General features: G+C 70.4%; 43 protein-coding genes (2 of these 43 cut by a window edge). 35 read left to right on the forward strand and 8 right to left on the reverse strand.

The window, feature by feature from the left end; translation table 11 throughout:
* The 3 genes in view from ACFIMZ_RS07345 to ACFIMZ_RS07355 are tightly spaced (at most 24 nt apart) and all read left to right on the forward strand, a layout consistent with a single transcriptional unit that may run on beyond the window.
* Positions 1-1,100: the 3' portion of a CitMHS family transporter gene (locus ACFIMZ_RS07345; RefSeq protein WP_431822043.1), read on the forward strand. The gene continues 205 nt to the left of window position 1, outside the view; 1,100 of the gene's 1,305 nt are visible here — the last part of the coding sequence; its start codon lies off the left edge, out of view; the stop codon is at positions 1,098-1,100.
* Between the two features lie 24 nt (positions 1,101-1,124).
* The gene (locus ACFIMZ_RS07350) at positions 1,125-2,483 is read left to right on the forward strand and encodes an acyclic terpene utilization AtuA family protein (protein ID WP_431822044.1); all 1,359 of its coding nucleotides are present in this window, start codon (positions 1,125-1,127) and stop codon (positions 2,481-2,483) included.
* Between the two features lies 1 nt (position 2,484).
* Positions 2,485-2,796: an AtuA-related protein gene (locus tag ACFIMZ_RS07355; RefSeq protein WP_431822045.1), complete on the forward strand. Its 312-nt coding sequence runs from the start codon at positions 2,485-2,487 to the stop codon at positions 2,794-2,796.
* Positions 2,797-2,848: 52 nt separating this feature from the next.
* Here the strand turns inward: ACFIMZ_RS07355 and ACFIMZ_RS07360 are convergent, their stop codons facing one another.
* Complete coding sequence (locus tag ACFIMZ_RS07360) at positions 2,849-3,700, reverse strand: carbon-nitrogen hydrolase family protein (protein WP_431822046.1); 852 nt, start codon at positions 3,698-3,700, stop codon at positions 2,849-2,851.
* Between ACFIMZ_RS07360 and ACFIMZ_RS07365 the strand changes: the two genes are divergently transcribed.
* Both ACFIMZ_RS07365 and ACFIMZ_RS07370 read left to right on the forward strand, forming a co-directional pair.
* Positions 3,699-4,571: a hypothetical protein gene (locus ACFIMZ_RS07365; RefSeq protein ID WP_431822047.1), complete on the forward strand. Its 873-nt coding sequence runs from the start codon at positions 3,699-3,701 to the stop codon at positions 4,569-4,571. The two genes, ACFIMZ_RS07360 and ACFIMZ_RS07365, sit on opposite strands and share 2 nt — an antisense overlap.
* 180 nt (positions 4,572-4,751) lie before the next feature.
* A complete protein-coding gene (locus tag ACFIMZ_RS07370; RefSeq protein ID WP_431822048.1) occupies positions 4,752-5,261 on the forward strand; it encodes a DUF1269 domain-containing protein in 510 nt (169 codons plus the stop codon).
* Between the two features lie 303 nt (positions 5,262-5,564).
* On the opposite strand, the gene ACFIMZ_RS07375 is transcribed toward ACFIMZ_RS07370, so the two are convergent.
* Together ACFIMZ_RS07375 and ACFIMZ_RS07380 are read right to left on the reverse strand one after the other, a co-directional pair.
* Positions 5,565-6,494, reverse strand: coding sequence for a phosphatidate cytidylyltransferase (locus ACFIMZ_RS07375; protein ID WP_431822049.1), 930 nt, complete (start codon positions 6,492-6,494; stop codon positions 5,565-5,567).
* 33 nt (positions 6,495-6,527) lie between these two features.
* Positions 6,528-7,157: a lysophospholipid acyltransferase family protein gene (locus ACFIMZ_RS07380; RefSeq protein ID WP_431822050.1), complete on the reverse strand. Its 630-nt coding sequence runs from the start codon at positions 7,155-7,157 to the stop codon at positions 6,528-6,530.
* 434 nt (positions 7,158-7,591) lie between these two features.
* On the opposite strand from ACFIMZ_RS07380, the gene ACFIMZ_RS07385 reads away from it, so the two are divergent.
* The 4 genes from ACFIMZ_RS07385 to ACFIMZ_RS07400 all read left to right on the forward strand — a co-directional run bounded on the left by ACFIMZ_RS07385 (position 7,592) and on the right by ACFIMZ_RS07400 (position 11,902).
* The gene (locus tag ACFIMZ_RS07385) at positions 7,592-8,197 is read left to right on the forward strand and encodes a CDP-alcohol phosphatidyltransferase family protein (RefSeq protein ID WP_431822051.1); all 606 of its coding nucleotides are present in this window, start codon (positions 7,592-7,594) and stop codon (positions 8,195-8,197) included.
* A gap of 74 nt (positions 8,198-8,271) precedes the next feature.
* A complete protein-coding gene (locus ACFIMZ_RS07390; RefSeq protein WP_431822052.1) occupies positions 8,272-10,038 on the forward strand; it encodes a bifunctional alpha/beta hydrolase/class I SAM-dependent methyltransferase in 1,767 nt (588 codons plus the stop codon).
* Positions 10,035-11,426, forward strand: a complete 1,392-nt coding sequence (locus ACFIMZ_RS07395; RefSeq protein WP_431822053.1) for a phosphatase PAP2/dual specificity phosphatase family protein — start codon at positions 10,035-10,037, stop codon at positions 11,424-11,426. Before ACFIMZ_RS07390 ends, ACFIMZ_RS07395 begins: the two co-directional genes overlap by 4 nt.
* The gene (locus ACFIMZ_RS07400) at positions 11,426-11,902 is read left to right on the forward strand and encodes a hypothetical protein (protein WP_431822444.1); all 477 of its coding nucleotides are present in this window, start codon (positions 11,426-11,428) and stop codon (positions 11,900-11,902) included. Before ACFIMZ_RS07395 ends, ACFIMZ_RS07400 begins: the two co-directional genes overlap by 1 nt.
* Before the next feature lie 30 nt (positions 11,903-11,932).
* Here the strand turns inward: ACFIMZ_RS07400 and ACFIMZ_RS07405 are convergent, their stop codons facing one another.
* A complete protein-coding gene (locus ACFIMZ_RS07405) occupies positions 11,933-12,256 on the reverse strand; it encodes a hypothetical protein (RefSeq protein WP_431822054.1) in 324 nt (107 codons plus the stop codon).
* Between the two features lie 304 nt (positions 12,257-12,560).
* Between ACFIMZ_RS07405 and bcsB the strand changes: the two genes are divergently transcribed.
* From bcsB to ACFIMZ_RS07455, 10 genes are read left to right on the forward strand one after another with little or no spacing between them, the layout of a single operon-like run.
* Positions 12,561-14,882 (forward strand): cellulose biosynthesis cyclic di-GMP-binding regulatory protein BcsB, encoded by a 2,322-nt coding sequence (gene bcsB, locus ACFIMZ_RS07410; RefSeq protein ID WP_431822055.1) that lies wholly within the window; start codon positions 12,561-12,563, stop codon positions 14,880-14,882.
* A gap of 3 nt (positions 14,883-14,885) precedes the next feature.
* The gene (gene bcsZ, locus ACFIMZ_RS07415; protein WP_431822056.1) at positions 14,886-16,109 is read left to right on the forward strand and encodes a cellulose synthase complex periplasmic endoglucanase BcsZ; all 1,224 of its coding nucleotides are present in this window, start codon (positions 14,886-14,888) and stop codon (positions 16,107-16,109) included.
* Positions 16,094-19,960, forward strand: coding sequence for a cellulose synthase subunit BcsC-related outer membrane protein (locus ACFIMZ_RS07420; protein WP_431822057.1), 3,867 nt, complete (start codon positions 16,094-16,096; stop codon positions 19,958-19,960). Before bcsZ ends, ACFIMZ_RS07420 begins: the two co-directional genes overlap by 16 nt.
* Positions 19,961-19,977: 17 nt before the next feature.
* A complete protein-coding gene (gene bcsE / locus ACFIMZ_RS07425) occupies positions 19,978-21,915 on the forward strand; it encodes a cellulose biosynthesis protein BcsE (RefSeq protein ID WP_431822058.1) in 1,938 nt (645 codons plus the stop codon).
* Positions 21,912-22,142 carry a hypothetical protein gene (locus tag ACFIMZ_RS07430; RefSeq protein WP_431822059.1) on the forward strand — a complete coding sequence of 77 codons (231 nt, stop codon included), beginning with the start codon at positions 21,912-21,914 and terminating at the stop codon, positions 22,140-22,142. The genes bcsE and ACFIMZ_RS07430 overlap by 4 nt, the downstream gene beginning before the upstream one ends.
* Positions 22,139-22,918 (forward strand): cellulose biosynthesis protein BcsQ, encoded by a 780-nt coding sequence (gene bcsQ / locus ACFIMZ_RS07435; protein WP_431822060.1) that lies wholly within the window; start codon positions 22,139-22,141, stop codon positions 22,916-22,918. Before ACFIMZ_RS07430 ends, bcsQ begins: the two co-directional genes overlap by 4 nt.
* Entirely contained in the window at positions 22,915-25,485 is a 2,571-nt protein-coding gene (bcsA, locus tag ACFIMZ_RS07440; RefSeq protein ID WP_431822061.1) for a UDP-forming cellulose synthase catalytic subunit, read from the forward strand. Before bcsQ ends, bcsA begins: the two co-directional genes overlap by 4 nt.
* Positions 25,486-25,510: 25 nt before the next feature.
* Complete coding sequence (bcsG, locus tag ACFIMZ_RS07445) at positions 25,511-27,067, forward strand: cellulose biosynthesis protein BcsG (protein WP_431822062.1); 1,557 nt, start codon at positions 25,511-25,513, stop codon at positions 27,065-27,067.
* The gene (locus ACFIMZ_RS07450; RefSeq protein ID WP_431822063.1) at positions 27,049-27,243 is read left to right on the forward strand and encodes a hypothetical protein; all 195 of its coding nucleotides are present in this window, start codon (positions 27,049-27,051) and stop codon (positions 27,241-27,243) included. The genes bcsG and ACFIMZ_RS07450 overlap by 19 nt, the downstream gene beginning before the upstream one ends.
* A 48-nt stretch (positions 27,244-27,291) precedes the next feature.
* On the forward strand, positions 27,292-27,555 hold the full coding sequence (locus ACFIMZ_RS07455) for a hypothetical protein (RefSeq protein ID WP_431822064.1): 264 nt from the start codon (positions 27,292-27,294) through the stop codon (positions 27,553-27,555).
* A gap of 89 nt (positions 27,556-27,644) precedes the next feature.
* Here the strand turns inward: ACFIMZ_RS07455 and ACFIMZ_RS07460 are convergent, their stop codons facing one another.
* The gene (locus ACFIMZ_RS07460) at positions 27,645-29,231 is read right to left on the reverse strand and encodes an acid phosphatase (RefSeq protein WP_431822065.1); all 1,587 of its coding nucleotides are present in this window, start codon (positions 29,229-29,231) and stop codon (positions 27,645-27,647) included.
* A 226-nt stretch (positions 29,232-29,457) separates the two neighbouring features.
* On the opposite strand from ACFIMZ_RS07460, the gene ACFIMZ_RS07465 reads away from it, so the two are divergent.
* The 3 genes from ACFIMZ_RS07465 to ACFIMZ_RS07475 all read left to right on the forward strand — a co-directional run bounded on the left by ACFIMZ_RS07465 (position 29,458) and on the right by ACFIMZ_RS07475 (position 31,770).
* A complete protein-coding gene (locus tag ACFIMZ_RS07465; RefSeq protein WP_431822066.1) occupies positions 29,458-30,798 on the forward strand; it encodes a cytochrome-c peroxidase in 1,341 nt (446 codons plus the stop codon).
* 103 nt (positions 30,799-30,901) lie between these two features.
* Positions 30,902-31,288 carry a hypothetical protein gene (locus ACFIMZ_RS07470; RefSeq protein ID WP_431822067.1) on the forward strand — a complete coding sequence of 129 codons (387 nt, stop codon included), beginning with the start codon at positions 30,902-30,904 and terminating at the stop codon, positions 31,286-31,288.
* An 11-nt stretch (positions 31,289-31,299) separates the two neighbouring features.
* Complete coding sequence (locus tag ACFIMZ_RS07475) at positions 31,300-31,770, forward strand: NUDIX hydrolase (RefSeq protein ID WP_431822068.1); 471 nt, start codon at positions 31,300-31,302, stop codon at positions 31,768-31,770.
* Between the two features lie 100 nt (positions 31,771-31,870).
* On the opposite strand, the gene ACFIMZ_RS07480 is transcribed toward ACFIMZ_RS07475, so the two are convergent.
* A complete protein-coding gene (locus tag ACFIMZ_RS07480) occupies positions 31,871-33,580 on the reverse strand; it encodes a glutamine--tRNA ligase/YqeY domain fusion protein (protein ID WP_431822069.1) in 1,710 nt (569 codons plus the stop codon).
* Between the two features lie 264 nt (positions 33,581-33,844).
* On the opposite strand from ACFIMZ_RS07480, the gene ACFIMZ_RS07485 reads away from it, so the two are divergent.
* The gene (locus ACFIMZ_RS07485; RefSeq protein WP_431822445.1) at positions 33,845-34,054 is read left to right on the forward strand and encodes an ornithine acetyltransferase; all 210 of its coding nucleotides are present in this window, start codon (positions 33,845-33,847) and stop codon (positions 34,052-34,054) included.
* A 135-nt stretch (positions 34,055-34,189) separates the two neighbouring features.
* Positions 34,190-34,744: an RBBP9/YdeN family alpha/beta hydrolase gene (locus ACFIMZ_RS07490; protein ID WP_431822070.1), complete on the forward strand. Its 555-nt coding sequence runs from the start codon at positions 34,190-34,192 to the stop codon at positions 34,742-34,744.
* Positions 34,745-34,774: 30 nt separating this feature from the next.
* Here ACFIMZ_RS07490 and ACFIMZ_RS07495 read toward each other — a convergent pair whose 3' ends face one another.
* Positions 34,775-35,995, reverse strand: a complete 1,221-nt coding sequence (locus ACFIMZ_RS07495) for a CaiB/BaiF CoA transferase family protein (RefSeq protein WP_431822071.1) — start codon at positions 35,993-35,995, stop codon at positions 34,775-34,777.
* A 312-nt stretch (positions 35,996-36,307) separates the two neighbouring features.
* Between ACFIMZ_RS07495 and alaS the strand changes: the two genes are divergently transcribed.
* On the forward strand, positions 36,308-38,932 hold the full coding sequence (gene alaS, locus ACFIMZ_RS07500; RefSeq protein WP_431822072.1) for an alanine--tRNA ligase: 2,625 nt from the start codon (positions 36,308-36,310) through the stop codon (positions 38,930-38,932).
* Between the two features lie 187 nt (positions 38,933-39,119).
* Here alaS and ACFIMZ_RS07505 read toward each other — a convergent pair whose 3' ends face one another.
* Complete coding sequence (locus ACFIMZ_RS07505) at positions 39,120-40,034, reverse strand: LysR substrate-binding domain-containing protein (protein ID WP_431822073.1); 915 nt, start codon at positions 40,032-40,034, stop codon at positions 39,120-39,122.
* A 126-nt stretch (positions 40,035-40,160) separates the two neighbouring features.
* Here ACFIMZ_RS07505 and ACFIMZ_RS07510 point away from each other — a divergent pair, with 126 nt between their 5' ends.
* The 10 genes from ACFIMZ_RS07510 to ACFIMZ_RS07555 all read left to right on the forward strand — a co-directional run.
* Complete coding sequence (locus tag ACFIMZ_RS07510; RefSeq protein WP_431822074.1) at positions 40,161-41,405, forward strand: YbfB/YjiJ family MFS transporter; 1,245 nt, start codon at positions 40,161-40,163, stop codon at positions 41,403-41,405.
* A 362-nt stretch (positions 41,406-41,767) separates the two neighbouring features.
* Positions 41,768-43,480, forward strand: coding sequence for a ShlB/FhaC/HecB family hemolysin secretion/activation protein (locus ACFIMZ_RS07515; RefSeq protein ID WP_431822075.1), 1,713 nt, complete (start codon positions 41,768-41,770; stop codon positions 43,478-43,480).
* A 64-nt stretch (positions 43,481-43,544) separates the two neighbouring features.
* Positions 43,545-46,769 carry a GLUG motif-containing protein gene (locus tag ACFIMZ_RS07520; protein ID WP_431822076.1) on the forward strand — a complete coding sequence of 1,075 codons (3,225 nt, stop codon included), beginning with the start codon at positions 43,545-43,547 and terminating at the stop codon, positions 46,767-46,769.
* Positions 46,770-47,047: 278 nt separating this feature from the next.
* On the forward strand, positions 47,048-50,200 hold the full coding sequence (locus ACFIMZ_RS07525) for a GLUG motif-containing protein (RefSeq protein WP_431822077.1): 3,153 nt from the start codon (positions 47,048-47,050) through the stop codon (positions 50,198-50,200).
* Between the two features lie 402 nt (positions 50,201-50,602).
* On the forward strand, positions 50,603-53,989 hold the full coding sequence (locus tag ACFIMZ_RS07530; protein ID WP_431822078.1) for a filamentous hemagglutinin N-terminal domain-containing protein: 3,387 nt from the start codon (positions 50,603-50,605) through the stop codon (positions 53,987-53,989).
* A 317-nt stretch (positions 53,990-54,306) separates the two neighbouring features.
* Positions 54,307-54,843 carry an NUDIX domain-containing protein gene (locus tag ACFIMZ_RS07535; protein ID WP_431822079.1) on the forward strand — a complete coding sequence of 179 codons (537 nt, stop codon included), beginning with the start codon at positions 54,307-54,309 and terminating at the stop codon, positions 54,841-54,843.
* A 139-nt stretch (positions 54,844-54,982) separates the two neighbouring features.
* Complete coding sequence (locus ACFIMZ_RS07540; protein WP_431822446.1) at positions 54,983-55,420, forward strand: acyl-CoA thioesterase; 438 nt, start codon at positions 54,983-54,985, stop codon at positions 55,418-55,420.
* A gap of 11 nt (positions 55,421-55,431) precedes the next feature.
* Positions 55,432-56,367 carry a branched-chain amino acid ABC transporter permease gene (locus tag ACFIMZ_RS07545; RefSeq protein ID WP_431822080.1) on the forward strand — a complete coding sequence of 312 codons (936 nt, stop codon included), beginning with the start codon at positions 55,432-55,434 and terminating at the stop codon, positions 56,365-56,367.
* Positions 56,360-57,577: a branched-chain amino acid ABC transporter permease gene (locus tag ACFIMZ_RS07550; RefSeq protein WP_431822081.1), complete on the forward strand. Its 1,218-nt coding sequence runs from the start codon at positions 56,360-56,362 to the stop codon at positions 57,575-57,577. Before ACFIMZ_RS07545 ends, ACFIMZ_RS07550 begins: the two co-directional genes overlap by 8 nt.
* Positions 57,574-57,671: the beginning of an ABC transporter ATP-binding protein gene (locus ACFIMZ_RS07555; protein WP_431822082.1), read on the forward strand. It continues 655 nt past the right edge of the window; 98 of the gene's 753 nt are visible here — the first part of the coding sequence; the start codon lies at positions 57,574-57,576; the stop codon falls past the right edge of the window. Before ACFIMZ_RS07550 ends, ACFIMZ_RS07555 begins: the two co-directional genes overlap by 4 nt.

Below are 57,671 nucleotides of genomic sequence, written 5' to 3' on the forward strand. Positions count from 1 at the left end.
ATTTCGGCACGATCACCGATGCCGGCACGCTCGATCCGATCATCGACCGCATCCTGCGCGCGGTCGGCACGCGGCCGACGCGCATCGTGATGGGCACGACGCTGCTCGCACTGCTGATCCATCTCGACGGCTCCGGCGCGGTGTGCTTCCTCGTGACGATTCCGGCGGTGCTGCCGCTCTACGATCGCCTGCAGATGGACCGGCGCGTGCTGGCCGCGGCGGTGTCGATGGCGGCCGGCATCAACTTCCTGCCGTGGACGGGGCCGATGATCCGCGCGTCGGCGTCGCTGCACCTGCCGGTGTCGGCGCTGTTCAATCCGCTGATTCCGGTGCAGGCGATCGGCCTCGTGTTCGTGTTCGGCGCCGCGTACTGGCTCGGCCGGCGCGAGGAGAAGCGCCTCGGCATCGCGCGGCACGACGCGTCGATCCCGCTGCCGACGCGCGAGCTGACGCCGGAGGAGCAGGCGCTGCGCCGGCCGCGCAACTTCTGGTTCAACCTCGCGCTGACGCTCGTCGTGCTCGGCACGATGGTCGTGATGGGCGAGAAGATCCCGCCGGCGATCATGTTCATGGTCGGGCTGTGCATCGCGCTGATGGTCAACTATCCGGACGTCGACATGCAGCGGAAGCGCATCGACGCGCATGCGCGCGCCGCGCTGATGATGGCGGGCGTCCTGCTCGCGGCCGGCGTGTTCACCGGGATCATGCAGGGAAGCGGGATGCTGAAGGCGATGGCGCAGGCCGCGGTCGGCTTCGTGCCGCCGTCGATGGCCGGCCACATCCCGGTCGCGCTCGGGCTGCTGTCGATGCCGCTCAGCATGGTGTTCGATCCCGATTCGTTCTACTTCGGCGTGCTGCCGGTGATCGCCGAGGTGGCCGGCCAGCTTGGCGTGCCGGCCGTGCACGTCGGGCAGGCGGCGCTGCTCGGCCAGATGACGACGGGGTTTCCCGTCAGTCCGCTGACGCCCGCGACGTTCCTCGTCGTCGGCCTGTGCGGGATCGAGCTCGCCGAGCACCAGAAATTCACGTTCCCGCTGCTGTTCGGCGCGTCGATCGTCATGACGGTCGCGTGCGTCGCGCTGGGAATCTTCTCGTTGTGAGTCTTACCCGATGACGGTGCAGTGATGACAGCAATGCAACCCGGAAAGCGCGTGCGCATCGGCGCGGGCGCAGGCTACTCGGGCGACCGGATCGAACCGGCCGTCGAACTCGCCGAATACGGCCGGCTCGATTACCTGGTGTTCGAATGCCTCGCGGAACGCACGATCGCGATTGCGCAGCAGGCGAAGCGCAAGGATCCGGCACTCGGCTACGATCCGCTGCTCGACGCGCGGATGCGGGCCGTGCTGCCGGTCGCCGTACCCAGGCGCGTGCGCATCGTGTCGAACATGGGGGCCGCGAATCCGCACGCGGCCGCGCGCCGGACCGCGCAGATCGCGCAGTCGCTCGGATTCGGCGGGCTGAAGATCGCGGCGGTCGGCGGCGACGACGTGCTGGATGTCGTGCTGCGCGGACAGTTCCGTTTCGAGGAAACCGGCGACGACGTCGCCGCGTATCGCGACCGCATCGTGTCGGCGAACGCGTACCTCGGCGCCGCGCCGATCGTCGACGCGCTCGCGGCCGGCGCGGACATCGTGCTGACGGGGCGCGTCGCGGACCCGTCGCTGTTCGCCGCGCCGCTCATCCATGAATTCGGCTGGCGCATGGACGACTGGCACACGCTCGGGCAGGCGACCGTCGTCGGCCACCTGCTCGAATGCGCGGGGCAGGTGACGGGCGGCTATTTCGCCGACCCCGGCTACAAGGACGTGCCGAACCTCGCGCGGCTCGGCTTTCCGATCGGCGAGGTCGACGCGGACGGTTCGGTCGTGATCACGAAGGTGCCGCACGCGGGCGGCCGCGTGAGCGCGGCGACCTGCAAGGAACAGCTGCTCTACGAGATTCACGATCCTGCCCGCTATCTGCAGCCGGACGTCATCGCGGATTTCAGCGGCGTCGACGTGACGGAGGATGCGCCGGATCGCGTGCGCGTGACGGGCGGGCGCGGCGCCGCGCGGCCGGACACGCTGAAGGTGTCGGTCGCGTATGCGGACGGCTTCATCGGCGAAGGGCAGATTTCGTACGGCGGCCCCGGCGCACTCGCGCGGGCGCGCGTCGCCCTGGACATCGTCCGCGAGCGCCTCGCGCTGACGGGCGTGGCGGCGAGCGAGCTGCGCTTCGACCTGATCGGCGTCGATTCGCTGTACGGCGGCACCGCGGTGGCCGAGCCCGGCGAACCGGCCGAAGTGCGCGTGCGGGTGGCCGGGCGCGCGGCGACGGCCGATGACGCGCTGCGGATCGGCAACGAGGTCGAGACGCTCTATACCAACGGTCCGGCGGGCGGCGGCGGGGTCGTCAAGGCGACGCGCGAAGTGATCGCGGTGCAGTCGGTGCTGTTGCCGCGCACGGCCGTCACGCCGTCGTTCTCGTTCGTGGAGGCTTGACATGAAGCTGCGGGAACTTGCGCATTCGCGCACCGGCGACAAGGGCAACACGCTGAACGTGTCGGTGATCTGCCACGATCCGCGTCACTACGATCACCTGCGCACGCATCTGGGCGCCGACGCGGTCAAGGCGTGGCTCGCCGACATCGTGCACGGCGACGTCGTGCGTCACGAGTTGCCGAAGCTGGCCGCGTTCAACTTCGTGCTCGGCGTGGCGCTTGGCGGCGGCGTGACGCGTTCGCTCGCGCTCGATGCGCACGGCAAGTCGGTCAGCTCGGCCTTGCTCGCGATCGAGGTGCCGGCGCCGACGTGAGCGGGCCGATCGGTCGGCCGCGTCGGCTGACGCATCGCCGCGCCGGCGCGGGTCACGGAATCAGCAATTCGCGACGTCCGTCCGGGTGGTCGATGCGCTCGCCCGCGATGCGCAGCCGCTGGTCCGCGCGGTAGTCGTAGACGGCGCGCGCGGTGGCGAGCTGCGCGAAGTCGAGTTCGATCGTGTGGCGCGACTCGGCGCCGCCGGCCTCGAAGATGAGTTGCCCGAACGGATCGACGGCGAGACTGCCGCCGGCGAACACGATGTCGTGCCGGCTGCCGCCGACGCGGTTGGCGACCACCGCGTAGACCTGGTTCTCCATCGCGCGCGCGGCGACCGACTTGCGATGCACGTGGCGATACGGCTCCATGTTGCCGTCGGTCACGAGGATCAGCTCGGCGCCCAGTTCCGCGAGCGCGCGCCCGCTTTCCGGGAATTCGCTGTCGTAGCAGATCAGCAGGCCGATGCGCACGCCGCGCCATTCGACGGTCGCGTAGCGGTCGCCGGGCAGCACGACGCCGCGCTCGCTCACCCACAGATGGGTTTTCCGGTAGCTGAGCGCGATGCCGTCCGGCGTGATGAACACCGTGGTGTTGTAGAAGCGGCCGCGATCGTTTTCGGTCAGCCCCACGACCACCGCGACGTTGCGCGCGCGTGCGGCTTCCATGACCGCCCGCACGCTCGGGCCGTCGAGCCGCTCGGCGAGCGCGGCGACGTCGTCGGCATCGAGGAAGCCGGTGAGCTGCAGTTCCGGAAACATCACGATGTCGGTGTCGGGCGCGCACGTCGCGATCGCGTCGAGCGTGCGTTGCAGGTTGTAGCGCGTGTCGCCGTCGCGGCCGGCGAGCTGGTTGATGTCGAGCTTCAGTGTCATCGGCGGTCGATCGGCGGGAGTCGGGGTCATGCGGGTCTTCCTGTCGGAGTGGGCGGTCGGCGTAGCGTCCGGAAACGATGACGGACGTCTTTCGTGCAGGCGATTCGGGCACAATCTCGCCATCGCGCGGAAGCTGTTGCGCTCGCCATCAGGTCCGGAAATGAAGATCGAGATCGTACCGCCGTCCGTCCCGGATGGTGAGGTTGCCCGCCGCCGACGCACGGGAATCGACCGTCGTCTGGTGGCGGGGCTGCTGTGGCTGATCGCTCAGGGGAGCCACGCGTCACCGCTGTCGTGCCAGCGCGAGCTGACGCAGTTGATCGTGCCCGCGCTCACGCACGTCGCGATGGCGCGGCGCACGATCCGCGCCGAACTGGCCAGCCTGGCGGACGGCGGCTATGGCGCGAGGCTGTTCGTGCCGGCTCACGGTCCGGCCGGTCTTAATCGCGAAGTGACGATCGGCTGGGTGGATATCGATTCGAAGTCGATGCGCTTGCTCGACGTCACGCGCGATCCGGACCATCCCGACGTGCTGCACGTGAACCGGGACGCGCTCTCCGGGTTCGTATCGAGGTGCCTGCCCCTGGATGCCCGTGAACGAGTGAATTGCGAGGCGCTGAACCGGCGTGCGGAACAGACGGGCGTCTACATTCAGGGCAGCGATGCGGGCCGTATCGTGACGGGGCGCGGCCGCTTGCAGTTCCATTCGGCGCCCGACGCCGCATGCAGGATCGACGGGCTGTTCGTCATCGCGAACGATACCGTCGAGGCCCGCACCGAGTACGGCCGATATACGTGGGTCGAATATCTGAACGCGAAGACGCCGGGGCCGGTGAGCGGATGGGTGAGGACCGATCGGCTGAAACCCGACGGATATGGCATCGCACCCCGCCAGCCCTGACGCGGGCCGTCGTTCTGCGCAGTCGCTTCGGTGGCCGCGTCGCCGCCCGGCCGTGCTGGAGATAGCGACTTTAGCGACTAAGATGAAAGGACTGCGGCCCGCGGTTGCGCAAGCTCCGGCGTGGCGCGCCGCGACGCACGTGTCGCGGCCGTTCGCAGGCACGGGAAGGAGGGGCGGGAAATGCGAAGAATCTACGTGTTGTTGCCCAACGCGAAGAGTGCGACGCGGATCATCGACGAGTTATTGCTCAAACGAGTCGAATGGCGGCATGTCCACGTGCTGGCGGCGCCGGGCGTGAAAACCGAAAACCTGCCGCAAGCGACGCTCGCGCAGCGCAGCGACCTGCTGCCGGCGCTCGGGCGCGGCACGCTGGTCGGCTGGCTGGTGGGGATGGCGGTCGGGCTCGTCGCGCTGGTGTTCCATCCGGAAGGGCTGAAGTTCGGCGCGGGCGCCGTCGTGCTGATCACGCTGCTCAGCGCCGGGTTCGGCGCGTGGACCTCGACGATGATCGGCGTCGACGTGCCGAACACGCGGCTCAAGCGCTTCGAGGGCGCGGTCGAGAAGGGCGAGCTGCTGCTGATGGTGGACGTCAAGACCGATCGCGTCGACGAAATCGAGGCGCTGATCAAGAAGCACCATCCGGAAGCGGATGTCGAAGGGCACGACCCGACGATCCCGGCGTTTCCTTGAGCCGCCAGACGGCGCGCTCGGGGGGGGGCGCTCGAGCGCGAGATGACGCGGCGTGGCGGCGCGCGTGCCGACCGCGCCGCTGTTGCGCGCGCCGGCGCCTGACCGGTGCGCGATCGGTTGCCGCATGCGCGTCCGCTGACCTGGACGACCAAGGATCGCGCCCGTCGATCCGGCACGCCATCCTGATAACAAGGTGAAGTTCGACGAGACGCGCGGCCGCTACGTCGTGCCGAAGGCGCTGCAGGAAGGGTATTGAGCCGGGTGCGCGCATAACGCGAGGCGGCACGTCGTGCCGCCCGCGCGTCACACGTACAGATACCGGACGAGGTGGAAGAACACCGGCGCCGCGAAGCAGATCGAGTCGACGCGGTCGAGCATCCCGCCGTGGCCGGCGATCATCGAGCCCCAGTCCTTCGCGCCGAGCGAGCGCTTGACGGCCGACAGCACGAGCCCGCCGACGAAGCCCGCGATCACGATCGCGAGCGAGATGCCGAACGCCGCGCCGAAGCTGAACGGCGTCACGCGATACAGCGACGCGCCGCACAGCGTCGCGAGCAGGCCGCCGCCGACGAAGCCCTCGATCGTCTTCGACGGCGACAGGCGCGGCGCGATCTTGCGGCGTCCGAACAGCTTGCCGACCACGTACTGCAGCACGTCGCTGATCTGCACGACGACGAGGAAGAAGAACAGCAGCAGCGCGTTCTGGCCGGCGTAGTGCGGAATGTCGAGGATCAGCACCGCGGGCGCGTGGCTCAGCCCGTACACGCAGACCATCAGCGCCCAGTTGATCTTCGCGTTGCGGCTCAGGAACTCGCGCGTGTCCTGCGTGAGCGCGGATACGAGCGACATCGCGAAGAACAGGTGCACCGGCACGAAGATCGAATACATCCCGTACCAGTCGATCGCGAGCAGCAGGTACTGCACCGGAATCGCGACGAAGAACGCGATGAACAGCGTCGTGTGGTCGCTCGCGGTGGTCGGCGTGAGCGTGATGAATTCGCGCAGCGTCAGGTACGACAGCAGCGCGAACACGAGGTAGGTGATGTTGTTGCCGAGGCCGATCGCGATCACCATCACCGCGATCATCGCCCACCACGCGTGGATCCGCTGGTTCAGGTTGACGATGGTCGCGCTCGCGCCGCCGCTGCGCGCGCCGAGGATCGCGCCGATCACGGTCGCGACGGCCAGCAGGGCCGTGACGCCCGCAACCAGTTCCCAGAAGAGAGTACGCATATCGAAGTCCGGATGAGAAGGGAAGCGCGGCGTTCAGCCCGCGGGGCGCTGCGGCGCGAGCGCGACGATCGCGTCGCGCATGCGGGCGAGGAACGACGGCTTGTCCTCCTGGTCGCCGCGCGCCTCGTTCGCGCCGAAGTGCACCTTGCAGATCAGCGGCACCGGCCAGATCGCGCCTTTCGGCATGATCCGCTGCAGGTTCTCCAGGTAGACCGGCGCGAGTGCAACGTTCGGGAACTCGGTCGCGAGATGGAACAGCCCGCTCTTGAACGGCTGCGGCAGCGCTTCCGCGCTGCGCGTGCCTTCGGGGAAGATGATGATCGAATGGCCCTGCGCGAGCGCGTCGCGCACCGGGTCGAGTGGATCGCCGCCGGTTTCGCGGTGGCGGTCGATCAGCACGACGTTCAGCAGCTTCTGCGCGATGTGGCGCTTGAGGTCGCTGCTGTCCCAGTAGTCGCGTGCGGCGACCGGCCGCACCACCGCGCGCACGTCGCGCGGCAGCGCGGCGAGGATCGCGAGCGTGTCGATGTGGCTCGTATGGTTCGAGAAGTAGATTTTCTGCGTCGGCGAGGGCGGCGCCTGATGCCAGACCGGATACGCGCCGGCGACGAGCCGCACGATCGACAGCAGGAAATCGCGTTGCCATGCATGCAGGATGTTCATCGGCGACGCGCCTCCTGTGCGCATGCCCGCTGCGCCGCATCGCCGCGGCGGGCAGGCTCCCGGAATGCCGGCGCGCTGCGTGGCGCGCCGGATGGCCCATGTTTGACTATTTTCAAGTGTATGAATGCCTGTCGCGGGTCCGCGATAATCGGCGGATGTCGCGATGAACGGCGTGAATGACCGCTATTGGACAGGTGCGCGAATGCGGCGAGCGTGATGTTGCGCGGCATTCGGGCCAGCGGATTATCGCGAGTTTCCGCGAAAAACACCAGAATGCCGCGCCGCGGGCCGCCGCGGCGGGCGTCGCGCGACACTTTTCGGGATGCTTGACGCACGAAGGCCGCTCGGCGACGATTAGGGCCGTCCATAAATGCGACGTCTCCGCCCCGGGGCATGACCGACGAAGACGTCCCGCAAGCCGTGCGAATAAAACGATGAGCCTCTACGCACTCAAACCCAAATTCCAGAATTGCCTGCGTCCGCTTGCGGATTCCCTTGCCGAGCGCGGCGTCACCGCGAACCAGGTCACGCTGTTCGCCGCCGGCGGCTCGATCGTCGTCGGCGTGCTCGCCGGGCTCGGCGGGTTCGCGAAGGCGCTGTTCCTGCTGATCCCGCTGTGGCTGTTCGTGCGCATGGCGCTCAACGCGATCGACGGCATGCTCGCGCGCGAGCACGGGCAGAAGAGCACGCTCGGCGCGTACCTGAACGAGCTCGGCGACATCGTGTCGGACGTCGCGCTCGTGCTGCCGTTCCTCGCGGTGCCGGCGTTCGCTCAAGCGGACGTCTGGCTGTTCGCGCTGCTGGCGGTCGTCGTCGAAGGCGCGGGGCTGATCGGGCCGCTCGCCGGCGCGAGCCGCCGCTACGACGGCCCGTTCGGCAAGAGCGACCGGGCGCTCGCGCTCGGCGCGTTCGCGCTGTGGATCGGCGCCGGCCTGCCGGTCGGCGGCATCGCCGCATGGCTGTGGCGGCTGCTGATCGTGCTGTCGGCCGTGACCGTGGTGCGGCGTGTGCGGGCCGGCATCGCCGAAGCGGGCGGCTGACCCGGACAGCGCCGGGAAACGGCGCCGGAGGGCGGCGCCGAATTGATTCGAATAACGAAACGAGAGAATAACGCATGAGCGCACGCATCGCCCGCGAGGCGGACTTCATCACCCACGACGGCGAAATGCTGTTCTACCGTCACTGGCCCGCGACGGGCGCGCGCTGCCGCGGCGCGATCGTGCTGCTGCATCGCGGTCATGAGCATTCGGCGCGCGTCGCGCACCTCGTCGACGAGCTCGATCTGCCCGAATTCGCGTTCTTCGCGTGGGACGCGCGCGGCCACGGCCGCTCGCCGGGCGCGCGCGGCTACAGCCCGAGCGCGGCCGCGTCGGTGCGCGACCTGCAGACCTTCGTCGAGCACATCCGAGATACGCACGGCATCGCGATCGAGGACATGGCGGTGGTCGGCCAGAGCGTCGGCGCGGTGCTCGCGGCGACCTGGGCGCACGACTACGCGCCGCCGATCCGCGGCCTCGTCGTCGCATCGCCGGCATTCCACATCAAGCTCTACGTGCCGTTCGCGCGGCCCGGCCTGCGGCTGATGCACAAGCTGCGCGGGCTGTTCTACGTGAACAGCTACGTGAAGCCGAAATTCCTCACGCACGACCCCGAGCGCATCGCGAGCTACGCGGCCGATCCGCTGATCACGCGGCCGATCGCGGTCAACATGCTGCTCGACCTGCACGACACCGCGCAGCGGATCGTCGCGGACGCCGCGGCGATCACCGTGCCGACGCAACTGCTGATCTCCGGCGCGGACTGGGTCGTCCATCGCGGCCCGCAGGACCGCTTCTACGAGCGCCTCGGCGCGGCGCGCAAGGAGCGCATCGTGCTGCCTGGCTTCTATCACGACACGCTCGGCGAGCGCGACCGCGCACAGGCGCTCGCGCCGCTGCGCGCGTTCGTGCTGCGCGAATTCGATGCGCCGAGCCCGCGCGTGTCGCTCGCCGACGCCGACCGGCGCGGCGCGTTCCACGACGAATACGCGGCGCTCCAGCGGCCGCCCGCGAATCCGCTCGCGCGCGCGTACTGGGCGATCACGCGGGCAGGGCTGAAGGCGGGCGGCGCACTGTCCGACGGCATTGCGCTCGGGCTGAAGCTCGGCTTCGATTCGGGCTCGACGCTCGACTACGTGTACCGCAACCATGCGCAGGGGCGCCTCGGCGTCGGCCGGCTGATCGACCGCACCTACCTCGACGCGCCGGGCTGGGCCGGCATCCGCCAGCGCAAGCTGCACCTGCAGGAGCTGATCGGCACGGCGATCGCGCGGCTGCGCGGCGCCAGCGCGCCGGTGCGGATCGTCGACATCGCGGCCGGGCACGGCCGCTACGTGCTCGACGCGATCGCATCGGCGGCCGAGCGCGACGGCGCCGCGCCCGACGACATCACGCTGCGCGACTACAGCCCGCCGAACGTCGAGGCAGGGCGCGTGCTGATCGCGCAGCGCGGCCTCGAGCCGATCGCGCGCTTCGAGCGCGGCGACGCGTTCGACGAGGCGTCGCTCGCGACGCTCGAGCCGCGTCCGACGCTCGCGATCGTGTCGGGCCTCTACGAGCTGTTCGGCGAGAACGCGCTGATCGAGCGCTCGCTGCGCGGGCTCGCGCAGGCGGTGCCGCCGGGCGGCTATCTCGTCTACACCGGGCAGCCGTGGCATCCGCAGCTCGAGTTCATCGCGCGCGCGCTGAACAACCACCGCGGCGACGCGACCTGGGTGATGCGGCGGCGCTCGCAGGCCGAGATGGACGAGCTCGTCGCGCGCGCCGGCTTCCGCAAGCTCGACCAGCGGATCGACGAGATGGGGATCTTCACGGTCAGTCTCGCGCAGCGGGTCGACGCGTGACGAGCGACCTCGGCGTTGCCGCACCGGCTGCGGCCGGCGCGCGCGACGCGTCGTTCGCGCTGCGCTTGCGCTGGCTCGCGGTAATGGGCGCGGTGTTCTTCTCGAGCTACGGCTTCGCGAACTGGCTCGCCGCGCGCCGCGCCGCGGTGCCGACCTTCGCGTTCGGCTGGGAGCATGCGATCCCGTTCGTGCCGTGGACGATCGTGCCGTACTGGTCGATCGACCTGCTGTACGCGCTGTCGTTCTTCTTCTGGACCCGCCGCGACGACCTGCTCGATCACGTGAAGCGATTGCTGACCGTGCAGCTGATCTCGGTCGCGTGCTTCATCGCGTGGCCACTGCGCTTCGGCTTCGAGCGGCCCGACGCGGGTGGCGTGGCGGGCGCGTTGTTCACGCTGCTGATGGGCTTCGACAAGCCGTTCAACCAGGCGCCGTCGCTGCATATCGGCCTGCTCGTAGTGCTGTGGGCGGTCTACGCAAGGCACCTGCGCGGCACGCCGGCGCGCGCCGCGCTGCATCTGTGGTTCGCGGCGATCGGCGTGTCGGTGCTGACGACCTACCAGCATCACGTGATCGACGTGCCGACCGGCGCGGCGGTCGGTTGTCTCGCGCTGTTCCTGTTTCCGCTGCGCGACGCGTCGGGCCGGCGGCCCGGTGCGGACGCGGCGCCTTCGGTAGCGAGCCGCGCGCTGGCGCGCCGCTATGCGCTCGGCGCGGGCGTCGTCGCGCTGCTCGCGCTCGCCAGCATTGCGCGCGCGGCCGGCTGGGCGCTGGCGGCGGGGTGGGTCGCGCTGGCGCTCGCGTGCGTCGCGCGGATCTATTGGCGCGGCGCGCCGGGCGCGTTCCAGAAGGGTGCCGACGGCCGGTTCCCGCCGTTCATGCAGTGGCTGCTCGCGCCGACGATCGCCGGCGCGTTCGTCAACTCGCGCGCGTGGACGTTCCGGCAGCCCGCGCCCGCGCGGCTCGACGAGCGCGTGTCGATCGGCCGCACGCCGACCACGCGCGAGCTGCGGCGGCACGGCTTTACCGGCGTCGTCGACCTGACCGCCGAGATGCCGCGCTGGATCGTGGCAGACGCGTCGTGCGCCTATGCGACGGTGCCGCAGCTCGATCTCGTCGCGCCGACGGCGCGGCAATTGCAGCAGGCCGTCGCGGCGCTCGAGCGCCTGCACGGCGAGGGGCGCGACGTGCTCGTCTGCTGCGCGCTCGGCTACGGACGCAGCGTGCTGTGCGCGGCGGCCTGGGTCGCGATGCGACGCGAGTTGCACGATGCGCGCGACGCGCTGGCCGCGGTGCGCGCGGTCCGGCCGCGCGCCGTGTGGCGGGATGAAGCGGTGGCCGTGCTGCAGGACTGGATCGACCGCCGGGCGGCGGCGGGGGGCGCATGATGCGCGACCGGTCCGCGCCTTACCGGATCGCCGCGGCTCGCGGCGTGCTCGACGCCGGCGCGTGGGCGGTCGCCGTCGCGCTCGTGGCGGCGGGCGCGGGATGGTGGGTCGCGACGGGCTGGCGCGCCGCGCCGCTCGCGCAGGCGCTGCTCGCGAGCGTCAGCACCGCGTCGGGTGTCGCGGCGCTGTGGTTCGCGGTGCGGATCGCGATCGACCGCAGGCTGTTCGCGGCGCTGGCTGATGCAGCGATGGCAGCGGCGACGCCGGAGCCTGCCGGCGGCGATGCGCTGGCCGCGCTCGATCGCGCGCTCGCCGATCTCGGCTGGATCGACGCGACGAAGGCCGGCCGCACGCTCGATGCGCGGGTGCGCGGCGCGATCGGTCTGTGCCGGACCGGCGTATGGATCGCGGTCGTCCAGTGGCTTGTCGTCGGGGCTGCGATCGCGGCGTCGGGGATCTGGCGCGTGCCGGCCTGACGGGCGCCGCCGCAGCGTCACAGCGTCGCGTCACTCCGCCGCGCGCGATGAGGTCGAGACCGCTTCACCCCGTGCTTTGACTTCGGTCTGCGCGGCGATGACGCGCAGCAGGGTTTCCGGGGTCGGGGTGGTGATGTCAGAAGATTGATTCAGGTCGGCATTTCCACGAAGAAAGCGCGGCGGGCGGCAGCGGAATGCGGTAGCATACGCGCCGCTTACGCGGAGGCGCACGGCCTGCAACGGGTTCGTCGTCGCCGCCTTGCCCGTCGGACCAGGGCCCGCGCACGATTGTTCGCGCCGGCAGCGTCCGGCATGGTGCCGTTCGGCGATTTCAGCAGCAACGACGCAATTCATACCTCCCATGCAACACGCACAGCATTTCTGACCGGATTCGGGGCTTTTCCGTCTTGCATGTGCGAATGGGGGTAATTTTTAATCTATTTTTGAGATAGTGTGACGAATCGGATCCGTGCGGGTGCCAGTGCCAGGCATGCGCGCAGCGGCGCGGGGGCGCCGTCGTGGCCGGTCACGCCGCTTCGATCACCACAACCAGGACCTGGATTTAAGGGGAAGCATTGGGGATGTGCATTCGCCTGCCCGGCTGCGCCGCGTGCGTCGCCATCGACACTGTCGACCATCACATGAAGCGGGGCCGCGCATGAAGCCGGCCGCATCGCTGTTCGTCTCGATCGCGGCCGCGGCCGGCACGTTCTACGCGGCCTGCCTGCCGGCCGCCACGCCGGCGGCGCCCGGTGCGGCCGTGGCCGGCGCCGGTGCGATTTCGACCCCGGTTTCGCCGCCGGTCGCAGCCCAGGCGGCGGCTCCGGCGGCCCCGGCGAGCGCGCCGTCCACGACCCGGGGCGCGATCACCTTGCGCCTGCCGTTCTCGACGCTCGGCGCGTTCGATCCGCTGCGCCTGCGCGGCGCCGACGACGCGCGCACGATCAGCGCCGGCGTGCGGCTCGACCGCGTGGTGACCGCCGCGCGGCTGCGCCTGACCTACGCGTATTCGCCGTCGCTGGTGTTCCCGCTGTCGCACCTGAAGGTGTCGATCAACGGCGAGGTGGTCGCCACCGTGCCGTTCGACCCGCCGCGCGCGGGCCGCACGGTCACGCAGGACATCCCGATCGATCCGCGCTATTTCTCCGACTTCAACCAGATCGGGCTGCGACTGATCGCGCACTACTCGCTCGATCACTGCGAAGATCCCACGAACTCGGCGCTGTGGGCCGACGTGAGCCCGACGAGCGAACTGATTCTCGACGAGACGCCGGTGCGCCTGCCGAACGATCTCGCGCTGCTGCCCGCGCCGTTCTTCGACCGCCGCGACAACGGGCGGGTGCGCCTGCCGTTCGTGCTGCCCGCGTCGCCCGACACCGCGACGCTGCGCAGCGCGGGCGTGCTCGCGTCGTGGTTCGGCGCGCTCGCGGACTACCGCCATGCGCGCTTCCCGGTGTCGCCCGCGCTGCCGGCGAACGACCACGCGGTGCTGATCGGCCCGGTCGCGACGCTGCCGCCGGGCCTTGCGCTGCCGTCCGTCAACGGCCCGACGCTCGCGGTCGTCGACAATCCCGCCGCGCCGGAGCACAAGGTGCTGGTCGTCACCGGCCGCACGGCCGCCGAAGTCGACGACGCGGTCGCGACGCTGGTGCTCGGCCGCGCGGCGCTGTCGGGGCCGTCGGCGACGGTCGCGCACGTCGAGGTCGGCGCGCCGCGCAAGCCGTACGATGCACCGCGCTGGCTGCCGGTCGACCGGCCGATCGCGTTCCGCGAACTGGTCGCAGACCCGCGCGAGCTGGAAGTGCGCGGCACGTCGCCGGACGCGATCCGGCTGAACCTGCGGGTGCCGGCCGACCTGCATTCGTGGAACGGCGCGGGCGTGCCGATCACGCTGCGCTACCGCTACACGGCGCCGACCGTGCAGGACAATTCGACGCTCGCGGTCGAGATCAACGAACAGCTCGTGAAGTCGTACCGGCTCGGGCCGGCCCATGCCGAGGACGCGCGCGGCCGCATGCAGCTGCCGCTGCTGTCGGTGCCCGAAGGGCGCGTGACGAGCGACGTCGACATTCCGGCGTTCCGCGTCGGCAGCGGCAACCAGCTGCAGTTCCGCTTCACGCTCGACTCGCAGAAGACGGGCCTGTGCTCGAGCACCGCGACCGAGCCGCAGCGCGCGGCGATCGACCCGGATTCGACGATCGATTTCTCGCACTTCGTCCATTACGCGCAACTGCCGAACCTCGCGTACTTCGCGAACAGCGGCTTCCCGTTCACGCGCTTCGCGGACCTGTCGCAGACCGCGGTCGTGCTGCCCGACCGGCCGTCGCCGCAGGAGCTGGAGGCGTACCTGACCATGCTCGGCCACATGGGCGAGTGGACCGGCTTCCCGGCGCTGCGCGTGCAGATCGCGCGCCCGGGCGACATGGCCGCGCTGCGCGACAAGGACCTGCTGGTGATCGACGGCGCGCCGTCGTTCCCGCTGCTCGAGCGCTGGCGCGCGGCGCTGCCGCTGTCGTTCGGCGAGCAGGGCGGCGCGGGCGGCGCGCGGGTCGCGTTCACGGTCAAGGCGCGCTGGCGCAACGGCGTCGGCATGACCGAGGGCGGCGCGCACATCGAGCAGACCGGCTCGCTCGCGGCGCTGCTCGGCTTCGAGCTGCCGGACAGTCGCGGCCGCAGCGTCGTCGCGCTGACGGCGACCGACCAGCCGCAGCTCGGCACGCTGCTCGACGCGTTCGAGAACGCCGGGCTCGTGTCGCAGCTGCAGGGCGATCTCGCGGTGGTGCGGCCGGGCACGGTCGACAGCATGCGCGTCGGCGAGCCCTATGTGGTCGGCTTCGTGCCGTGGTATGCGCGGCTCTGGACGCATGCGGCGCGGCATCCGGTCGTGCTCGGCGCGGTCGGCGTCGTCGCAGGCCTGCTGCTCGCGCTCGGCGCGTTCAGCGTGCTGCAAAGGATTGCCGCGCGGCGACGGGGGATCTGACGGATGGCGCAGGCAACGGCAGGGCGGCAGGCGAGCCGGCCGGCGTGGCGCGCCGGCGCGGCGCTGGCGCTGACGGTGGCGGCATCGACGGCCGGCATGGCCGCGAGCGCGCCGGCCGCGGGCAAGGAGGCGGCCGGCGCGGCCGAGGCGGCATGCACGGCCGCGTGGCCGCGCTGGGACGCGTTCAAGCGCGATTTCGTGTCGGCCGACGGCCGCGTGATCGACGTCGGCTCGGACGATGCGCGCACGGTGTCGGAAGGGCAGGGATACGGGCTGTTCTTCGCGCTGGTCGCGAACGACCGGCCCGCGTTCGACAGGATGCTCGCGTGGACCGAGAACAACCTCGCGCAGGGCGACCTGAGCGCGCACTTGCCCGCGTGGCTGTGGGGGCGCGCGGCCGACGGCGCGTGGCGGGTGCTCGACGCGAACGCCGCGTCGGACGCCGATCTGTGGATCGCCTATGCGCTCGTCGAGGCGGGCCGCCTGTGGCGCGAGCGCAGCTACACCGCGCGCGGCGCGCTGCTCGCGAAGCGCGTGCTCGACGACGAGACGGCCACCGTGCCGGGGCTCGGGCTCACGCTGCTGCCGGGGCCGACCGGCTTCCGGCTCGCGAACGACCTGTGGCGGGTCAACCCGAGCTATTCGCCGCCGCAGGTGATCCGCGGCCTCGGCGCACGGCTGCCGGACGACCGCCGCTGGGCCGCGCTGGCGGCCGGCACCGGGCGCGTGCTGCTCGACACCGCGCCGAAGGGCTTCGCGCCGGACTGGGCGCTGTTCCGCGCGGGCGCGGGCTTCGCGCCCGATCCGGCCACGCACGCGGAGAGCGCGTACAACGCCATCCGTGTGTATTTGTGGGCCGGCATGCTCGATTCGGCCGACCCGCTCGCCGCGCCGCTGCTCGCGCGCTTCGCGCCGTTCGCCGAGCACATCGCCGCGCACGGCGCGCCGCCGGAGAAGGTCGACACGACGACCGGCGCCGCCGGGCCGAACGACGGCAACGGCGGCTTCTCGGCGGCGGCGGTCCCGTTCCTGGACGCGCGCGGCCAGCACGCGCTCGCGGACGCGCAGGCGGCGCGCGTCGACACGCTCGCGCGACGCTCGCCACCCGGCTACTACTCGAGCGTGCTGACGCTGTTCGGCCTCGGCTGGCGCGACGCTCGCTACCGGTTCGCCGCGGACGGCACGCTGGACGTGCGCTGGGGAGATCGCCGATGCGCCGCCCGCTGAAGCGCGCCGTGCCGCACGTGGCCGGGCTCGCATGGCTGGCGTCGTCGGTTTGCGCGGCGGTGGCCGCGGCGGCCACGCCGACGCCGGCCGCACCTGCGCCGGCCACCTCGGACGCCGCCGACGCGCGGCGGCTGCTGGCGACCGCGCGCATGTGGGGCATCAAGCACCGCGACGATCTCGCGCGCGACGCGATCCGCAAGGGGCTGCTGATCGCGCCCGGCGATCCGGCGCTGCTCGCCGAGCAGGTGCGCGTGCTGCTGCGCCTGGGCGATGCGAAGGGCGCGCAGGCGGCACTGGCGCGCCTGCAGGCGCAGGCAGGCGGCGCGCCCGCTACGCGGCGCGCCGACGACGAATACCGGGTCGCGACGAGCGGGCGCGAGGAGATGGCGCAGATCCGCCTGCTCGCGCGCAGCGGCCGCGCGGACGAGGCCGCCAGGCGGATCGTCGCGCTGTTCCCGAACGGCGCGCCGTCGGGCGCGCTCGGCGCCGAGTACTACCAGATCGTCGCGAACGGGCCGGGCGGCCGGGACATGGCGATCGCGGCGCTGCGCCGCGCGGTCGCGGCCGATCCGGACGACGTCGACGCGGCGCTCGGGCTCGCGAAGCTGCTGAACCAGCGCAGCGAGACGCGCGCCGAAGCGAACCGGCTCGCGTGGGCGCTCGCGCGGCGCACCGACGCCGACCATACGGAAGCGATGGCGGTGTGGCGGCGCGTGCTGCAGTCGGCCGATGCGGACCCGGCGTACCTCGACGCGCTGCGCGCGTACCTCGCGCTGGTGCCGGACGACACCGAATTCCGCAACAAGGTCGCGGAGCTGGAGCGGCAGCGCGATGCGCAGCTTCGCCTCGAACGCGACCCGAACTACATCGCGCAGCAGCGCGGCCTGCAGGCGCTCGCGCGCGGCGATCTCGCCGCGGCCGAGCCGCTGCTGACGCAGGCCGTGCGCGTGCGGGCCGGCGACGCGGACGCGGTCGGCGGGCTCGGGCTGCTGCGCCTGCGGCAGGGCCGGCACGACGACGCGCGCGCGCTGTTCGCGCGCGCCGCGTCGCTCGCGCCCGACCAGCGCGGCAAATGGGACAGCCTCGCGCGGACCGCGCGGTTCTGGGGCACGCTCGCGCAGGGCCGCGCAGCCGCGGCGGCGGGGCGGCCGCAGGACGCTGAACGCGCGGCGCGCGCCGCGCTCGCGATGCAGCCGGACAGCCCGGACGCGACGCTGCAGCTCGCCGACGCGCTGCTCGCGCAGCACGACTGGGCGCACGCGGAGCCGCTGCTGCGCGGCCTGCTGGCGGTACGCGCGCCGAGCGCGTCCGCGGTGCGCAGCACGGCCACGCTGTACGAGAACACCGGCCGCGCGGATCAGATCGGCCCGCTGCTCGATGCGCTGCAAGGCCGGGTCGCCGGCCGCGACGACCGGCGCGCGCTTGACGGCCTGCGCGCCGACCTGCTCGCGCGGCAGGCGCGCGCGCTCGCGGACAAGGGCGAGCGCGGGCCGGCCGCGCAGCGCTACGAAGCGGCGGTGCGCGCGGCGCCCGACGCGGCGTGGACCCGCTTCGCCCTCGCGCGCCTGTATCGTGACATGGGGCTGCCGCAGCTCGGCCGCACCGTGATGGACGAGGGGCTCGCGCAATCCGGTGAGCCGGAGATGCATTACGCGACGGCGCTGTACCGCAATTCGATCGACGACGTCGCGGGCGCGCAGGCCGCGCTCGCGCCCGTCGGCGATGCGCAGCGCTCGGACGGCATGCGCGCGCTCGCCCGCAAGCTGGACGCGGAAAGCGCGCTCGCCGATGCGCGCGGCGCGCTCACCCGCGGTGACCGCGCGGCGTGCGCGGCGGCGCTCGCCCATGCGCAGGCGTTCGCGCCGGACGATCCCGACATGCTGGCCGCGGTCGGCGCGCAATGGATCGACGCGGGCGAGCCCGAACGCGGCCTCGCGCCGTTGCGCGACTGGATCGCCGCGCATCCGCGCGACGCCGACATCGACGTGCGGCTGCGCTACGGCGACCTGCTCGGCGGCGCGGGCCGCGACGGGGAGCTCGCTGCGTGGCTCGACGCGATCCGCCGCGAGCCGTCGCTGACGGCCGCGCAGACCGCGCGGCTCGAAGACCAGTCGCTGCGGCTGATCCTGCGTCGCACCGACGACGCGATCGCGCAGCAGGACTACGCGGCGGCGCGCCGGCTGCTCGACCGCGCGAGCCCGGCGGCCAAGGCGGACTCGCGCTACGCGCTCGAAGCGGCCGACCTCGAGCGCGCGCAGGGCCGCTACGACGCGGCGCGCGCCGCGCTCGCGCCGGTCGTCGCGCGCACGCCGGACGACGCCGATGCGCAGCTCGCGCTCGCGCGGATCGATGAGGACAGCGGCGACCGCGCCGGCGCGCTGGCGCGCGTGCAGGCGGTGCTCGCGCGCGCGCGCGCCGACGACGTCGACACGCAGCTGTCGGCGGTGCGCCGCCTCACCGCGCTGCGCCGCGCCGGCGACGCGGCGGACATCACCGGCCGGCTGCAGGCGGCCTATCCGGCGCGCGCGGACGTGACGGTCGCGGCGGGGCGGGTGGCCGAGGCGCAGGGCCGCTACGACGACGCGGCGTCGCTGTACCGGCTGTCGCAGTCGCAGGAGCGCGCGAGCGGCGTGAGCCCGCGCCGCGACGGCCGCACGCCCGCGCAGGCCGCGTTCGCCGATCTGGAGCAGCGCCGCGATCCCGAGCTCGAGATCGGCTGGCTGCCCGCGTACAAGTCGGGCGACCAGGGCGTGTCCGCGTACCGCGCGCAGCAGGTGCCGATCTACCTGCAGATGCCGGTCCGCTACGACGGGCATGCGTTCCTGCAGATCGACACCGTGCATCTCGACGCCGGCACGCTCGACACGAGCAATCCGGATGCGTATGCGCTCGACACGTTCGGGCTGCATCCGGCGCTGAACGCGCCGAGCGCGCATCCGCCCGGCTCGCTGCATCAGTCGGCGACGGGCGTCGCGCTCGGCGCGGGCTACCGGTCGGATGCGTGGCGCTTCGACGTCGGCACGTCGCCGCTCGGCTTCCCGGTGCACTACGTGGTCGGCGGCGTGCGCTACCGGTTCGACGCCGGGCCCGCGAGCTTCACGATGAACGCGTCGCGGCGGCCGCAAACGAGCAGCGTGCTGTCGTATGCGGGCATGCGCGACCCGTGGACTGGTGCGGTGTGGGGCGGCGTGCGCCGCGACGGCGTGGACCTGCGCGCGGCGGTCGACGTCGGCCGCGCGAACCTGTTCGCGGAATTCGGCGCGGGCGTGCTGACCGGCCGCAACGTCGAGCGCAACACGGCGGTCACGCTGCGCACCGGCTTTACGATGCCCGTGTACGAGCGCGCGACGATGCGCGTCGGCACCGGCCTCGTCGGCAGCGCGTGGCATTACGCGCAGAACCTGCGCTACTACACGTACGGCCAGGGCGGCTACTACAGCCCGCAGCGCTACCTGTCGCTCGGCGTGCCGGTCGAGTGGGAAGGACGCCGGGACGCGCTGTCGTGGGACCTGACCGTGACGGGCGGGATCTCGAACAGCTACGAGCGCGATTCGCCGTATTTCCCGATCGGGGTGCCGAACGTCGCCGACCTGCGGTCCGCGTCGGATTACGCCGGGCAGGTATATGGCGGCAGCTCGACGCGCGGCGTGTCGTTCTCGTATGGCGTGAACGGCATCGTCGAGTACCGGATGAACCCGCACCTGAGCGTCGGCGCGCAGCTGAAGATCGACCGTTCGCACGACTACGCGCCGAGTTCGGCGATGGTGTACCTGCGCTATGCGTTCGACGCGCGCGCGCCGCGCACCGGCCTCGTCACGCCGACGCCGGTGCGGCTCTATTCGGATTTTTAGGAAAAGGAAGCGTTAGCGTGAACACCGACTTCGAAGCCACTCGTCCCGCGTTCGGCGCCGCCGGCGTGTTCGATCGCCTGCGCGCGCTGCTGCGCATGGGGCCGGCCGACGGCCGCGTGTCCACGTTGAGCCGGCTCGCGATCGACGGCCTGCCGGACGAATGGACGCAGCTCGAGGCGGGCGGCCTGTATGCGGTCTATGCGGCCGCGCGCACGCCCGCGTGCGACGCGCTCGTGTGGGAAAGTGCGCGCCAGGCGCGCACCCGCGACGTGACGGTCGTGCTCGCGCGCGACCACGCGAGCGTCGCCGCGCAGCTGGGCGAGCGGGGCTTCGCGGGCGCCGCGCTCGCGCCCGGCTGGCCGCGCAACCTGAACGTGCTCGCGATGCCGCCGGCGGCCGCCGACGCGCAACCGGACGCCGCGCACGCCGAGCCGGGCGCGTTCGCGCGCCTGATGGGCGGGTTCCGCGCGATGAAGCGCTTCGGCTTTCACGCCCGCTCGCTGTATTTCGTCGAGGGCGCGGAGCGCTGGTTCAGCTGGCACGATCCCGCCGCGCTGGCGGAAGAGGGGCGCGCATTCGCGGACTGGTGCCGGATGCACCGGATCGCGGTCGTGCTGCTGATGAATCCCGACGCCGCGCACGCGCGCGCGGACGACGCAGGCACCGACGACCTGCCGCTCGTGCGCGATGCGCGCCGCACCCGGCGCAGCGCCTTCCACAGCGTCTGCGCGGGCGTCGCGCAGCTGCAGCGCACCCACGGCGAGCTGCTGTGGGTCGTCGATTTCTGGCGTGCGGGCGATACGCTCGCCGCGGGCGAGGTGCGGCCGCTGCGCTTTGCGCCGAGCGGCCGGCTGTCCGCGATCTTCGATGCCGACGCGCTCGCGCAGCCGCGCCAGATGAAGCTCGCGAGCGACGAGGACCGGGTGATCGTGAGCCGCGCGGTGATTGACGGCGAGAACTGGGTGCCGAAGGACTGGGAGATCGTCGACGACAACGCCGCGGTGGTTGCCGCATGCGCGAAGGCGCAGGCGGCGACCGCCGTGCTCGCGTTCCGCACCCGCACGCAGCTCGAGGCGCTGTGCGCGGAGGTGCACACGCTGCGGCGGCAGTGCGGCGGCGCGCTGAAGATCACGATCGTCGAGCGCGGCGAGGTGCTGCGCCACCAGTTCGAGATGCTGGTGCTGAGCCTCGGCGCGAACAGCGTGATCGGGCGCGACCTGCCGTTCTCGCGGCTGCAGGCCGCGGTGCGCTCGCTGCACGGCCAGCTGCAGGCGCGGCCGGTCGCGGCCGATTACCGCGCGGCGCTTGCCGCGGCGCTCGGCGACACGGTGCTCGGCTACCTGCCGGTCGGCGCGTTCTGCCTGCGGACCCGCGCGGTGCTCGATCGCGGTGCGGTGCTCGCGCTGTCGCACACCCTCGTGAAGATGACGCTGCTGCCCGGCGTCGCGCACGTCGACGCGCTGCGTCACTGCCTGCCGCGCCGCGCGGGCGACGTGGTGACGGCCGACGCGGAGCACCTGTACGTGTTCCTGTTCGCGTGCGAGCCGGCCGACGCGGACGAAGCGCTCAAGCGGATCTTCGACGTGCCGGTCGATACGCTGTCCGACCGGGTTGTGCGCCTCGCGCACGGCAGCATCGACGCGGAGCTGAACACGCTGAAGGCGGCGAACCGGCGCGCGCCGATCGCCGACTACAGCGACCTGTTCGCGGCCACGCATCCGGCGGGCGGCGCGCGGGCGGACGCGGCGACGCCGACGCCTACACCGTCACAGACGCAGCCAGTTGATGCCGCCCGCGCCGCAGGCGACGTGCCGGCCCAGTCCGCCGTCGCCGTGCCGCCGCCGGACAGCCCGTCCGCCGCGCCGGCCGCGCCCGGCCCGCACCCTGTCGCCGCCGCGCACGCGCGCGGCGCCACCCGCAGCGCGATGCCGCTGCGCAAGCCGGAGGCCCCATGATTGCCGACATCGTCATCGGTTTCATCGTCGGCATCGCGATCGCGGTGCCGGTCTGGATCATCGCGCAGCACCTGGGCCTCGGTCGCGGCTTCCGCGCGCCGCGCCGGATCGACCCGCACGACGTGGTGCCGTGCGAGATCGTGCCGGTCGCGCTGCGCGGCCGGCTCCTGCCCGCGGCCGCCGACGTCGCCGCCGCCGCCGGCGCGGGCCGCGAGGAGACGCGATGAGGACGATCGCCGTCACGTCGACGACCGGCGGCGCGGGCCGCACGACGCTGGCCGCCGCATTGGCCGTGCTGCTTGCGCGCCGCGGCCGGCCGGTCGTCGCCGTCGAGTTCGATCCGCAGAACCTGCTCGGCGCGCACCTCGGCCTCGACATGCTGTCCGGCGCCGGTCTCGCGCAGAGCCTGCTCGGCGGCCCCGAGCCGTGGCATGCGCACACGTGGCGCAACGCCGACGGCGTGCTGTTCGTCCCGTACGGGAATGTCGATGCGGCGCAGGCGGCCGCGTGCGACGCGCGGCTCGCCGCCGATCCGCTGTGGCTGTCGCGCGCGCTCGGCGAGATCGCGCTGCCGGCCGACGGCGTTGCACTCGTCGACGCGGCGCGCTGCCCGTCGCTGCACGCCGAGCACGCGATCCGCGGCGCGGACCTGACGCTCGTCGTCGTGCCGCCCGAGCCCGCGGCGTGCGCGACCGTCGCCGCGCGCCTCGACGCGCTGAGGGCGGGCGGCGGCGCGCTGCAGATCGTCGTGAACCGGCTGAATCCGGCCCGCGACATGCAGCGCGACGCGCTCGCGATGCTGCGCGAGGTGGCGGGCCCGGCGGTGATCCTCGACCAGCGCATCCATCTCGACGCCGCAGTGCCCGAATCGTTCGCGCGCGGCAGCTGGATCTTCGACGATGCGCCGTATTCGCAGGTGTCGCACGACCTGCACGGCGTCGCGAACTGGGTCGACGCGTGGCTCGGCGCCGCCGTGGCGGGGCGGACCGGGAGCCGGCGATGAAGCCCGCCGCATTCGCCGCCGCATTAGCCGCCGCATTAGCCGCCGCATTAGCCGCCGCCGCGCGCGCGCTCGGCCGCCGCGCGCTCGACTGGCTTGCGCGCGGCATCGGGCTGCCCGCCGAGCGCACGCTGCTCGACTGGGTCGTGCGGCTGCTCTTCCACGCGCCGCGGCCCGGGCGGCCCGATCCCGTGGGCCGCCGCGCGCGCGCGGCGTTCCTGCGGCTGGCCGCCGACTGGGGCGTGCTGCAGCCGCTCAGCCCGCGCGAGTGGTTGTGGCGCGCGTTCGTGCGCCCGCCGCGCGCGGCCGGCAGCCGCCCGGCGCGCGATCCGCTCGCGTGGTTCGACAAGACCGTCGTCCCCGTGTACGTGTTCGTCCGCGCGATCGGGCGGGGCGTCGGCGCGCTCGTCGCGCGCCTGCCGTGGGATCGCTGGGGCGGCTGGATCGACGCGCGCGCGCAGCGGGTCGGCCGGCGCCGCTGGCTCGCGCCGCTGCTGCTCGTGGCCGGCGCGCTGCTGTGGGCGGCGGCCGGCATGTCGCCGCTGATGCCCGGCGCGCAGTTCGCGTTCTTCCTGATCGTCGCCGTGCTCGCGCTTGGCCTGCGCCGCCTGCCGGGCCACATGCCGACGCTCGCGCTCGCGTCGCTGGCGCTGCTCGCGATGGTGCGCTACGTGTGGTGGCGCGCGACCCAGACGCTCGATTTCCGCAGCCCGCTGGAGGCGTGGGCGGGCTACCTGCTGTTCGCGGCGGAAGCCTATACGTGGCTGATCCTGCTGCTCGGCTTCATCCAGACCGCGTGGCCGCTCGACCGGCCGGTCGTGCCGCTGCCCGACGACACCGATGCGTGGCCGACGGTCGACGTGTACATCCCGACCTACAACGAACCGCTGTCGGTCGTGAAGCCGACCGTGTTCGCCGCGCAGAGCATCGACTGGCCGAGCGCGAAGCTGCGCGTCTACCTGCTCGACGACGGCAAGCGGCCCGAGTTCGAGGCGTTCGCGCGCGAGGCCGGCGTCGGCTACCTGACGCGCGACGACAACCGCCACGCGAAGGCCGGCAACATCAACCGCGCGCTGCCGAAGACGCACGGCGAGTACGTCGCGATCTTCGACTGCGATCACGTGCCGACCCGCTCGTTCCTGCAGACGACGATGGGCGTGTTCCAGCGCGACCCGAAGTGCGCGCTGGTGCAGACGCCGCATCATTTCTTCTCGCCCGATCCGTTCGAGCGCAACCTCGGCACGTTCCGCCAGGTGCCGAACGAGGGCACGCTGTTCTACGGGCTCGTGCAGTCCGGCAACGACCTGTGGAACGCGACGTTCTTCTGCGGCTCGTGCGCGATCCTGAAGCGCAGCGCGCTCGAGGAGATCGGCGGCGTCGCGGTCGAGACGGTGACCGAGGACGCGCACACGGCGCTCAAGCTGCACCGCCGCGGCTACACGTCGGCGTACCTGCCGACCGTGCAGGCGGCGGGCCTCGCGACCGAAAGCCTCGCCGGCCACGTGAAGCAGCGCACGCGCTGGGCGCGCGGGATGGCGCAGATCTTCCGCATTGACAACCCGTTCCTCGGGCGCGGGCTCGGCTTCGTGCAGCGGATCTGCTACGGCAACGCGATGCTGCACTTCTTCTACGGGATCCCGCGGCTGATCTTCCTGACGATGCCGCTCGCATACCTGTTCTTCCACCTGTACTTCATCAACGCGTCGGCGGTCGCGCTCGCGAGCTACGTCGTGCCGTACCTCGTGCTCGCGAACATCGCGAACTCGCGGATGCAGGGGCGCTTCCGCCATTCGTTCTGGGCGGAAGTCTACGAATCGGTGCTCGCGTGGTACATCGCGCTGCCGACGACCGTCGCGTTCCTGAGCCCGAAGCACGGCAAGTTCAACGTGACCGACAAGGGCGGCAAGATCGAGGAGGGCTACGTCGACTGGTCGACGTCGAAGCCGTACCTCGTGCTGTTCGCGGTGAACGTGATCGCGATTCTCGCCGGCATCTCGCGCCTGATCGTGGACCAGGGCGACGAGGCGTCGACGATCCTGATCACGATGGGCTGGACCGTCTACAACCTCGCGATGCTCGGCGCGGCGCTCGCGGTCGCGCGCGAGGCGAAGCAGGTGCGGGTCACGCACCGGATCGCGATGCGCGTGCCGGCGACGCTCCTGCTTGCCGACGGCACGACGGCCGCGTGCTTCACCAGCGACTACTCGGCGGGCGGCCTCGGGCTCGAGGCGGTGCCGGGCCTGAAGCTCGCGACGGGCGATACGCTGACCGTATGCGTGACGCGCGGCGACCGGCCGTTCACGTTCCCGGTGCGCGTGTGCCGCGTGAGCCCGGCGCACATCGGCGTGAGCTTCGACGCGCTGACGCTCGAGCAGGAGCGGCAGCTCGTGCAGTGCACGTTCGGCCGCGCGGACGCGTGGCTCGACTGGCACCAGGGCGAACGGCCCGATACGCCGCTGCGCGGCCTGAGGGAAGTGCTGAGAGTGGGCGTCGACGGTTACGTGCGCCTGTTGAAGGGCGTGTCGCGCAGCGTGCAGGCGGTGCTGGCGCTCGACCGGGCGCGCGACTGATGCCGCCCACGATGGAGTTGTCTCGATGACGTTCTGGAACCTGTATTTCATCCTGAAGTTCGCGCTGTACGCGACGGACCGCCTGCAGCCGCTGTGGCTCGCGAACCTCGCGTTCGCGCTGGCGCTCGCGGCGAGCGCGCCGATCCGGCGGCGCGGCTGGCGCATCGTGCGGCAGGTCGCGGCGCTCGCGATCGCGGTGGCGCTCTTCGCGCGCGAGGCGCACGCGCCGCCGCTCGCGCGGCTCGCCGACGCGCTGCGCGAAGTGAGCACGTTCCGGCTCGAGTACTGGATGGAGCTGCTGCCGCGCCTGCTGCCGCCGATGCTGCTGATCGTCGTGGCCGGCGCGCTCGTCGCGTACTTCGTCGTCAACCGCTGGCTGCGCGTCGCGACCTTCGTGCTGATCGCGCTCGTCGCGCTGCCGCTGTGGCAGGCGGGCAGCGGGATCGTCGCGCGCATCGCGTCGAACGCGCAGGCGCAGGCGCCGTCGGCGGGCGCGGCGCGCGCCGGCCAGCCGGAGGACCACAACGCGGCGCTCGCCGCGTTCCGCGCGCAGGAGTCGCAGCGGCAGGCCGCGTTCGGCCATCTCGGCGGCGATCCGGCGACGCAGTTCGACGTGATCGTGCTGCACGTGTGCTCGCTCGCGTGGGACGACCTCGACGCGGCGAAGGTGCGCAACCATCCGATGCTGAGCCGCTTCGACTACCTGTTCACGAACTTCAGCTCGGCCGCGAGCTACAGCGGCCCGGCGGCGATCCGCGTGCTGCGCGCGAGCTGCGGGCAGGAGGCGCATGCGGACCTGTACGAGCCTGCGCCGCGGCAGTGCCAGCTGTTCGCGCAGCTCGCGCGCGCGGGCTACACAGCGCAGTCGCTGCTGAACCACGACGGCCACTTCGACAACTTCCTGGCGCTGATCCACGACAACCTCGGCGTGCCCGACGCGCCGCTGGTGTCGAACGCCGACGCGCCGGTCGCGATGCACGCGTTCGACGGCTCGGCGATCAAGGACGACTACGCGACGCTCGCGAACTGGTACGCGCAGCGCGCGTCGGCGCCGGGGCCGGTCGCGCTGTACTACAACACGATCAGCCTGCACGACGGCAACCGCGTGGTCGGCAGCTCGCTGACCAGCATCGACTCGTATCCGCAGCGCGCGACGAAGCTGATGAACGACTTCGACCGGCTCGCCGACCTGATCGCGTCGTCGGGCCGGCGCGCGGTGATCGTGTTCGTGCCGGAGCACGGCGCGGCGCTGCGCGGCGACAGGAACCAGGTGGCCGGCCTGCGCGAGATCCCGACGCCGCGCATCGTGCACGTGCCGGTCGGCGTGCGGCTCGTCGGCTTCCCGGGCAACCACGGCACGACGACCGTGATCGACCAGCCGTCGAGCTTCCTCGCGCTCGCGCAGCTGCTGTCGAACCTCGTGTCGAACAGCCCGTTCAAGCCGGGCGCGACGCTCGCGCAATACGCGGCCGACCTGCCGCGCACGCGGATGGTCGGCGAGAACGAGGGCACCGTGACGATGCAGACGGCCGCGGGCTACGCGGTCAAGACTCCGGATGGCGTATGGATCGACGAAAAGTGAATGCAACCGACGGCCACGACGATCGGCTGTCGCAACCCAACGACGTGATCGGGCTCGCGCGCCATCTGCCGGCGCTCGATCCGGATCGCTACGTCGACGAGCAGGCGCGCCGCGCGTATCTCGACGCGCTCGACCGGTGGCCCGCGCTCGCGAAGCTGATGGGCTTGCGGGGGTAGGCGATGCCAAGCGTACCGCACTGCCTGCATGCTCGCCTGCTGCACGTCGTGGCGGCCGCCGCGCTCGCGCTGCCGGTGGCCGCGCAAGCGCGCCCGCCGGTTCGGTGCCTTCGGCAGCCCATCGTGATGTCGGCGCCCGGCAAGCCGTTTGCGATCTACTCGCGCGATGGCGACTTGCTGTATCGCGACGTCTCCGACGAAAACGGCGTCGTGAACTTCGCCGGACGAGCGTTGCCGGACGGCGCGGGGATCATTTTCGACCCGGATGGCAATCAGTTCTATCCGGAGAGGATATGCCGCGACGGATCGTGAGCGGGCCGGTCCACCCGAAATGAAAAAGGGCGGCCGAAGCCGCCCTTGCCACATCGGGATGGCCGGCGTTGCGCCGGCCGATTGCGCCGTCACAGGTTCGGCGACAGCTGCAGCGCGTTGGTCAGGTCGCCCATCGGCTGCGCGCCGTTCTGCTGCAGCGCGTCGTCGCGCTGCTGCAGGCCGGCGAGGCGCGGCAGCGCGTAGCGACGCGTGATGAAGCGCAGGATCGAGCCCGTGTCGTACTGCGTGTGGTCGACGAAGCCCTTCTTCGCGAACGGCGACACGATCAGCGCGGGGATGCGCGTGCCCGGGCCCCAGCGGTCGCCGGTCGGCGGCGCGGCGTGATCCCAGAAGCCGCCGTTTTCGTCGTACGTGACGATCACGACCATGTTGTTCCACTGCGGGCTGTTCTGCAGGTGCGTGATGATGTCGGCGATGTGCTGGTCGCCCGACGTGACGTCCGTGTAGCCCGGGTGCTCGTTCAGGTTGCCCTGCGGCTTGTAGAACGTCACCGCCGGCAGCGCGCCCGCGTCGATCGCCTGGATGAACGCCGCGCCGTTCGCGCCGCCGTCGAGCAGATGCTGCGCGCGGCTCGCGGTGCCCGGCGCCTGGTTCGCGTAGTAATTGAACGGCTGGTGGTGCGGCTGGAAGTTCGGCGTCGACAGGTCGGCGCCGTAGATCACGTTCGACGTGCCGTTCTGGCTCGCCTGCAGCGCCTGGCCCCACGCGCCGCCGTACCATGCCCACGACACGTTCGCGTTGGTCAGCAGGTCGCCGATGTTGGTCGCCGTCTGCGCCGGCATCGTCGACGCGTTGGCCGGGTCGGCGAGCAGCGGGTTGCCGCCCGTGGCCGCCTTGTTGCCGCTCGGCTGGTACGGCGGCTGCATCGTGTTGACCGCGTAGAAGTCGGGCGTGAGCGCGCCGTCGTTGACGAACTTCGGCGAGCCGCTCAGCGCGGAAGCGGGCGAGTTCGTGGCGACCTTCAGCGACTTGCCGTCCGCGTTCAGGACCGCGATCTTGCCGGCCGCCGGGCTCGTGTTCGCGTTCGCGTAGAGCGGCGCGCATGCGCAGATCAGGTACTGGTGGTTCAGGAACGAGCCGCCGAACGCGCCCATGAAGAAGTTGTCGGCGAGCACGTACTGCTGCGCGATCTTCCACAGCGGCAGCTTCGACGAGTCCGGCGTGTAGTGGCCCATCGTCAGGCCGCCCGCGTCGGTCCACGCGGCGTACATGTCGTTCTTGCCGCCGTTGATCTGCATCTGGTCCTGGTAGAAGCGGTGCACGATGTCGCGCGTCGCGATGCTCATCGACTGGTTGAAGCCGTTCGGATCGTCGATCGCGAACGGCGCGTTCGGCAGGTTCGCCGTCATCGCCTCGGTGACCGCCGGCGTGATGCCGGTCGCGGTCAGGCCGCCCCAGACCTTCGGCAGCGTCGCCATCGTCGAGCCGTCGCGGTCCTTCTGCGCCGAGTTCGCGGCCGTCACGTTCTGCAGGCCGTTCGCGCCCGGGAAGTTGCCGTACAGGTTGTCGAAGCTGCGGTTTTCCGCATAGATCACGACGACGTTCTTGACGGCCGACAAGCCCTGCTGCGTGACGTCGTCGCCGCCGCAGGCGGTCAGGCTGAGCGCGGCCGCGAGGGCGATCGGCGTGTAGCGAATCCAGGCGTGCTTCTTCATGCGGTGTTCTCTCTTTCGTTGTTTGTCGCGTGTGGGAACCGGGTTGTATTGGGGCCGGCGCGAAAGGTTTCGTTTCGGGCGCCGACCGGCTGCGCGCATTATCTGGAACCGATTTGACAGGCGGGTGTAGGGGCGCTTTCAATTCGCTGTCGGTGGATCGTCACGCAACGGTCACGGAACTGACATAAGCTCCGGCCGATTTCCCACCGCTACAAGAAGAACGACGATGCACAGCAATCCGACCTCCTTCGCGTTCGCGCGATCGTTGACCCATGCCGCGGCGGCGCTGGCGCTGGCCGCCGGGCTCGCGGCGCTCGCCGGCTGCGATGCGCGGCCCGGCGCGAGCGCGCCAGTCGTCCCCGTCGTGCCGGCCGCGCAGGCCACGCCCGCGGTCGCGCCGGCCAGCCAGCCGCAGACGCGTGCGCAGGTGTTCGAGGGCGTGAAGCAGATGACGGCGCTCGGCAAGCAGCTGTTCTTCGATCCGTCGCTGTCGGGGTCAGGCAAGCTCGCGTGCGCGTCGTGCCATAGCGCCGAGCATGCGTTCGGGCCGCCGAACGCGCTGTCGGTGCAGCTCGGCGGCGACGACATGCGTCGCCCGGGGTTCCGCGCGGTGCCGTCGCTGAAGTATCTGCGCGGCATTCCGGCGTTCAGCGAGCACTTCCACGATTCGCCCGACGAGGGCGACGAAAGCGTCGACGCGGGCCCGACGGGCGGGCTGACGTGGGACGGCCGCGTCGACACGCGCGACGCGCAGGCGCGCATTCCGCTCACGTCGCCGTTCGAGATGAGCAGCTCGCCGGCGCGGGTCGCAAAGGCGGTGCGCGCGGCGCCGTATGCAGACGCGTTCCGCAACGCGTTCGGCGACAAGGTGCTCGCCGACGACCAGGCGGCCTTCGACGCGGTCCTGCGCGCGCTCGACGCGTTCCAGCAGCAGCCGGCGCTGTTCGATCCGTACACGAGCAAGTACGACGCGTTCCTGGCGGGCCGCGCGCAGCTCACGCCCGCCGAGCTGCGCGGGCTGCAGCTGTTCAACGACGAGAAGAAGGGCAACTGCGCGAGCTGCCACCTGAGCCAGCGCACGCTCGAAGGCGGCCCGCCGCAGTTCAGCGATTTCGGGCTGATCGCGATCGGCGTGCCGCGCAACCGCGCGCTGCCCGTCAACCGCGACCCGCGCTTTTACGATCTCGGCGCGTGCGGGCCGGAGCGTACCGACCTGAAGGGGCGCGGCGAGTTCTGCGGGCTGTTCCGCACGCCGTCACTGCGCAACGTCGCGACGCGCAAGACGTTCTTCCACAACGGCGTCTACCACTCGCTCGAGGACGTGATGCGGTTCTACGTCGAGCGCGACATCCGTCCGGAGAAGTTCTATCCGGTCGTGCACGGCAAGGTGCAGCGCTTCGACGACCTGCCGAAGCGCTACTGGGACAACATCAACCGCGAGCCGCCGTTCGACCGCAAGCCGGGCGACCAGCCGGCGCTGAACGAGGCCGAGATCAAGGACGTGATCGCGTTCCTGAACACGCTGACCGACGGCTATCAGGCCGCGGCGACGCAGGCGAGCCGCTGAGCGGCGCGCCCGGCGGGGCGTGCATGCTATCCTCGCTGGCTGACGCGCGGGGCGACGAGAGAGTCGCGCCGCGCGGTTCGATCGATCAGCCAAGGAGAACAACATGTCGATGCGTGCATCCCTTTCCGTCGTCGCGCGCTTGCTGGCCGGCGCCGCGTGTGTCGCCGCCGCGCTGCCGGCGCAGGCGCAAAGCAATCTCGGTTTCCTGAACGACACGCCGCTCACGTACTTCAGCAAGGCGGACGCCGCGTCGCTGACGAAGGCCGTGCAGCAGGCCCGCGACGAAGGCAAGGACGGCGAAACCACGACCTGGCAGAACAGCGGCGGCCGCACGCAGCTCGAAGCGAAGCTCACGCCCACGAGCGCCGACCGCGACGGCAAGACCTGCCGCGAGATCGCGACCGAGATCGCCGCGAAGGGCCAGTCGATGACGCTCAAGCCTGTCTACTGCAAGACCGCCGCGGGCAAGTGGCAGCTGCAGAAGCGCTGAGCGCAGGGCCGATGAGAGCGGGCAGTGCGCCGCGCACGGTGTCGTGCGGCGTCGTGATCCTCGACGGAGCGGGGCGCGTGTTCCTCGCGCACGCGACGGACACGACGCACTGGGATATCCCGAAAGGGCAGGGCGAGCCCGGCGAATCGCCGATCGAGGCGGCGTTGCGCGAGCTGCTCGAGGAAACCGGGATCGCGCTCGCGCCGGACCGGCTCGTCGATCTCGGCCGCTTCGTATACCGGCAGGAAAAGGACCTGCACCTGTTCGCGGTGCGCGTTGCCGACGACGAACTGGACCTGGCCCGCTGCGTGTGCACGTCGCTGTTCCCGAGCCGGCGCGACGGGACGATGATTCCCGAGATGGATGCGTACCGCTGGACGGCGCCCGGCGACGTCGATGCGTACGCGAGCCGCAGCCTCGCGCGGCTGTTCCGGACGACGCTGCCGCTCGCGGACCTGCACCGGCGCCTGCCGCGCGCGTGAGCGCGGCGGCGGCCAAACAAAAACCCGGCTCGCGAGCCGGGTTTTTTCATGATCGCGCGAGGGCGGCGTTGCGCCGCGCCTCGCATCGCTGGGCGGGCCGTCAGGCCGGCTTGCCCCAGCTGTCGCGCAGCCCGACGATCCGGTTGAACACCGGCTTGCCCGGCTTCGAATCGACGCGGTCCGCAACGAAGTAGCCGTGGCGCTCGAACTGGAGGCGGGTTTCCGGCGCGACGTCGCCGGCGCCCGGCTCGACGTACGCGTGCACGACCTTCTTCGAATCCGGGTTCAGCGCATCGAGGTAGTTCGCGCCGCCTGCGTCCGGATGCGGCTCCTTGAACAGCCGGTCGTAGATCCGCACTTCGGCCGGCTGCGCGTGCTTCGCGCTGACCCAGTGGATGTTGCCCTTGACCTTGTAGTTGTTCGCGCCGTCGGTGCCCGACTTGCTGTCCGGGAAGTAGTTGCAGTGCACGGCCGTCACGTTGCCGTCGGCATCCTTGTCGAAGCCCGTGCACTCGACCACGTAGCCGTAGCGCAGCCGCACCTTGTTGCCCGGGAACAGGCGGAAATAGCCCTTCGGCGGCGTCTCGACGAAGTCCTCGCGCTCGATCCACAGCTCGCGCGAGATCGGGAACGTGCGCACGCCGCGCTCCGGATGGTGCGGATGCACGGGCGCCGTGCACGCTTCTTCCAGGTCTTCCGGGTAGTTGTCGATCACGAGCTTCAGCGGATCGAGCACCGCGACCGTGCGCGCCGCCTTGGCGTCGAGGTCGTCGCGCAGCGCGCCTTCGAACACGCTCATGTCGATCCACGAATCGACCTTGGTCACGCCGATCCGCTCGCAGAACAGGTGAATGCTCTCCGGCGTGAAGCCGCGGCGGCGCACGCCGACGATCGTCGGCATCCGCGGGTCATCCCAGCCGTCGACGTGGCCTTCGGTCACGAGCTGCAGCAGCTTGCGCTTGCTGGTGATCGCGTACGTGAGGTTCAGCCGCGAGAATTCGATCTGCTGCGGCAGCGGGCGGGTGAACACGCCCGCGTCGGCCAGTTCGTTCAGCACCCAGTCGTACAGCGGACGGTGATCCTCGAACTCGAGCGTGCATAGCGAATGCGTGATGCCTTCGAGCGCATCCGAGATGCAGTGCGTGTAGTCGTACATCGGATACACGCACCAGGCGTCGCCGGTGCGGTAGTGGTGCGCGTAGCGGATCCGGTAGATGACCGGGTCGCGCATGTTCATGTTCGGCGAAGCCATGTCGATCTTCGCGCGCAGCACGTGCTCGCCTTCCTGGAACTCGCCGGCCTTCATCCGGCGGAACAGGTCGAGGTTCTCGTCGGGCGTGCGGTCGCGATACGGCGACGGCTTGCCGCCTTCGGTCAGGGAGCCGCGGTTCGCGCGCATCTCTTCCGCGCTCTGGCTGTCGACGTAGGCCTTGCCGCGCTTGATCAGCAGCTCGGCGAATTCGTAGAGCTTGCCGTAGTAGTCGCTCGCGAAGTACTGATGGTCGACCGCGTCCTTGCGCCAGTCGAAGCCGAGCCAGCGCACCGCGTCGACGATCGAGTCGACGTATTCGACGCTTTCCTTTTCCGGGTTCGTGTCGTCGAAGCGCAGGTGGCACACGCCGCCGTAGTCGCGCGCGACGCTGAAGTTCAGGCAGATGCTCTTCGCGTGACCGATGTGCAGGTAGCCGTTCGGCTCCGGCGGGAAGCGGGTTTCGACGCGGCTGGCCCATTTGCCGGTGCGGTTGTCGTCGTCGATGATGTTGCGGATGAAATTGGAAGCCGCGGGGGCGTCGTTGCGTTCGGTGCTCATGCGGATGGAGTCAGGTTTGGATCGGCGCGCGCTGCGCCGGTTTAATCTTGCTTAATCTTGTAATTCTACCTGAGCGGGATTCGGCCCGTGCACGTTGTGCGGAGCCGGCGCGCGCGGGAGGCGCGCGTCGCGCATTATCTCGACATTGTGTCTGCTGTAACACGACGTAAATCGGATTGCCCGCGGTATTCGGCGTTTTCTATGATGGCAGCACCGATTCAATGCCGCCGAAGCGCTCTCGCGCGCGGCGGGAGGAACTGAACAATCATGAAGAAGACCACCTTTCTCTTTCGCACCGCAGTGATCGTCGCGGCCCTGTCCCAGCTTGGCGCATGCGCGATGACGCATACGCAGCGCAATGCCGGCATCGGCGCGGCCGCAGGCGGCGCGCTCGGCTACCTGATCACCGGCGGCCCGATCGGCACGGTCGCGGGCGCGGCGGCGGGCGGCATCGTCGGCGCCAACGTGCGCTGACCGGCGGCGGCGCTTGGCGCCGCCTTCGCACATCCTTCCGATGGTCTGAATATTGACGGGCAGCCTCAGGGAGGAACGGATGTGCGACACTCCGTCGACCCATCACGACAACGCCAAGCGTTGACGGACCCCCGCATGACTCACCCCCTCGTATTCGTGTTGCCGGGCTACGGCAATTCCGGCCCGCAGCACTGGCAGAGCCGCTGGGAGCGCGATGACGCGCGCTTCGTGCGCGTCGCGATGCCCGACTGGGACCGCGCGTTCCGCAACGGCTGGTGTCTCGCGCTCGACCGCGCGGTCGAGGCGGCGCGCGCGCCGGTGCTGATCGCCGCGCACAGCCTCGGCACGCTGACGACGGCCTGGTGGGCGATGCGCTACGCGCGCCCGGCCGCGCTCGCGAAGGTCAGGGGCGCGCTGCTCGTCGCGCTGCCCGATCCGGCCGGGCCGGCGTTTCCGGCCGATGCGCACGGGTTCGGGCCGGTGCCGCGCGAGCGGCTGCCGTTCCCGACCCGGGTGATCGCGAGCAGCGACGATCCGTACGGCACGCCGGCGTTCGCGCGTGCGTGCGCGAACGCGTGGGGCAGCGACTTCCACGACATCGGCCTGCGCGGCCACATCAACGCGGACAGCGGGCTCGGCGACTGGCCCGCCGCGCGCGGATGGCTCGACGCGCTGGCGGTCGCAGGCTGAGCGCGCCGCGCCGAGCGGACCGCCGGACCGTCAGATCGCCTGCTTCGCCTTCAGCGCCGCAAGCTGTTCGTCGTCGTAGCCGAGCAGCTCGCGCAGCACGGCGTCGGTGTGCGCGCCGAGCAGCGGCGGGGCCGAGCGCGCGTCGGGCGGCGTCGCGCTCATCCGGATCGGATTGCGCACGAGCTTCACGTTCGCGCCGCACGGATGCGGCAGCTCGACCTTCATCCCGCGCGCGACGACCTGCTCGTTGCCGAACACTTCCTCCAGATCGTTGATCGGCCCGCACGGCACGCCGGCCGCCTCGAGCGCCGCGATCCACGCGTCCTTGCCGAGCGTCTTCACCATGTCCGCGAGGATCGGCACCAGCGTGTCGCGGTGGCGCACGCGCGCGGGATTGGTCGCGAAGCGCTCGTCGTCGGCGAGCTCGGCGCGGCCGCCGACCTCGACGAACTTGCGGAACTGCCCGTCGTTGCCGACCGCGACGATGATCCAGCCGTCGCGCGTCTGGAACGTCTGGTAAGGCACGATGTTCGGGTGCGCGTTGCCCCAGCGCACGGGCGGCTTGCCGCTCGCGAGGAAATTGGTGTTCATGTTCGCGAGCAGCGCGACCTGCACGTCGAGCAGCGCCATGTCGATGTACTGGCCTTCGCCCGTCCGGTCGCGATGCGCGAGCGCGGCGAGCACCGCGATCGTCGAATAGAGGCCCGTCGCGAGGTCGGAGATCGCGACGCCGGCTTTCTGCGGGCCGCCGCCGGGCTCGCTGTCGCGCTCGCCGGTGATGCTCATGAACCCGCCGATCCCCTGGATGATGAAGTCGTAGCCCGCGCGGTGCGCATACGGGCCGGTCTGGCCGAAGCCCGTGACCGAGCAGTAGACGAGGTCGGGCTTCACCGCGCGCAGCGACTCGTAGTCGAGCCCGTATTTCTTCAGCTGGCCGACCTTGTAGTTTTCCAGCACCACGTCGCTTTGCGCGGCGAGCTCGCGGACGATTCGCTGGCCTTCGGGCGTCGCGATGTCGACCGTGACCGAGCGCTTGTTGCGGTTCGCGGCGAGGTAGTAGGCGGCCTCGGCGGTGTCCGCGCCGTCCGCGTCCTTCAGGTACGGCGGCCCCCAGTGGCGCGTGTCGTCGCCGGCGCCGGGGCGCTCGACCTTGATCACGTCGGCGCCGAAGTCGGCAAGCGTCTGCGCGCACCACGGGCCCGCGAGCACGCGGGTCAGGTCCAGTACGCGGATATGGCTGAGGGCACCCATCGTCGGTTCGTCTCCTTTATGGCTTGGCCGTGCCGCGCGGCGCGGGCAAGGCGAGCGGCATGGCGAGCATCTTAAGGCGAATCGCGCGCGCGGGTGGCCCGGCGGCCCCGCGATCGGGGCGCAATCGGACCAAATGCGGGCCAGGAGCGGGCTTAAACCGGGTTCAAGTCTGACGGAACGGGCGCTGCCCGGGCCCGCCGGCCGCGCACCCGGATCTATCCCGTATAATCGATCGTTTCAGAAACCTGCCGCCGTGCGCCCGCGAGGGCCGCCGGCGTTTGAAGCATCTTAGCCAGACCGTCCCCGCACGCCATGAAAGCTGCCGAAATCCGCGAGAAATTCCTCAAATTCTTCGAATCGAAGGGCCACACGATCGTCCGCTCGTCGAGCCTCGTGCCCGGTAACGACCCCACGCTGATGTTCACGAATTCGGGGATGGTCCAGTTCAAGGACGTGTTCCTCGGCACGGAGTCGCGCCCGTACTCGCGCGCGACCACGTCGCAGCGCAGCGTGCGCGCCGGCGGCAAGCACAACGACCTCGAGAACGTCGGCTACACCGCGCGCCACCACACGTTCTTCGAGATGCTCGGCAACTTCTCGTTCGGCGACTACTTCAAGCACGACGCGATCAAGTTCGCGTGGGAGCTGCTGACCACGGTCTACCAGCTGCCGAAGGAAAAGCTGTGGGTCACCGTCTACCAGGAAGACGACGAGGCGTACGACATCTGGGCGAAGGAAGTCGGCGTGCCGGTCGAACGGATCATCCGGATCGGCGACAACAAGGGCGCGCGCTACGCGTCGGACAACTTCTGGACGATGGGCGACACGGGTCCGTGCGGCCCGTGCACGGAAATCTTCTACGATCACGGCCCGGACGTGTGGGGTGGCCCGCCGGGATCGCCCGAGGAAGACGGCGACCGCTACATCGAGATCTGGAACCTCGTGTTCATGCAGTTCAACCGCGACGCGCAGGGCAACATGACGCGCCTGCCGAAGCAGTGCGTCGACACCGGCATGGGCCTCGAGCGGCTCGCCGCGGTGCTGCAGCACGTGCACAGCAACTACGAGATCGACCTGTTCCAGAACCTGATCAAGGCCGCCGCGCGCGTGACCGAAATCAGCGACCTCGGCAACAACTCGCTGAAGGTGATCGCCGATCACATCCGCGCGTGCTCGTTCCTGATCGTCGACGGCGTGATCCCCGGCAACGAAGGCCGCGGCTACGTGCTGCGCCGGATCGTGCGCCGCGCGATCCGCCACGGCTACAAGCTCGGCCGCAAGGGCTCGTTCTTCCACAAGCTGGTGGCCGACCTCGTCGCCGAAATGGGCGTCGCGTATCCGGAGCTGAAGGAAGCCGAGCAGCGCGTGACCGACGTGCTGCGCCAGGAAGAGGAGCGCTTCTTCGAGACGATCGAGCACGGGATGTCGATCCTCGAGGCCGCGCTGGCCGACGTCGAAGCGAAGGGCGGCAAGGTGCTCGACGGCGAGCTCGCGTTCAAGCTGCACGATACCTACGGCTTCCCGCTGGACCTCACGGCCGACGTGTGCCGCGAGCGCGGGATGACGGTCGACGAGCCGGCGTTCGACGACGCGATGGCGCGCCAGCGCGAGCAGGCGCGCGCGGCCGGCAAGTTCAAGGCGGCGCAGGGCCTCGAATACACGGGCGCGAAGACCACCTTCCACGGCTACGAAGAGATTGCGTTCGACGACGCGAAGGTCGTCGCGCTGTACGTCGACGGCTCGTCCGTCAACGAAGTGAAGACCGGGCAGGATGCGGTGGTCGTGCTCGACCACACGCCGTTCTACGCGGAATCGGGCGGCCAGGTCGGCGACCAGGGCGTGCTCGCGAATGCGTCGACGCGCTTCGCGGTCGGCGATACGCTGAAGGTGCAGGCCGACGTGATCGGCCACCACGGCACGCTCGAGCAGGGCCTGCTCAAGGTCGGCGACGTGCTGCGCGCCGAGATCGACGCGCACCGCCGCGCGCGCACCCAGCGCAACCACTCGGCGACCCACCTGATGCACAAGGCGCTGCGCGAGGTGCTGGGCGCGCACGTGCAGCAGAAGGGCTCGCTCGTCGACGCGGACAAGACCCGCTTCGACTTCGCGCACAACGCGCCGCTGACCGACGACGAAATCCGTCGCGTCGAGCGGATCGTCAACGACGAAATCCTCGCGAACGCGCCGGGCATCGTGCGCGTGATGCCGTACGACGAAGCGGTGAAGGGCGGCGCGATGGCGCTGTTCGGCGAGAAGTACGGCGATGAAGTCCGCGTGCTCGACCTTGGCTTCTCGCGCGAACTGTGCGGCGGCACGCACGTGAGCCGCACGGGCGACATCGGCTTCTTCAAGATCGTGGTGGAAGGCGGCGTCGCGGCCGGCATCCGCCGCGTCGAGGCGATCACCGGCGACAACGCGGTGCGCTACGTGCAGGACCTCGATGCGCGCATGAACGAAGCGGCGGCGGCGCTGAAGGCCCAGCCGTCGGAACTGACGCAGCGCATCGCGCAGGTGCAGGACCAGGTGAAGTCGCTCGAGAAGGAGCTGGGCGCGCTGAAGTCGAAGCTCGCATCGAGCCAGGGCGACGAGCTCGCGCAGCAGGCCGTCGAAGTCGGTGGCGTGCACGTGCTGGCCGCGACGCTCGACGGCGCGGACGCGAAGACGCTGCGCGAGACCGTCGACAAGCTGAAGGACAAGCTGAAGAGCGCGGCGATCGTGCTCGCGGCAGTCGAAGGCGGCAAGGTCAGCCTGATCGCGGGCGTCACGCCGGACGCGAGCAAGAAGGTCAAGGCCGGCGAGCTCGTGAACTTTGTCGCGCAGCAGGTCGGCGGCAAGGGCGGTGGCCGTCCGGACATGGCGCAGGCGGGCGGCACCGAGCCGGCGAACCTGCCGGCGGCGCTCGCGGGCGTCAAGGGCTGGGTCGAAGAGCGGCTTTGATCGGCCCGATCGGCGCGCCGCCTGTTGGAGCGGTGCGCTGTCCGGCATAGCGCGATTCTTTTGACGGGATCGCATGAAACGACCCGATCGGTTATTTCCCGATCGGGTCGTTTTGCGTTTATGCCCGGTGAAGAAGGTGCGAAGGGGCGCGAGAACGGGCGATGCGCGCGTCCGCTTGCGGATTGCGTCAGGCCGGCAGCGCCACGCGCGGCGTCGCTGCGTCGTCCCGCTGCTGTGCCGCCGCGCCAAGCGCGTCGCGCAACGCGGCGAGCGCCGCCGACGCATAACCCCGCCGCCAGGCGAGCAGCGTGTCGATCCCTTCGAGTTCGGGAACCGCATGCACCGTGACGTTGCCGGTCTCGGGCTGCAGATCGAGCACCGACCGCGGTGCGACCGCCACCCCCGCGCCGGCCGCGACGCACGCGACGATCGCGTGGTATGAGCCGAGTTCGAGCACGCGCGCGGGCTGCGTCCCGTGCGTCGCATACCATTGCTCGACGTACTTGCGATACGCGCAGCCGCGCTCGAACGCGATCAGCGTCGGCAGGATCACGTCGCGCGGCGTGCGCACGGGCGGGTGGCCGCGCGGCGTCAGCAGCACCAGATCCTCGCGGAACACGGGCACCGTCTCGAACGTGTCGGGCAGCGCGTGCGGCGCGGGCGGGCGCGCGAACAGCGCCGCGTCGATCTCGAAATCGCGCACCTTCGCGATCAGCCAGCCCGTCGTGCCCGTCACGAGTTCGAGCGACACGTCGGGCCACGCATGGTGATAGCGCGCGAGCAAGGTCGGCAGACGGCTCGCTGCCGTGCTCTCCATCGTGCCGAGCCGCAGCCGCCCGCGCGGCGTGTCCTCGCGCACCGCGTCGCGCGCCTCGTCGGCGAGCGCGAGCAGGCGCTCCGCATACGGAAGCAGCGTATGCCCGGCGGGTGTCAGCACGAGCCGGCGGCCGTCGCGCACGAACAGCGCGGCGCCGAGTTCCTCTTCGAGCTGCTTGATGCGCGTCGTCACGTTCGACTGCACGCGATTGAGCTTCGCCGCCGCGCGCGTCACGCCGTTCTCGCGCACGACGGCCCGGAAGATCGCCAGCGCCGCCAGATCCATGATTCTCTCCGTGCGATGGATAGATTCTGAATTATTCATTTTTAGAGAACGGTTGGTCAAGCTACGATGAAGGCATTCCGATTTCCGTTCCTGCCCGCGCGTCGCGCGCCGGCTCGCGGTGCCGCCATGTCCCGTTCCGATTCTCCGTCCGCTGTCCACGCGCTTCCTTCATACGATACCAACCGTCGCGCCCGCACGGCCGCGCTCGCCTGCATGATCGGGCTCGCGGTCGCGCTCGGCGTCGGCCGCTTCGCGTTCACGCCGCTGCTGCCGCTGATGCTCGCCGACGGTTCGATCGGCCTGAAGGCCGGAAGCTGGCTCGCGTCGGCGAACTACGCGGGCTACTTCGTCGGCGCGGTCAGTTGCGCCGCGCTGCGCGTCGCGCCCGCGCGGATGGTCCGCTTCGGACTCGCGGCGACCGTGCTCCTCGCTGCCGCGATGGGCGTCGGCCATCTGCTGCCCCTGTGGCTCGCGGTGCGCTTCGCCGCCGGCGTCGTCAGCGCGTGGACATTCGTGTTCGTGTCGCAATGGGGGTTGCGTCGGCTTGTGGAACTCCATGCGTCGGAATGGAGCGGGGTGATCTACACGGGGCCCGGCGTCGGCATCGTGCTGACGGGGCTGATCGGCAGCGCGCTGGCTGGCCATCGCGCGGCGCCGGGCTGGTTGGGCTTCGCGGCGCTGTCGGCCGTACTGTCGGTCGTGATCTGGCGAACGTTCGCCGTGACGTCGCCCGCGGGCGAGCTTTCGTCCGGCGCCGCGCCGCATGCGGCGGCCATTGCGGCGCCGACGTCCGTGCGCGGCCAACGCGCGGACGCCGCGTGGCTCGTCGTGCTGTACGGGATGCCGGGCTTCGGCTACATCATCACCGCGACGTTCCTGCCCGTGATCGCGCGCGCGGTGCTGCCGGCCGGTTCGCCGTGGCCCGACCTGTTCTGGCCGATGTTCGGCGCGGCGCTGATCGTCGGCGCGCTGTCGGCCGCGCGGCTGCCCGGGCACTGGGATAACCGGCTGCTGCTCGCGCTCGGCTGCGCGACGCAGGCGCTCGGCATCGCGGTTGGCATCGTGTGGCCGAACGCGGCCGGATTCTCGGTCGGCAGCGCGCTGCTCGGCCTGCCGTTCACCGCGATCACGCTGTTCGCGATGCGCGAGGCGCGGCGCCTGCATGGCGAGCGCGCGGCGGGGCTCATGGGCTACGCGACAGCGTCGTACGGAATCGGGCAGATCGCCGGGCCACTCGTGGCGGCGCCGCTGGTCGCGCGGTACGGATCGTTCACGCCCGCGCTGTGGCTCGCGGCCGCGGCGCTGCTGGCAGGCGCTGCGGGGTTTGCGGCGATCGCGGTTGACGGCGCGTACCGGCGCGCGCGAACCTGACGGTCGACGCCGGCGGATCGCGTGCCGCGTCGACGGGCGGTGCGCAGTCGCTGCCGGAATGGTGCGGGCCTCGATGGCCGATGCCGATCTCGAGCAGGACAATTCAATAGGATTACTGCATTTCATTCGACATGACTTGGTACGCGACGCAATTTGACCGAAAGTTGCCGCGTAAATTTCGTACCTGATCTACATACATCCGGAATGTCTGTCTGTAGCATCCGCCGGACCAATTGATCGCCGGAGCGTGTCCGGTGGTTCGACCTCGGATGCAGTGGCGTATGTGGGTAGATCAAGTTCAAACAAGAATCGTCGTCCGTTACCGTGCCGACATCGGCGGTTTCCTTGTCGCCGATCCTCGCGTGGCCGGCTCACGGGCCGTGGCCGTCGAAGCCGGCGGCGTTCAACGTGCAGTCAGAGGGGTCGGCCGTGCGCTGTGCCTGTCGCTGTTGTGGGGCGCGGGCGCCGCGAGCCTGCCCGGGCAGGCGCACGCACAGGTGCCGAACGCAGGGACGTCGATGCGCGACGTCGAAACATCCCGCCCGAACCTCCCGCCGGAAGCCACGCCCGATCTCGAGATCGTCCCGTCCGACAGCGCCGCACAGCCGCCACCCGAAACCGGGCCGCGCATCTTCGTTCGCGCGTTCGAGATCGGCGGCAACACCGTGTTCGACGGCGAAACGCTGCAGGCGCGCGTCGCCGATCTGGCCGGCGACACGCTCGGGTTCGCCGACCTGCAGCGCGCGGCCGAGCGGATCACTGCCTACTATCGCGAGCGCGGCTACGTGCTTGCGCGCGCCTTTCTGCCCAAGCAGGCCATCGAAGACGGTGTCGTGCGCATCGAAGTCGCCGAAGGGCGCTACGGCCGCATCGAGCTCCAGAACCATTCCCGCGTGTTCGACGCCGCGCTGCGGCAGCCGCTCGCCGCGTTGCGTCCGGGCGACGTCGTGCATGGCTCCAGTCTCGAGCGCAGCCTGCTGCTGCTCGACGATCTGGCGGGCGTCGGCGCGCGCGGCACGCTGCGCCCCGGCGAAGCGCCCGGCACCACCGATCTCGTCGTCGAGGCCGACCGCGGGGCGCCCGCGTCAGGGTCGCTCGAATTCGACAACTTCGGGGTGGTATCGACGGGGCGCTACCGCGTCGGCGGCAGCGTCGACGTCAATGCGCCGCTGCGGCTCGGCGATCGCCTGAGCTTGCGCGGGCTCGTCAGCGACGAACGGCAACGCTATTACCGCGCCGCCTATCAGGTGCCGGTCGGGCCTGCGTCCACGCGGGTCGGCGTTGCGTATTCATCGCTGCATTACCGGCTCGCCGGGGGTTTTTCCGATCTCGAGATGCGCGGGCGCGCCAGCGTGCAGACCGTATACGTCGCGCAGCCGATCGTGCGCGCGCGCAATCTCGGCCTCACCGCGCAGGTTCAATACGAAAACAAGAACCTGAGCGACGAATACGGCACGTTCTCGCTCCGCAACGACAAGAACGTCGGCCTGTGGACCTTCGGGCTCAGCGGCAACAGCCAGGACGGCTGGATGGGCGGCGGCCGCAACGGTTTCTCGGTGATGTTCGGCGTGGGACGGTTGCGCAGCAGCGATGCGTTCGAATCGAATCCGATAACGAAGACGATCGGCACCTTCAAGAAACTCAACCTGAACGCGCAGCGGATTCAGGCATTGGGCGGCCGGTTCCAGTTGTATGCGCAGATCAGCGCACAGCTCGCGTCGTGCAATCTCGACTCGTCCGAGAAGTTCAGCCTTGGCGGCCCGTATGGCGTGCGCGCGTATGCGCTTGGCGAAGGCAGCGGCGATCAGGGCTGGCAGGCCAGCGCGGAACTGCGTTATCTCGCCGCGCCGGGATGGCAGGTCAGCATGTTCGTCGATGCCGGGGGCGTGCAGATCAACCGGCGTCCGTGGACGAGCGAACGGAATACGCAACACATGCAGGCGGCGGGTTTCGGCGCGACCTGGTTCGGCACGAACCGTCAGGTCTCGCTGACGGCCGCATTGCCGCTCGGCAGGGGAAGCGATTCGCCGACCCGAGCGCCGAGCATATGGGTTCAGGCTGCTCAGTATTTCTGAGCGAGCGTGATCGGCTGCTCGTTTTAACACGAGCATTCAAAAATTATATGAAGAGGATTCCAAAATGAACAAGGTTTATTCGCTGGTATGGAATGAAGCGCAGGGCGGTTGGTGCGCGGTGAGCGAAACCGCGCGTCGTCGCGGCAAGTCGGGCAGCGGCAAGCGCCTGCTGGCGGCGGGGGTGTCGGTGCTGGGTCTGGCGGCAACGAGCGCATACGCGCTGCCGACGGGCGGCGAGATCGCAGCGGGGAAGGCGGACATCGCGACGTCGGTGGACGGCAAGACGATGTCGATCAACCAGCATACGGACAAGCTGATCACGAACTGGCGGGACTTCAGCGTGGGCGGCGGCGAGCGGGTGTCGTTCCAGCAGCCGACGCAGCAGTCGATCGCGCTGAACCGGGTGATCGGCACGAACGGCAGCCAGATCCACGGTCAGATTGACGCGAACGGGAAAGTGTTCGTGGTGAACCCGAACGGCGTGGTGTTCGGTGCGGGCGCGCAGGTGAACGTGGGCGGTCTGGTGGCGTCGACGAAGGACGTGTCTGACAAGGATTTCCTGGCGGGCAACTACCGGTTCGCGGGCGCATCGGGCCAGTCGGTGGAGAACGCAGGAACGATCACGGCGGCGGAAGGCGGCAGCGTGGCGCTGCTGGGCGCACGCGTGTCGAACACGGGTGTGATCCGCGCGGAGATGGGGCGTATCGCGCTGGGTGCGGGTAACGCGTTCAACGTGAACTTCGACGGCAGCGGTCTGCTGAACCTGCAGGTGGAAGGCGGGGCGGTGGATGCGCAGGCGCACAACGGCGGCTTGCTGAAGGCGGACGGCGGCGAGGTGCTGATGACGGCGCGCGCGGTGAACGGTCTGCTGAGCGCGGTGGTGAACAACAGCGGGACGATCGAGGCGCAGGGGCTGAACACCCGCGACGGGAAGATCACGCTGGACGGCGGGCTGGTGCAGGTCGCCGGCAAGCTGAACGCGGCGGGCGGCACGGTGACGACGCGCGGCGAGCGGGTGCAGGTGTCGAGCGACGCGCAGGTCGACACGCGTGACGCATCGGGTCGTACGGGCACGTGGACGATCGAGTCGGCGAACGCGAACGTCGACAACGCGGAAGGCGCGCTGAACGCGGCAACGCTGTCGCGCACGCTGGGCACGACGAACGTGGCGCTGACCAACACGTCGAGCGACGTGACGGTGGACGGCGCGGTGAGCTGGGCGAGCGATCACGCGCTGACACTGACGTCGCAACAGGGTGACGTGGCGCTGAAGCAGTCGGTGACGGCGAGCGGCGCGAAGGCGGGCGTGGCGGTGAACGCGGCGGGCAAGATCCGCGTGGACGACAAGCTGGCGCTGACGGGCGAGCAGGCACGACTGGAGCTGAACTCGACGAAAGGCCACCGGTTCACGCAGGACAAGGCGTCGGCGACGCTGTCGGGGCGCAATGCGTCGTTCTCGTCGAACGGCGACGCATATCAGGTGATCCACGACGTGGCCGGCCTGCGCAACGTGGACCGCGACCTGAAGGGCCGCTACGTGCTGGGCAACGCGGTCGACGGCAAGGGCGCGTCGTTCCGGAGCATCGGCGCGAACGGCTCGTTCGACGGCGTGTTCGACGGCCTCGGCAACACGGTTTCCCGGCTGAAAGTCTCCGGCACCAGCCGGTCGGTCGGCCTGTTTGCTGAAAACCACGGCCGCATCGCCAATCTCGCGCTCGATTCGCTTGCCGTGGGCAGCACGTCGAACGCCCGTAATGCGGTGGTGGGTGGGCTGGCCGGCTATAACCGCGGGACGATCTCGGACGTGCGCGCGACGGGTATGACGGTTTCGTCCGCCACCAAGAGCGATAGCCTGGCCGGCGGCCTCGTCGGCGTCAACGCCGGCGGCGTCGTCGACGGCGCGCGCTTCCAGGGCCGTATCGCCGGCAACGACAAGGCGATGTCGATCGGCGGGATTGCCGGCCAGAACGTCGCCGGCGCGCGGATCGCGAACAGTCGCGCCGACGCCGAGATCACGAGCAAGGGGGCGTCGTCGACGCCGGTGTACACGTTGGGCGGCCTCGTCGGCATGAACTGGGAGTCGTCCGTCTCGAATTCGTCGAGCAGCGGCAGGCTTTCGGCGGGCGACAACGTGATCGCGGGTGGTCTGGTCGGCTTCGCGGCCGGCGGCGCCATCGACCGCTCGACATCGTCGATGACCGTGTCGGCCGGTAAAGACGGCTATATCGGTGGCGCGATCGGCTGGAACGCCAGTTTGAATCTGTCGAACGTGTCGGCGAGCGGCAACGTCAGCACCACGTCCGGGGCGACGGTCGGCGGCCTGGTTGGCCGCAACGGCGGCACCATTCGCGATGCATCGGCGAGCGGCAACGTCAGTGCAACGACCGGGGCGACGGTCGGCGGCCTGGTCGGCAGCAACGTCAGCACCATTCGCGATGCATCGGCGAACGGCAACGTCTCCGCCGCGGCCGGCAGCACGATCGGCGGGTTCGTCGGCAGCAACGATGGCGGCGAGATCAGCGGATCGTACGCGTCCGGCAGCGTGAGCGGAAACGGCGCGGCCGTGGTGGGCGGCTTCGCTGGAAAAAACGCCGGCGGCGTCCTCGCGGACGTGTCGGCGAAGGGGCGAGTGACCGATGCCGCGAGCAACCTCGTCGGCGGCCTCGTCGGCAAGAACGACGGCGCGATCCGCCTGGGTGTCGCGGAAGGCGACGTGAGCGCGGGCAACGCGAGCACCGTTGGCGGGCTTGTGGCCGTGAACGACGGGACGATCGAAGGTTCGCGCTCGAGCGGCGTCGTGCGCGGCGGCCTGGACAACAAGATCGGCGGGCTCGTCGGCGAGAACAGCGGCACGATTGCGTCGTCGAGCTCGACGTCGAACGTTTCCGCAGGGCGTGACAGCTACGTCGGTGGCCTGGTCGGCTACAACAAAGGCCGGGAGGGTGTCGTGAGCGGCTCGAAGGCGTTCGGCAATGTGGCGGTCGTCAGCGGGCGAGCCATCGGCGGGTTTGTCGGGTGGAACGACGCGCTGATCGCCGATTCGGAATCGTCGGGCACGGTGTCGAGCACCGGCACGATCGGCGGCGGCTTCGTGGGCGGGAACGGCGGCACGATTCGTTCGTCGCGCACGAGCTCGAAGTTCGATTCCCCGGCGCAGGCACGGCCGTCGGTTTACGGCGGTTTTTCCGGGATTAATGCGGGAATCGTCGAGTTGAGCCAGACGACGGGCGCTGCATCGGGTGATCGGTTCACCGGCATGAACATCGGCCTGATCGACGGCAAGCGGTAATTCGTGTCGGTGCGGGGTGTGGCACTGAGCACGGCGCCGGCGGCAATCGCGCCGTCGGGTGTCATTCCCCGCCGTTACGTGATTTTTAGTTCATATAGGTATGCGAATCGACCGGAAATGACAGGTTGACCCAAACGCGAACCCGCTCGGCGCGGCGCACGGGCGACGGTTTTTCTGTCGAGCGTAAAGGTTCAGGCTCGCTCAGTATTTCTGAGCGAGCGTGATCGGCTGCTCGTTTTTACACGAGCATTCAAAAATCATATGAAGAGGATTCCAAAATGAACAAGGCTTATTCGCTGGTATGGAATGAAGCGCAGGGCGGTTGGTGCGCGGTGAGCGAAACCGCGCGTCGTCGCGGCAAGTCGGGTGGCAAGCGCCTGCTGGCGGCGGGGGTGTCGCTGCTGGGTCTGGCGGCAACGAGCGCGTACGCGCTGCCGACGGGCGGAGAGATCGCAGCGGGGAAGGCGGACATCGCGACGTCGGTGGACGGCAAGACGATGTCGATCAACCAGCATACGGACAAGCTGATCACGAACTGGCAGGACTTCAGCGTGGGTGGCGGCGAGCGGGTGTCGTTCCAGCAGCCGACGCACCAGTCGATCGCGCTGAACCGGGTGATCGGCACGAACGGCAGCCAGATCCTCGGTCAGATCGACGCGAACGGGAAGGTGTTCGTGGTGAACCCGAACGGCGTGGTGTTCGGTGCGGGCGCGCAGGTGAACGTGGGCGGTCTGGTGGCGTCGACGAAGGACGTGTCTGACAAGGATTTCCTGGCGGGCAACTACCGGTTCGCGGGCGCATCGGGGCAGTCGGTGGAGAACGCAGGAACGATCACGGCGGCGGACGGCGGCAGCGTGGCACTGCTGGGCGCACGGGTGTCGAACTCGGGCGTGATTAGCGCGAAGCTGGGCCGTGTGGCGCTGGGCGCGGGTAACGCGTTCAACGTGAACTTCGATGGCAGCGGCCTGCTGAACCTGCAGGTGGAAAGCGGGGCGGTGGACGCGCAGGCGCACAACGGCGGCTTGCTGAAGGCCGACGGCGGCGAGGTGCTGATGACGGCGCGTGCGGCAAACGGTCTGCTGAACGCGGTGGTGAACAACAGCGGGACGATCGAGGCGCAGGGGCTGAACACCCGTGACGGGAAGATCGTGCTGGACGGCGGTCTGGTGCAGGTCGCTGGCAAGCTGAACGCGGCGGGCGGCACGGTGACGACGCGCGGTGAACAGGTTCGTGTATCGGCTGACGCGCAGGTCGACACGCGCAGCGCCTCGGGCGGTACGGGCACGTGGACGATCGAATCGGCGAACGCGAACGTCGACAATGCGGACGGCGCGCTGAACGCGGCAACGCTGTCGCGCACGCTGGGCACGACGAACGTGGCGCTGACCAACACGTCGGGCGACCTGACGGTGGATGGCGCGGTGAACTGGACGAGCGACCACGCGCTGACGCTGACGTCGCAACAGGGCGACGTGGCGCTGAAGCAGTCGGTGACGGCAAGCGGCGCGAAGGCGGGCGTGGTGGCGAACGCGGCGGGCGAGATCCGCGTGGACGACAAGCTGGCGCTGACGGGCGAGCAGGCACGACTGGAGCTGAACTCGGCGAAGGGCCACCGGTTCACGCGTGACCAGGCGTCGGCGACGCTGTCGGGCCGCAACGCGTCGTTCTCGTCGAACGGCGAAGCGTATCAGGTGATCCCCGACGTGGCCGGCCTGCGCAACGTGGACCGCGACCTGAAGGGCCGCTACGTGCTGGGCAACGCGGTCGACGGCAAGGGCGCGTCGTTCCAGAGCATCGGCGCAAACGGCTCGTTCGACGGCGTGTTCGACGGCCTCGGCAACACGGTTTCGCGGCTGAATGTCTCCGGCAGCAGCCCGTCGGTCGGCCTGTTTGCTGAAAACCGCGGCCGCATCGCCAACCTCGCGCTCGACTCGATCGCGGTGAGCGGCGCGAGCACGACGATCAGGAACAGCATGGCGATCGGCGGCCTGGCGGGAACCAACCGCGGTGGGACGATTTCGGACGTTCGCGCAACGAAGATGAGCGTTTCGTCGTCCGGCAGCGGCTATAGCGTCGCAGGTGGTCTCGTCGGCGAGAACAACGCAGGCGTGATCGATGGCGCGCGCTTTCAGGGTTCGGTTACCGCCAACGATAAAACGACGGACGTCGGCGGTCTCGTCGGGAGAAATATGAGTTCGCGGATCGCGAATAGCCGGGCCGATGTCGAGATCAAAAACGTGCGGTCACCGTCATCGGGCCTGGTGAATCTCGTGGGCGGCCTCGTCGGCAGGAGTTGGGATTCGACCATAGTGGATTCGTCGAGCGCCGGCCGGATTTCCGCCGGCAACTACGTGTATGCGGGCGGCCTTGTCGGTCATGCGATCGGCGGCGCAATCGACCGCTCGAGCTCGTCGGTCGCCGTGTCGGCCGGTCAAGCCAGCATGGTCGGCGGGGCGGTCGGCTCGAATGTCTACACCACGCTGTCGAACGTATCGGCGAGCGGCAACGTCAGCGCCACGTACGGGGCCGACGTCGGTGGTCTGGTCGGCCGCAGCGATTACGCAACGATCCGCGATTCGTCGGCGAGCGGCAGTGTCGGCGCGATGGCGGGCAGTACGGTCGGCGGCTTCATCGGCGCGAATGTCAACGGCACGATCAGCCGGTCGCACGCAACCGGCGACGTGAGCGGCAACGGCACGGCGGCGATCGGCGGTTTCGCGGGCGCGAATACCGGCAGCAGCATGCTTGCGGACGTGTCGGCGAAGGGGCGCGTGGCGGACGCTGCGAGCGGCATCGTCGGCGGCCTGGTCGGCAAGAACGCCGCCGCGATTCTTCAGGGTAAGGCGCAAGGCGATGTGAGCGCAGGCAATGCGAGCAGCGTCGGCGGACTCGTGGCCGTGAATGAAGGGGCGATCGAACATGCCACGTCGAGCGGCGCCGTGCGCGGCGGCCAGAGCGTCATGATCGGCGGGCTGGTCGGCACGAATCGCGGCACGGTTGCGTCGTCGAGTTCGACGTCGAACGTGGTCTCGGGGCGTGGCAGCTATGCCGGCGGCCTGATTGGCGAAAACCGTGGCAAGGAGGCCGTCGTGAGGGATTCGACGGCGCGCGGCAACGTGACGGCTACCGGTGGGCTGTACGCCGGCGGGTTTGTCGGGGCGAACGACGGATTGATTGCCGATTCGGAATCGTCGGGAACGGTCTACGCGTCGTATGCGTACGCCGGCGGCTTCGCGGGCCAGAATTACGGCACGATTCGTGCGTCGCGTACGAGTTCGAAGATCGATTACCCGGCGCAGGCACGGCCGGCGCTTCTTGGCGGTTTCGCTGCAGTCAATGCGGGCAACATCGAGTCGAGCCATACGACGGGCGCCGCATCGGTTGAACGGTTCGTCGATCTCAACATCGGCATGATCGACGGCAAGCGGTAATTCGTGTCGGCGCGGAGTGCGGCGCCGCGACGGCACGGGGTGGTAATCGCGCCGCCCCGTGCCGTCGCCAGCCCATTCCGCTCTCTGAGGGCGGCAGTCGAGTCGCCGCCGGCTTTCCGGTGTTGCGCCCGAGCAGTGCCGACATGCACGGCGTGAGCCGTGTCGACATCCGTGACGCAAGCTGCGTCGCTTCATGGCGCCCTCCATTTTCAAATTCATGTAGGTATACGAATCGATATGGCATGACGAGCCGATCCATGCGCGAGCCCGTTCGGCGGGGCGCATGGTCGACGGCTTGCCTGTCGATCCGATGGATTCAGGTCGCCCGGCCTCGCCGTGGCGGCGTGATCGGAGGCCCATCGAAAATGGGCCGGTTGAAACGTAGATTTAAGAGGATTCCAAATGAATAGAGCCTATTCGCTGGTATGGAATGAAGCGCAGGGCGGTTGGTGCGCGGTGAGCGAAACTGCACGTCGTCGCGGCAAGTCGGGCAGCGGCAAGCGCCTGCTGGCGGCGGGGGTGTCGCTGCTGGGTCTGGCGGCAACGAGCGCGTACGCGCTGCCGACGGGCGGTGAGATTGCCTCGGGGAATGCGGACATCGCGACGTCGGTGGACGGCAAGACGATGTCGATCAACCAGCATACGGACAAGCTGATCACGAACTGGCGGGACTTCAGCGTGGGCGGCGGCGAGCGGGTGTCGTTCCAGCAGCCGACGCAGCAGTCGATCGCGCTGAACCGGGTGATCGGCACGAACGGCAGCCAGATCCACGGCCAGATCGACGCGAACGGGAAGGTGTTCGTGGTGAACCCGAACGGCGTGGTGTTCGGGGCGGGTGCGCAGGTGAACGTGGGCGGTCTGGTGGCGTCGACGAAGGACGTGTCGGACAGGGATTTCCTGGCGGGCAACTACCGGTTCGCGGGTGCATCGGGCCAGTCGGTGGAGAACGCGGGGACGATCACGGCGGCGGAAGGCGGCAGCGTGGCGCTGCTGGGCGCACGGGTGTCGAACTCGGGCGTGATTAGCGCGAAGCTGGGCCGCGTGGCGCTGGGTGCGGGTAATGCGTTCAACGTGAACTTCGACGGCAACGGTCTGCTGAACCTGCAGGTGGAAGGCGGTGCGGTGGATGCGCAGGCGCACAACGGCGGCTTGCTGAAGGCGGACGGCGGCGAGGTGCTGATGACGGCGCGCGCGGCGAACGGTCTGTTGAACGCGGTGGTGAACAACAGCGGGACGACCGAGGCGCAGGGGCTGAACACCCGCGACGGGAAGATCGTGCTGGACGGCGGGCTGGTGCAGGTTGCTGGCAAGCTGAACGCGGCGGGCGGCACGGTGACGACGCGCGGTGAACAGGTTCGTGTATCGGCTGACGCGCAGGTCGACACGCGCAGCGCCTCGGGCGGTACGGGCACGTGGACGATCGAATCGGCGAACGCGAGCGTCGACAATGCGGACGGCACGATCGGCGCACGGACGCTGTCGCAGGCGCTGGGCACGACGAACGTGGCGCTGACCAACACATCGGGCGACCTGACGGTGGATGGCGCGGTGAACTGGACGGGCGACCACGCGCTGACGCTGACGTCGCAACAGGGCGACGTGGCGCTGAAGCAGTCGGTGACGGCGAGCGGCGCGATGGCGGGCGTGGCGGTGAACGCGGCAGGCGAGATCAGCGTGGACGACAAGCTGGCGTTGACGGGCGAGCAGGCACGACTGGAGCTGAACTCGACGAAAGGCCACCGGTTCACGCAGGACAAGGCGTCGGCGACGCTGTCGGGGCGCAATGCGTCGTTCTCGTCGAACGGCGACGCATATCAGGTGATCCACGACGTGGCCGGCCTGCGCAACGTGGACCGCGACCTGAAGGGCCGCTACGTGCTGGGCAACGCGGTCGACGGCAAGGGCGCGTCGTTCCGGAGCATCGGCGCGAACGGCTCGTTCGACGGCGTGTTAGACGGTCTCGGCAACACCATCGGCGATCTGTCGATCTCCAATCAGGGCGGCCATGCCGTCGGCCTCTTCGCGTTCAACTCGGGCCGCATTGCCAACCTCGGCCTGGACAAGGTGACGACGCGCGCTGTCGTGCCGTACGGCTGGTCGCCCGTCAGCGTCGGCACGCTGGCCGGCTACAACATGGGCACCGTCTCGGACGTGAAGGCGACGAACGTCGCCGTGAGCGGCGAGGGGCGCACGATCGTCGGCGGGCTCGTCGGCAGCAACTTCGGCGGATCGATCGAGCGCGCATCCGTCGCGGGGCGTGTGGACGACGGCAGGGATGCGCTGCACGTCGGCGGCCTGGCCGGCGAGAACATCTCGTTCATGTCGCCGGGCGGCGACGACGCGATGATCCGCGGCAGCCGTGCCGACGTGCAGGTCGTCAGTTCCTCGACCGGCAGCGCAGGCGGGCTGGTCGGTGACAACCGCGGCGTCGTCGATGCGTCGACGGTCACGGGCAGCGTCACGGCGCTCGGCACCGGCGCCCGCGTCGGTGGCCTGGTCGGCGCCAACAGCGGCGGCGTGGTCAAGGCATCGACGGCCGTCGCGGATGTGCGGGCCGCGCGCAACGCGTCCGTGGGCGGTCTCGTCGGCCACAATGCCGGGCAGGTGGACATGTCCGGGTTCAATGGCATCGTGGCGGCGGGCGACAGCGCTCGCGTGGGCGGCCTGGTCGGTGAAAACCGCGGCGTCGTCAATGCGTCGACTGCCGCCGGCAAGGTGATGGCCGGTGCGTCGAACGTCGGCGGCCTCGTCGGCGCCAACTTCGCGAGCGTCCACGCATCGACGTCCAGCGTCGACGTTGAAGCGGGTACTGCCGGCGTGGCCGGCGGGCTGGTCGGGCACAACGCCGGCAAGGTCGAAGCGTCGAGCGCGAACGGTTACGTCGTGGCGGGCACGAACGGCATCGCGGGCGGGCTCGCCGGCCGCAATGCGGCGACCGGCGAAGTGCTCGCCTCGTCGGCGGACGGCGACGTCTTCGTGCGCGACTACGCGACGGCGGGCGGCCTCGTCGGCGTGAACGACGGCACGATCCGCGCGTCGTCGTCGCGCGGCGCCGTGGCGGCAGGCATGCGCGGGCAGGCCGGCGGGCTCGTCGGCGTCAATGCGGGCACCGTGCAGGCGTCCGGCGCGAAGAGTTCGGTGGCGGGTGACATCTCAAGCACCGTCGGCGGCCTCGTGGCGGCCAACAGCGGCGTTGTCGACGGATCGTCGGCGTCGGGCGAAGTCTGGACCGCGTTCGACAGCATCGCCGGCGGGCTCGTCGGCCGCAACACGGGTTCGGTGCTCAAGTCCGACGCGAAGGGCGCGGTCACCGTGGCGGGCGCGGGCAAGGCCGGCGGCCTGATCGGCTTCAACGCCGGCCGCGTGTCCGCGTCGAGCGCATCCGGGGACGTCGAGGCCGGCCCGTACGGCTATGTCGGCGGCCTGATCGGCGACAACTACATGGGCGCGTCGGTCGAGAAGTCCAGCGCGACCGGTTCGGCGACCGGCAGCCACAACAGCTATGTCGGCGGCCTGCTCGGCTTCAACAGCGGGATGGCTGCATCGTCATCGTCGGCGGGTACGGTTTACGGAGGCTACTACGCTCGGCTCGGCGGCCTGGCCGGCGGGAATTTCGGCGTGATCGACGGCTCGACGACGAACACCCGCGTGGCGCTGGTGCCGGGGTACGCTCAGCAGGGCGGTGCGCTCGTGGGCCTGAACTTCGGCAACGTGACGGGCAGCAGCGCGACCGGCAATGCCCCGGGGATGCCGCTTGCCGGCGTCAACTACGGCATCATCCGCGACTGACCGGCGCCGTCCGGGCCGGCCGCGGTCTGAGCGACCCGCCGGCAATCGGGACGCCGGCGGCGGCCTGAGCGGGACGGCAGGCCGTCGCATTCCGGCAGGACGCGACACGTCGGGAACGTGCGCCTGCATGTGCGCCGACGCGCCGACCGGCCGGAGCGAACGCGCGCGAATCGTATCGCACGCGCCGTTCCGGCCGGTTCGTCCTGTTGTCGCGGAAAGCCTCGCTGCGGCGCAAACTCGCTAGAATCGAGACTTTCCCGCACCGAGCGCGAACGGGGCCGCCGATGCCTGCTGCCCCGTTCGCCATGTCTCCATCGATGACCACCGCCGACTACCGCTTTTGCCCGCGCTGCGCGAGCCCGCTGACCGAGCGCGCCGATCCCGAACACGAAGGCGGCCGCGTTCGCCAGGCCTGCCCCGACGACACCTGCGGCTACGTGCACTGGAACAACCCGTTGCCCGTCGTTGCCGCGATCGTCGAGCTCGACGGCAAGATCCTGCTCGCGCGCAATGCGGCGTGGCCCGAAGGGATGTTCGCGTTGATCACCGGCTTCCTCGAGAACGGCGAGACGCCCGAGGACGGCATCGCGCGTGAGGTGTTCGAGGAAACCGCACTGAAGGCCGAGCACGTGTCGCTCGTCGGCGTCTACGAATTCATCCGCAAGAACGAGCTGATCATCGCGTACCACGTGCGCGCGTCAGGCACGGTCGCGCTGTCGCCGGAACTGCTCGAATACAAGCTCGTCGATCCGCCGCTGCTGCGCCCGTGGCGCGCCGGCACCGGTGTTGCGCTCGCCGACTGGATGCGCGCGCGCGGCCTCGATTTCCAGTTCGTCGACCGGCCGGGGCAGTGACGGCCCGGGCCGCCTGCTCGGCCGCATGCGCCGTGCCGCAGGCGATCGCGATGCGGCGGCCGCCCGCCGCCCGCCGTTTCGCCACGCCGCACGGTTGCCGCACCTTCCTTTCATCGACCTGACCGCCATCTCGACCGCCATGTCCGACAAGCCGCAGCCGCGTTCCCGCGACGCCTACCGCCACTTCCTGCCGATTACGACCCGCTGGATGGACAACGACGTCTACGGGCACGTGAACAACGTCGTCTACTACAGCTACTTCGACACGGTCGTGAACGAATACCTGATCCGCGCCGGCGTGCTCGACATCGAGCACGCGCAGACGATCGGGCTCGTCGTCGAGACGCAGTGCAACTACTTCGCGCCGCTCGTGTTCCCGCAGGCGGTCGATGCGGGGCTGCGCGTCGCGAAGCTCGGCACGTCGAGCGTGCGCTACGAGATCGGGCTGTTCGCGCAAGGCGACGCGGCGCCGGCCGCGCAGGGCCATTTCGTGCACGTCTACGTCGATCGCGACACGCGCAGGCCCGTGCCGCTGCCCGATGCGCTGCGCGCGGCGCTCGACCCGCTCGCCGCCTGACGGCACGCGCGGTGCAGGCGTTCGCGATCCAGGTCTTCAACGGCCTCAGCTACGGCTTGCTGCTGTTCATGCTGTCGGCGGGCCTCACGCTGATCTTCAGCGTGCAGGGCGTGCTCAACTTCGCGCACGCGAGCTTCTACATGCTCGGCGCATACGTCGGCTACAGCATCGCCGCCCGCGCGGGCTTCTGGCCGGCGCTCGCGCTCGCGCCGCTCGCGGTCGGGCTGACGGGCGCCGGCTGCGAGCGCTGGCTGCTGCGCCGCGTGCAGGCGCGCGGCCATACGAGCGAGCTGCTGCTGACGTTCGGTCTCGCGTACCTGATCGGCGAGGGCGCGAAGCTCGTCTGGGGCCTCGCGCCGCTGCCCGCGCCGGTGCCGCCGCTGTTCGACGGCGCGCCGGTCACGGTGCTCGGCGTCGAGCTGCCGCGCTACCGGCTGTTCATGATGGCGATGTCGGCGGCGATGCTGGTCGCGCTCGCGGCCCTGCTGCGCGCGTCGCGCGTCGGGCTCGTCGTGCGCGCGGCGCTCACGCATCGTGCGGCCGTCGAGACGCTCGGCTACGACGTGCCGCGCCTGATGACGGGCCTGTTCGGCGCCGGCACCGCGCTCGCGGCGCTGGCCGGCGTGATCGGCGCGCCGCTCGCGGTGATCGAGCCCGCGCTGGCCGAGACGGTCGGCTCGATCGTGTTCGCGGTCGTCGTGATCGGCGGGCTCGGCTCGCTCGGCGGCGCGTTCATCGCGTCGCTCGGGGTCGGCTTCGCGCAGACCTTCGCGGCCGCGAGCGACGCGTCGCTGCGCGACGTCGCGCAGCGGGCGGGCGTCGCGCTGCCCGACAGCGTCGCCGCGGTGGCGGTCGCGCAACTCGCGCCGCTCGTTCCGTACCTGCTGCTCGTCGCGGTGCTGGTCGTGCGCCCGCGCGGGCTGTTCGGCGAACGTGCCGATGCGTAGCCGCGCACATCCGGAGGTGCTGCGCTGGGCGCTGTTCGCCGGCTGTCTCGTGCTGCCCGCGTGGCTGTGGCCGCACGGCGCGGTGCTCGGCTATCTCGCGCAGACGGCCGCGCTCGTCGTGCTCGCGCTGTCGTACAACCTGCAGCTCGGCACGACGGGCCTGCTGTCGTTCGGCCACGCGGCGTTCGCGGGCCTTGGCGCGTTCGCGGCCGCGCACTGGTTCAACCGCTTCGGCGGCCCGCTGCCGCTGTTGCCGCTCGTTGGCGGCGCGGCGGGCGCGGCCTTCGGCCTGCTGTTCGGCGTGCTCGCGACGCGCCGCGCGGGCACCGCGTTCGCGATGATCACGCTCGGCCTCGGGGAGTGCGTCGCGGCGGCCGCGTGGAGCGTGCCCGCATGGTTCGGCGGCCTCGGCGGCGTGCCGATCGACCGCGCGAGCGGCCCTTCGCTCGGCGGCTGGCAGTTCGGCGCGCCGGCGCACGCGTATGCGCTGATCGCCGTGTGGTGCATCGGGTCGGCGCTCGCGATGCGCGCGCTGACGCGCACGCCGCTCGCCCGCCTCGCGAATGCGGTGCGCGACAACCCGGCACGGGTCGCCGCGCTCGGCACCGACCCGCGTCGCGTGCGGCTCGCGATGGTCGCGTGCGCGTCGTTCTTCGCGGGCGTCGCCGGCACGCTGACGCTGATCGACATCGAGCTCGCGACGCCCGACAGCGTTGCGATGTCCCGTTCGGCGACCGTGCTGATTGCCGCGGTGATCGGCGGCACGGGCTCGTTCTTCGGGCCGGCGGCCGGCGCGGCCGCGCTGACGGGGCTGAGCGTCGCGGTCGCTGGCGTGTCGCGCGCGTGGGCGCTGTATCTGGGGCTGCTGTTCGTCGTCGTCGTGGTTGCCGCGCCGCACGGGCTCGCGGGCATCGCGGCGGGGCTGGCGCACGCGCTGCGCCGCGGCGCGCCGGCGCTCGAGCGCTGGCGCATGCTGTGCGGCGTCGCCGCGTGCGCGTTCTGGAGCGTCGCAATCGTCTGCGCGGCCGAACTCGGCTATGCGTGGCGCTTTGCGCAGGACGACGGCACGGACCTCGCATTCGGCGCGTGGCGCATCGACGCCGATACGCCGATCGGCTGGGCCGTCGCGTGCTCGGCGGCCGGCATCGGCACGCTGCTGTGGGGCTGGCGCGCGCGGCTCGCGCACGATGCGCAAGAGGACGGGCGATGAACGGCAACGCGATCGCGCTTCACGGCGTCGTGCAGCGTTTCGGCGCGCAGACCGTGCTCGACGGCGTCGAGCTGAGCGTCTCGGCCGGCGAGCG

Origin of the sequence: Burkholderia sp. F1 (assembly GCF_050813845.1) — a bacterium.
Lineage (GTDB): Bacteria > Pseudomonadota > Gammaproteobacteria > Burkholderiales > Burkholderiaceae > Burkholderia > Burkholderia ubonensis.

Excerpts from the sequence above, each read along its gene's own strand:
- ACFIMZ_RS07350 (WP_431822044.1), top strand. The coding sequence starts at position 1,125 with ATGACAGCAATGCAACCCGGAAAGCGCGTGCGCATCGGCGCGGGCGCA.
- ACFIMZ_RS07355 (WP_431822045.1), top strand. The coding sequence starts at position 2,485 with ATGAAGCTGCGGGAACTTGCGCATTCGCGCACCGGCGACAAGGGCAAC.
- ACFIMZ_RS07365 (WP_431822047.1), top strand. The coding sequence starts at position 3,699 with ATGCGGGTCTTCCTGTCGGAGTGGGCGGTCGGCGTAGCGTCCGGAAAC.
- ACFIMZ_RS07360 (WP_431822046.1), bottom strand. The coding sequence starts at position 3,700 with ATGACCCCGACTCCCGCCGATCGACCGCCGATGACACTGAAGCTCGAC.
- ACFIMZ_RS07370 (WP_431822048.1), top strand. The coding sequence starts at position 4,752 with ATGCGAAGAATCTACGTGTTGTTGCCCAACGCGAAGAGTGCGACGCGG.
- ACFIMZ_RS07375 (WP_431822049.1), bottom strand. The coding sequence starts at position 6,494 with ATGCGTACTCTCTTCTGGGAACTGGTTGCGGGCGTCACGGCCCTGCTG.
- ACFIMZ_RS07380 (WP_431822050.1), bottom strand. The coding sequence starts at position 7,157 with ATGAACATCCTGCATGCATGGCAACGCGATTTCCTGCTGTCGATCGTG.
- ACFIMZ_RS07385 (WP_431822051.1), top strand. The coding sequence starts at position 7,592 with ATGAGCCTCTACGCACTCAAACCCAAATTCCAGAATTGCCTGCGTCCG.
- ACFIMZ_RS07390 (WP_431822052.1), top strand. The coding sequence starts at position 8,272 with ATGAGCGCACGCATCGCCCGCGAGGCGGACTTCATCACCCACGACGGC.
- ACFIMZ_RS07400 (WP_431822444.1), top strand. The coding sequence starts at position 11,426 with ATGCGCGACCGGTCCGCGCCTTACCGGATCGCCGCGGCTCGCGGCGTG.
- ACFIMZ_RS07405 (WP_431822054.1), bottom strand. The coding sequence starts at position 12,256 with ATGAATTGCGTCGTTGCTGCTGAAATCGCCGAACGGCACCATGCCGGA.
- bcsB (WP_431822055.1), top strand. The coding sequence starts at position 12,561 with ATGAAGCCGGCCGCATCGCTGTTCGTCTCGATCGCGGCCGCGGCCGGC.
- bcsZ (WP_431822056.1), top strand. The coding sequence starts at position 14,886 with ATGGCGCAGGCAACGGCAGGGCGGCAGGCGAGCCGGCCGGCGTGGCGC.
- ACFIMZ_RS07420 (WP_431822057.1), top strand. The coding sequence starts at position 16,094 with ATGCGCCGCCCGCTGAAGCGCGCCGTGCCGCACGTGGCCGGGCTCGCA.
- ACFIMZ_RS07430 (WP_431822059.1), top strand. The coding sequence starts at position 21,912 with ATGATTGCCGACATCGTCATCGGTTTCATCGTCGGCATCGCGATCGCG.
- bcsQ (WP_431822060.1), top strand. The coding sequence starts at position 22,139 with ATGAGGACGATCGCCGTCACGTCGACGACCGGCGGCGCGGGCCGCACG.
- bcsA (WP_431822061.1), top strand. The coding sequence starts at position 22,915 with ATGAAGCCCGCCGCATTCGCCGCCGCATTAGCCGCCGCATTAGCCGCC.
- bcsG (WP_431822062.1), top strand. The coding sequence starts at position 25,511 with ATGACGTTCTGGAACCTGTATTTCATCCTGAAGTTCGCGCTGTACGCG.
- ACFIMZ_RS07450 (WP_431822063.1), top strand. The coding sequence starts at position 27,049 with ATGGATCGACGAAAAGTGAATGCAACCGACGGCCACGACGATCGGCTG.
- ACFIMZ_RS07460 (WP_431822065.1), bottom strand. The coding sequence starts at position 29,231 with ATGAAGAAGCACGCCTGGATTCGCTACACGCCGATCGCCCTCGCGGCC.
- ACFIMZ_RS07465 (WP_431822066.1), top strand. The coding sequence starts at position 29,458 with ATGCACAGCAATCCGACCTCCTTCGCGTTCGCGCGATCGTTGACCCAT.
- ACFIMZ_RS07470 (WP_431822067.1), top strand. The coding sequence starts at position 30,902 with ATGTCGATGCGTGCATCCCTTTCCGTCGTCGCGCGCTTGCTGGCCGGC.
- ACFIMZ_RS07475 (WP_431822068.1), top strand. The coding sequence starts at position 31,300 with ATGAGAGCGGGCAGTGCGCCGCGCACGGTGTCGTGCGGCGTCGTGATC.
- ACFIMZ_RS07480 (WP_431822069.1), bottom strand. The coding sequence starts at position 33,580 with ATGAGCACCGAACGCAACGACGCCCCCGCGGCTTCCAATTTCATCCGC.
- ACFIMZ_RS07490 (WP_431822070.1), top strand. The coding sequence starts at position 34,190 with ATGACTCACCCCCTCGTATTCGTGTTGCCGGGCTACGGCAATTCCGGC.
- ACFIMZ_RS07495 (WP_431822071.1), bottom strand. The coding sequence starts at position 35,995 with ATGGGTGCCCTCAGCCATATCCGCGTACTGGACCTGACCCGCGTGCTC.
- alaS (WP_431822072.1), top strand. The coding sequence starts at position 36,308 with ATGAAAGCTGCCGAAATCCGCGAGAAATTCCTCAAATTCTTCGAATCG.
- ACFIMZ_RS07505 (WP_431822073.1), bottom strand. The coding sequence starts at position 40,034 with ATGGATCTGGCGGCGCTGGCGATCTTCCGGGCCGTCGTGCGCGAGAAC.
- ACFIMZ_RS07510 (WP_431822074.1), top strand. The coding sequence starts at position 40,161 with ATGTCCCGTTCCGATTCTCCGTCCGCTGTCCACGCGCTTCCTTCATAC.
- ACFIMZ_RS07520 (WP_431822076.1), top strand. The coding sequence starts at position 43,545 with ATGAACAAGGTTTATTCGCTGGTATGGAATGAAGCGCAGGGCGGTTGG.
- ACFIMZ_RS07525 (WP_431822077.1), top strand. The coding sequence starts at position 47,048 with ATGAACAAGGCTTATTCGCTGGTATGGAATGAAGCGCAGGGCGGTTGG.
- ACFIMZ_RS07530 (WP_431822078.1), top strand. The coding sequence starts at position 50,603 with ATGAATAGAGCCTATTCGCTGGTATGGAATGAAGCGCAGGGCGGTTGG.
- ACFIMZ_RS07535 (WP_431822079.1), top strand. The coding sequence starts at position 54,307 with ATGACCACCGCCGACTACCGCTTTTGCCCGCGCTGCGCGAGCCCGCTG.
- ACFIMZ_RS07540 (WP_431822446.1), top strand. The coding sequence starts at position 54,983 with ATGTCCGACAAGCCGCAGCCGCGTTCCCGCGACGCCTACCGCCACTTC.
- ACFIMZ_RS07550 (WP_431822081.1), top strand. The coding sequence starts at position 56,360 with ATGCGTAGCCGCGCACATCCGGAGGTGCTGCGCTGGGCGCTGTTCGCC.